The sequence below is a fragment of the Methylobacter sp. BlB1 genome, assembly GCF_015476545.1.
In the GTDB taxonomy this organism is placed as follows: Bacteria; Pseudomonadota; Gammaproteobacteria; order Methylococcales; family Methylomonadaceae; genus Methylobacter.
Genome location: NZ_JADMKV010000003.1, coordinates 80,479 through 124,696 on the forward strand (window position 1 = coordinate 80,479; position 44,218 = coordinate 124,696).

A 44,218-nucleotide genomic window follows, 5' to 3' on the forward strand; every position below is an offset into this window, starting at 1 on the left:
GGCGAAATTACAGAATTGGCCGGTTGCGACCTGTTGACTATTGCTCCATCTTTATTGGGTGAATTGCAAGCTACCGAAGGCGAATTGGTACGCAAACTGGATCCGCAAAAGGCGGCCGCTGCATCAATTGAAAAAATCACTATGGATAAAGCCACTTTCGATCGCATGCATGCCGAAAACCGTATGGCTAACGAAAAACTGGCAGAAGGCATCGACGGCTTCAAAAAAGCCTTGGAAACGCTTGAGAAACTGCTTGCGGACAGATTGGCTGTACTTGAAGGCTGATCCTTGGAGTTTATCCGGCTGTAAGCAACTTATTGCACTAACAGTCGAATAAAATTTGTTCATCACTCCCGTGCTAAGCATGGGAGTGATGAATCATACTAAATCTGCATTCTCACCGTTGGCTAGCTCTAAGCATAGCATTAACTTCTTTATTGCATTTCCCGCAATCTCCACCTGCACCGAAACACCGGTTAGGCCGCATGTGACTGCAAATACCTATTCTCATAGTAACCTGAATATATGGGCCGGTTGCGGCTTGGCAAATGCCAATAGGCTTTGTTGATTCGTGCTTCTAAGGTTGAGCGGATTCATTGATTCTACGCCGTTTAACCTGCGCAGGATCTGCGGTGATCTGACGATAGATTTCCACGCGATCACCATCCTGAACAGTGGCGTCCAATTTGGCGATTTTGCCGAAAATGCCAACTTTCTGCTTGCTCAAATCGATCTCAGGGCAATGGACTAATAGCCCCGACAGATGGATGGTCTTTTCCACAGTACAGTTATCGGGCACTTCCAGTCGCAGCCATAATTGCCTATCAGCCTGTGCGTAACATACGCCCACATTCATCGTATTTCCTCCGGTATCGCTTCGGATAATAATGTCGCCTGCGCCTTGTTCGCGACTCGTTTCCGGTCCAGTAACCGTTTGCCGGCAATGATAAACGCCAGCATAATGAAACCACCCGGAGGCAGCGCCATCAACAAAAAGCCTTTGTAATTAGGAATTAAAGTTAATTCTATAAACTTGAACCCATCGCCGAGCAGCAACGATGCATTGGCGAATAATGTTCCGGCCGAAGCGATTTCCCTGGCTGCGCCCAAGACGACCAGGGCCATGGTGAAACCTAATCCCATCATGAGGCCGTCCCATAAGGAGAGCGCAACAGGCTGCCTGGAAGCGAACGATTCGGCGCGCCCCAATATCGCACAATTGGTTACGATAAGCGGAATGAAAAGGCCCAGTACTTTATGCAGCTCATGCAGCCAGGCATCCATGAGCATATCCACGACGGTAACCACTGCAGCAATCAACAGTACGAAAATGGGAATGCGGACTTCCGAAGGAATAAGATAACGCGTAACCGAAACGATGGCGTTAGTGCTGATGAGCACCGCCAGGGTTGCCAGTCCCATGCCTAATCCATTAGTGGCTGTAACCGTAACAGCCAGTAAAGGGCACAATGCCAGGTACTGACTGAATACGATATTATTGTCCCAGATACCGTCCCGCATTATTTTTCGATAGCTTTCGGAAATGAACATATAACCACCTTCTGTTTAAGAGCCGATTAACTCGTTACGGTGCCGGTTAAAAAACTGTAAGCCTCGATGAACGGTTTTTACAACCGCTCGGGGCGTAATAGTTGCGCCGGCAAACTGGTCAAAAACGCCCCCGTCTTTTTTGACCGCCCATTGTGCATCGGTGAGGCCAAGCAGGGACCGGCCATTGAAATCCAGTATCCAGCTTGATTTCGCGATCTCGATTTTATCGCCCAAGCCTGGTGTTTCGGCATGATTGATGACGCGTACGCCCAGAATTTCACCATCGCGATTTATGCCTATGACCATGTTGATTATTCCCGAATAACCGTCAGGTGCAGCAAGTTTGAAACAAACCGCGCTGACTTGTCCGGCTTTTCTGGCGATATAAACGGTCGTTTCATTGGCGCCCAGGTTATCCTCAGCAGACGGGACAGTTACCGTATCCTGCAGCAAATCATTGTCATGCAATGTCGACGGTACAACTTCTGCCAGTGATTTCTGTAGATCTTCATCCAGCCGCTGCTGGATGGCATCGTGTGTACTGCAGTGGGTGACGCCGAGCAGAAAGCTGGCGATCAGGGCGAATCCAGCCAGAACACCGGTCTGAAATGCCAATCTGGGCCTCAGCCGTTCAAGGTTCGATGGCTCCAGCCAGTGTTTCAGGAACTCCTTATAGGTGATCGCTTCTTCGATCAGCCACTTGATGTGGTCCGAATCAGATTTCATTGCTTATGCTCCTGTACAGCGACTTTTTGCGCCAAAGGCTTTCCGTTGCGATAGCGGCCGTATATCCTGGGCCGCATGTAATGGTCTATCAGCGGTGTAGCCGCATTCATGAGCAGCACGGCAAAACCGGCGCCTTCGGGATAATTCCCCCAAGTGCGGATAACAAAGATCAACAGCCCGCAGCCTGCGCCGAAAACGAGCTGTCCTGCCGGTGTATTCGGCGATGTGACATAATCCGTGGCGATAAAAAACGCGGCGCACATCAAAGCGCCCGAACTCAAGTGTACTAACGGTGAAACATAATGCTGTCCATCCATCAAATGGAAAATGCCTGACAGTACCGTGACAGTCAGTAACAGAGAAATCGGGATATGCCACTTGATCACGCCCTGCCGGATCAGCCAGATTCCGCCTGCAGCCAGCAGCAGCGAGGAGGTCTCGCCCAGGCTGCCGCGCGTCCAGCCCAGAAAATCCAGGAAAATGGAATGATCCGCCAGGATGTCCGGCAGCCAGTGCTGTTGAGAAAATTCGGTCTTGATATAGCCCAGCGTCGTCGCGCCGGTCATTGCATCGGCAGAGGCCATGCCACCCAGGCCGGAGAAGGTGATTGACCAGCTCTCGATAAGGCCGGGCGCGTGTGCCGAGAAAACAGGCGCGACATTGGGCCACGTCGTCATTTCGATAGGAAAAGAGATCAGCAGGGCGATCCGGGCCAGCATGGCCGGATTGAACAGATTCTGCCCCAGGCCGCCGTAAACCTGCTTGCCCAGTATAATTGCAATTCCGGCACCGGCAACGCCTATCCACCAGGGCGCCCACGGAGGCAGCGTCATGGCGACCAGCCAGCCGCTCAAGAGCGCCGAGCCATCCATGATCACCGGCCTGGCAACCTTGCCTGCCAGACGCAGACAGAAGGCTTCAAACAGAACGGCAGACAGCAGGGTAATAATGAACAGATTCAGGGCGGGCCAGCCGAAACAGAAAAGCCCGAACGCCGTCGCCGGCGATATCGCCAGCATCACCTGCCGCATAATGTGCTGGACTGTCGTGTTCGCTCCTATATGAGCGCCGCTGCTGAGCTTGCTGTGTACAATCATGCCAATGTTCCTTGTTCGTTTTGTAAACGTTCTCTTTCGGCTTTGGCCGCCAAACGCGCCTGTTCTTCTTCTTGCTGCTGTTTTTTGATGCGGTCCATGCGCGCATTGCGTTCGTCCATCAGACGCTTAGTGTGCTCCGATTTGTGCTGTGCCTGCTGCCTGGCTGCGAGTTCGCCGCTGGCGTATTTGAAATACTGCACCAACGGAATGTTGGAAGGGCAGACATAAGAACAGGAGCCGCAACTGATGCAGTCCTTGAGGCCGATGTCGACGGCCGCGTCGAGCTGGTTGTTGCGGATCCGGTTGGCCATCTCCAGCGGCAGCAGGCCGGCCGGGCAGGCGCTGACGCATTGCGCGCAACGGATGCAGGGCTGCTGGGCTTTGTTTCGGATCTCCTCCTGAGTCAAGGCCAGGATGCCGCTGGAAGCCTTGACGATAGGCAGGCGGCTATGCGGCAGTGCATCGCCCATCATCGGCCCGCCCATGATGATGCGTTTGGCAGCTGTTTGATCAACGCCGCAGAAGGCGAACAGTTCACTGATCAGCGTGCCGATGGGCACTTCGATATTCATCGGCGAGGCTATGGCACCGCCCGAGACTGTCACGATGCGGCTGACCAGCGGCTGATTGAAGCGGACGGCCCGGTGCACCGCATAGGCTGTGCCGACGTTATGCATGATCACACCCACGTCGGCGGAGCGCCCGCCGGCCGGCACTTCCTGGCCAATGAGGTAGCGGATCAACTGTCTGTCCCAGCCCATCGGATAACGGGTCGGCACCTGTTCAACCTTGATGAACGGGTAGGGCAGGCCGGCCTTCCGCATGGCTGCATAGGCTTCGGGCTTGTTATCCTCGATGCCGACAATCGCCTGTCCGGTTTCCATGCCATGCAGCATCAGTCGTATGCCGTCAATGATGCCCGCGGCGCGCTCCTGCATCAAGCGGTCGTCACAGGTCAGATACGGCTCGCATTCGCCGCCGTTGATCAGCAGCGTGTGAATTCTGTTTTCACGGCCCAGATTCAATTTGACGGCCGACGGGAAGGCGGCTCCGCCAAGGCCTACGATGCCGGCCGCGCCGACGCGCAGGCTGACCTCTTCGGGTGCCAGTTGAAACGGGTCATCGACAGGCGGAGCGCTGATCCACTTGTCCTCGCCATCGGTTTCCAGCACGACCGTTCGTATCGGCAGCGCCGAGGGGTGCGGTGCCGGATAATCGTCGATATCGATGATCACTCCCGAACTCGATGCATGCACCGGTGCGGAAATCATCCCCTGGCTGTGAGCCAGCAATTGCCCTTTCAGTACATGATCGCCGACCCTGACCACCGGTTCCGCGGCTTTGCCGACATGCTGCTGCAACGGGATATAGAGTTTTTTTGGCAGCGGTAAATCAATCACGATAGGCTGGCTGGAGGTCGAGGCCTTATGCGCCTCGGCATGAACCCCGCCGCGAATGCGCGGCTCTTTAAACAGGGTGGACAGGCTCAGCATGTGGCAACTCCTTCGGCAACAGCCGGTTTGGGCCAGCGCCAGTTCCGCAAGGTGGCCTCAACCGGATGCATTTGCAGACACTCAGTCGGGCAGACGGCTATGCATTTCTTGCAGCCGATGCAGGCGTCACTGATCACGGCATGAATCTGCTTGGGCGCGCCGACGATCGCATCGGTGGGGCAGACCTTGAAGCAGCGCGTGCAGCCAATGCAGGTATCTTCACTTACTCTGGCGACCAGCAGTTCTGGGTCTTGTACATCGTTCAGATCGATTTCCACGCCCAGCAATTTTGCCAGCTGCTCGGCCAGCGAACTGCCGCCGGGCGGGCACAGCGTGGGCGGCGCCTCGCCTGCGGCTAGCGCTTCGGCTGCCGGCCTGCAGCCCGGATAACCGCATTGGCCGCATTGAGAGCCGGGCATTAATGCTTCCAGTTCATCGACGATCGGGTTGCTTTCAACTTTCAGATACCTGGCGGCGATACCAAGCAGGAACCCTAAAATTAGCCCTAATGTCGTCAAACTTACAATGGCAGTTAAAATGTACATGATGTCCCCTCAGGCAGGCTATTTGTACAGTCCGGCGAAACCCATGAAAGCCAGCGATAAGATTCCGGCCGTGATAAAGGCGATCGGCGTGCCGGCAAACAGGCTCGGCACGCTCATCAAGGCCAGGCGCTCGCGCAGGCCCGCGAACAGCACCATGACCAGCGTAAAGCCGATGGCCGACCCAAAACCGAAAACCATGCTTTGCATGAACCCGTATTGCGCCTGCACGTTCAGCAGGGCCACGCCCAGGACCGCACAATTGGTGGTGATCAGCGGCAGGAAAATCCCCAGTATCTGATACAGCACCGGGCTGATTTTATGGACCACCATCTCGGTGAACTGAACCACAGCCGCAATCACCAGAATAAAGGCCAGTATGCGCAGAAACTCAATATGGAACGGCGCCAGAATGAAATGCTCGATCACCCAACTGGCGATGGCCGCCAGCGTCAGCACGAAGGTGGTTGCCATGCCCATGCCTAGTGCCGTATCCAGCTTGTTGGACACGCCCATGAACGGGCAAAGCCCCAGGAATTTGACCAACACCACGTTATTGACAAGGGCAGTGCCTAATAAAAGTAACAAATATTCACTCACTGTTTTTTCCAAGCTGTTTTTGCTCAAAATACAGCATCAAGTGTGCCAGATTGACAAAAACAGCCATTCATAAGCTAAATGCCTAAAACGAGTGCGGATATGCACCTGAATGGTGCGTAAATCCTGTCGGAATTAGGACATAACCCCACAGCGCATAATTTTTATGTCGCAAACCTTACATTAAGTCAGGTGCAACCAATAAGGCGGTAGAGGTGATGCTGCATACGTGCCTTTCATTTTTTAATTCCCTTATAAAATTTGGCTTCATTTTTGCTTGAGTGGTTAAGCTATTGTTCAATTCCTGACATGACGTATGAAAAAAACATCGTTGCAATTTTTGTGGACTCACAGCAGTAAAGGCAAATGCATTAATAAAGAGCTTGAAGCCATTATGCTCGGAGAGGACATCGACAACCGGGGGCCATGTGGGCTGTTTATCGAAACGGTCGAGCAGGCGCCTATCGCTATTTCCATTACCGACAAGAAAGCCAGCATTCTTTATGTGAATGAGGAATTCACCTTGGTCACCGGTTATAACCCGGCCGATATCCTGGGTCAAAACGAATCCCTGCTATCGGACAAGTCCACGCCGCGGCATGTCTATCACGATTTGTGGCGCACCATCAGCAGCAAAAAAGTTTGGCATGGCCGGCTGGTTAACCGGCATAAGTCAGGTCATCGTTATCTGGCTGACCTGACCATCACGCCCATGCTGAACAGCGAGAAGCAAATTACGCACTATATCGGCATGCATCGCGATGTGACTGCTGCCTATGAATCCGAGAAAAAAGTGCACAATCAGAAACTGCTGATTGAATCCGTACTCAATTCATCGCCGATTGCTATGGTGGTGCTCGATGACCAGGATCGGGTCATTCTGGATAACCAGTTGTATAAAGCGTTGGTTACCGATCTTAACAAAGGCGAGCCGGCGCTGTTTTTTCTGAAGCTGCTGCGCGATGAGATGGGCGATTTATGGCAGCAGCTGCAACTCGCCGAACAGGGCTTCAATAACCGGGAGTTCAGGGTGGAAACCCGCGGCCAGGGCGTACGCTGGTTTTCCTGTGCCGGCAACTGGTTTGTGGAAAAAGAAATCAATGCCGATGCGTTTTTTGAAGACAACTCCAAACGCTATTTGATCCTGACCCTGACCGACATCACCAAGCAACGCCGGCAGATGGAAGAACTGCATATCCAGACCCTGAAAACCATGATGGTCGAGGATGAGCGGGTGCGCGGCATTCGGGAGACGCTGCTGGGCGCCATGCACCAGATTCAGATGCCGATGAATCAGATCAAGGCCGCTGAGCAGATCATCCGGCACAAAGGCGACGCCCAGCATGACGGCCTGCTGCAGATTTTGCGGCAGATTCAGGCATCGGGCGAAGAGGCCGTGGCCATGATGAAAAAATGCATTCCCCAGATTTATCAGGCAGCCGTTGTGCCGGTCAATCTCAATAAAGTGCTGCATGAGATGATGATGCTCAGCGAGTCGCGTTTCCAGAGCCATGACATCGAAGTGCACTGGCAGCCCATGCAGGCCTTGCCGACGATTCTGGGTTCCGAAAATCGCCTGCGCATCCTTTTCAAGCAACTCATCGATAACGCCATCGAGGCCATGGTGCAGTCCGACTGCCCGGAGCAGCGGCTTAGAATCACCACCGATTCAGATGCCGATCTAGCTTATGTCATCGTTGAAGATACCGGGCCCGGCATTCCCGTCGGCAAACGTGCCAAAGTATTCGAGCCCTTCTATACCACAAGACCCATGGGCGGCAATCAGGCCGGCATGGGTCTGGTCATGGTCAAGGAAATCATCAACCAGCATCAGGGACTGATCGAGATAGACCCTAATTACCATCAGGGTTGCCGCTTTATTATCAGTTTTCCCATGCGCAGAGTTTCGGCATAGAGAGTCAATAGCATGATTGAGCGTACAGAGTTAATCGAAGCTGAACTGGATACCCTATACCTGATCAGCCAGGTACTGAACAGCACCCACGACTTGCAGGCTAAACTGCAAGGCGTGCTGGAAATTCTGCATAAAAGATCGGGCATGCGCTCCGGGATGATCACGTTGCGCGAGACGGAAAACGACGCCATGGTCGTCACGGCCGTACACAGCGACAGCGCCGTCAAGCCGGCCCAACCGGTCAGGTATCAGTCCGGCGAAGGTCTGATCGGCACCATACTGGACGCGGGTAGTACCCTCGTCGTTGAAAAAGTGGCCGAGGAGCCGCGCTTCCTGGGCAAATTGGGGCTTTATGATCCTGAATTGCCGTTCATAGGCTCGCCCATTTATGTGGAAAAAAGCGAGCTGGTCGGCGTGCTGGCGGCGCAGCCCACCAACAGCCTGTTCCTGGGCGAGCGGGCCCGGTTCATGGAAATGGTCGCCAACCTGATCGCGCAAAGCGTCAAGATGCTTCGGGCCATGGAACGCAAGCAGCGCGATCTGCTCAGCGAGCGCGATCATCTGAAGCAGGCGCTGATCAAAAACTACAGCTTCGAAAATATCGTCGGGCATTCGGCGCCAATGCTGAAAGTGTTCGATTCGATTCGCCAGGTCGCCAAGTGGAACACCACGGTGCTGATACGCGGCGAGTCGGGCACCGGCAAGGAAGTCGTCGCCAACGCCATTCATTTCAACTCGGGCTGCGCCAGCGGGCCGTTCCTGAAACTCAACTGCGCGGCCCTGCCTGATACGCTATTGGAATCCGAATTGTTCGGCCATGAAAAAGGCGCTTTCAGCGGTGCCCTGGCGCAACGCAAAGGCCGCTTCGAACTGGCCGACAATGGCACCCTGTTTCTCGATGAGATCGGCGAGATATCGGCCTCGTTTCAGGCCAAGTTGCTGCGCGTGCTGCAGGAAGGCGAGTTCGAGCGCGTGGGAGGCACCAAAACCATCAACGTCAACGTGCGCATCATCGCCGCGACCAACCGCAACCTGGAAGAGCAAGTCACCGAAGGCACGTTTCGCGAGGATTTGTATTATCGGCTGAATGTCATGCCAATCCACATGCCGGCTTTGCGCGACAGAACCGAGGACATCCCGCAACTGGCCGAATTTTTATTGGGCAGGATCTCAGCCCAGCAGGGAGGACGTTACCTGGAAATCAAAGACAGCGCCATCAGGATATTGATGAAGCACAGCTGGCCCGGCAATGTCCGGGAACTGGCCAACCGCCTGGAGCGCGCCGCGATCATGAGTCCCAACGGCATCATCGACAGGGATGTCATGGTCAATACCGGGCTCGAAGATGAAATTGGCCATCAAGTCGCGCTCAAACCCCAGAAAGTGCCTCCGGTCGATCTCAACGATGAAACACTCGATGACCGCGAGCGCGTGATCGCTGCGCTGGAGCAATGCGGCTGGGTGCAGGCCAAGGCCGCAAGGCTGCTTAACATGACGCCGCGTCAGATCGCCTATCGCATCCAGGTGCTGGATATCGCCATGAAGCAGATTTAGCAAGCCTTATCATTCCTACGCTCCAGCGTGGGAAGGATAAGACTCGCTTGGAATGCGGATTGAGTCCTTTCGTGAGACGATCTTTGGAATAACTGCGACCATTTCGTTGTCATGATTCTTATATGAACTATGGACGCCGGAAATCTATGGGGAGCAGTAATGACGACAGTGAACATCATATGGGCGTCTCGCTTTAATCGTGCCAGCCGTCAGGTTCCTCGGTGACCAAGCGAGATGATCAATGGATGGCCTTTCTGCAATGGGCCTTGCCGCGCCTGGAGCTGCGCTGGCCGGGATTCCGTAAAGTGCGGCGGCAGGTGATCAAGCGCATCACCCGGCGTATCGAGGAATTGCAGTTAGTCGATCTCGATGGTTACCGCCGCTATCTTGAGGCGCATGAACAGGAGTGGCTTCGGCTCGACGGTTTCTGCCGGATCACGATCTCGCGCTTTTACCGCGACCGTTGGGTTTTCGATGCTCTCGCCCAAGAAGGATTGCCGGAACTGATCCGTTTATGCCAAAACCGCAATAAACGCAGGCTCGACATTTGGAGCGCAGGCTGTGGTGCTGGCGAGGAAGCGTATACGCTGGCGCTGATCTGGGCGCTGCAAATCGCGCCGCAGGCTCCGGCTGTCCCGCTTGCGCTGACTGGCACGGACGCCGATCCGGTCCAGGTCGCGCGAGCCCGGCGCGGATGCTACCCGTCAAGCAGTCTTAGGGAATTGCCCGCACCTTGGCGCGACCTTGCCTTTACTGCGGAGCAGGGACAGTACTGCATCAAGTCGGAATATCGCCGGCCGATAAGCTGGGCCGTGCAGGATCTGCGCAAAGCCTTGCCGGACGGTTCTTTCGATCTCATCCTGTGCCGGAATCTGGCGTTCACCTATTTCTCGTCCGACCTGCAGCGGGCAATCCTGCGCCATCTTGATGCCCGACTGTCGCCGAGCGGATTATGCGTGATCGGCGTGCACGAATCGCTGCCGGAGATGCCGGCTGCGTGGAGTCTGTGGCGGCCGGGGCTACCCATCTACCACAAAGCCGGGTAAGCTGGGCGCATTCAGGCATCACAATCCTTGGGGCTGTTGTTCGATTAATTACAAAAAACTCATACATACCTGTTGCGTGTGCGACATCCTCCACATAAACAAAAGCAAAAAACAAATAAAAATCAGTAAGATAAGATATTGGCACGGCCTGTGCATTCATCCAGAGTAACAGCAACTTACCGAGGTCAATATTATGGAATTGCCAGTACTCAATGATGCACCAAAAGCAGGCGGATGTTCAGCAGGTTCTTGCGGTTCAACCGATGACCAGATGAATCAACTGCCCGACTCGATCCGGGAAAAAGTACAGAATCATCCCTGTTATTCGGAAGACGCCCATCACTATTTCGCCAGGATGCATGTGGCGGTGGCGCCAGCCTGCAACATCCAATGCCATTATTGCAACCGTAAATACGATTGCGCCAACGAATCGCGCCCCGGCGTGGTGTCCGAACTGCTGACGCCGGATCAGGCCGTGAAAAAGACCATGGCCGTGGCTGCCACGATTCCGCAGATGACCGTGCTCGGCATCGCCGGCCCCGGTGATCCGCTGGCCAACCCGGAACGCACGTTCGAAACTTTCCGCCGTTTAAGCGAGGAAGCGCCCGATATCAAATTGTGCGTATCCACTAACGGCTTGGCTCTGCCCGATGCGGTCGAGGAGTTGTCCAAACACAATATCGACCATGTCACGATCACCATTAACTGCGTTGATCCTGAAATCGGCGCGAAAATCTACCCGTGGATTTTCTGGAACAACCGCCGCATCAAGGGCGTCAAGGCTGCGAAAATCCTGATCGAACAGCAGCAAAAAGGTCTGGAAATGCTGATTGCCAAAGGCATCCTGGTCAAGGTCAACTCGGTCATGATTCCGGGCGTCAACGACAAGCATCTGGCGGAAGTCAGTAAAGTCGTCAAAGCCAAGGGCGCATTTTTGCACAACGTCATGCCGCTGATCGCCGAAGCCGAGCACGGCACATTCTACGGCGTCATGGGGCAACGCGGTCCTACGCCCGACGAGCTTCAAGACCTTCAGGATGCCTGCTCCGGCGACATGAACATGATGCGCCACTGCCGCCAGTGCCGTGCCGACGCCGTCGGGCTGCTCGGCGAGGACCGCGGTGACGAATTCACGATGGACAAGATCGAAACCATGGAAATCGATTACCAGGCGGCCATGGAAAAACGCAAGGTCATCCACGATGCCATTCAGGCCGAGATGGACAGCAAGCGTCTGGAGAAAGCGGCCAAGACTGAACAGTTCAAACAGGAGCCCAAGCTCAATACGCGTCCGGTGCTGATGGCCGTGGCGACCAGCGGGCAGGGCCTCATCAACGTGCACTTCGGCCATGCCAAGGAATTCCTGATCTACGAAGCCTCGCCGGAGGGTGTGCGCTTTATCAGCCATCGCAAAGCCGATCAGTACTGTGGCGGCGATACGACCTGCGGCGAAACCGAATCGACCCTGATGCGCACGATCAGGGCGCTGGAAGGCTGCGAAGCGGTGCTGTGTTCGAAAGTCGGCTACGAGCCCTGGGAGATGCTGGAAACGGCCGGCATCCAGCCGAACGGCGAACATGCCATGGAACCGATCGAGGATGCCGTCATGGCCGTGTACAAGGAAATGGCCGCGGCAGGCAAGCTGGATGCAAAACCTGACGCAGCCAGAGCGAGTGCTTAGAAATCACAAAGTAGGGTACGCAGTGCGTACCATTTTTTAAAGGTACGCACTGCGTACCCTACGATTAAGGAGTTTGTTTTATGGCAGTAAAAATTATTGAATCCTGCGTTAACTGCTTTGCCTGCGAGCCGGTGTGTCCCAGCAAGGCTATTTATGAAGCCAAACCGCATTTTCGGGTCAACAGCAATAAATGCACGGAATGCGAAGGCGATTATCCGGTTTATCAATGCGCCAGCATTTGCCCGATAGAAGGCGCCATACTCAATTCGCTGGGTGAGCCGATCAATCCGCCAGGATCTTTGACCGGCATTCCGCCGGAAAAAATGGCCGAGGCGATGGCCGAGTTGCAGGCGCATTAAAAGGACGGCAGCCGTGGCTACGGTCTACTTCTACGAGAAACCCGGATGCATCAACAATACCCGGCAGAAGCAAATGCTGACGGCGGCGGGCCATCAGGTGATTGCGCGAAACTTGTTGACCGAGCCCTGGCAAAAGGAACGCTTGCGTGCTTTCTTCGGCGGCGAGCCCGTGCATCAGTGGTTTAATTACAGCGCGCCGGCGGTAAAAAGCGGCGCGCTTGACCCTAACCATATCTCGGAAGAACAGGCTCTGGCCTTAATGCTGAAAGATCCGCTATTGATTCGCCGCCCTTTAATGCAGGTAGGCGATGTCAGGGTTGCAGGATTCGATCAGCACAAGGTTCATCATTGGATAGGGCTGACGGAAATCCTGGGGGCGGATCTGGAAAGCTGCCCCCGGTCATCCGAACCCAAGCCGCACGCCTGTCTGTCCGGCGCAACGGAAAAATGACCCCAATTTCAAGGAGCCGCTTTATGGTTTCAGGTATTTTTCAATCTTCCATGCCGCGACCGGCCCGAGATTAGCATCATGTCCATAGCGCTCAAACTTCAGGACGACAGGATAAGCCTGTATGCCCGGCTGAAATCGCAAGCAATGGCCACGCCCAACCAAGAATGGCTGGCCTGCATGGTTTCCAGCTGGTGCCTGGGCAAGAGCGCCCTGCCCGATTGCCTAGGGCTGGAACCTGCGCAGTTTAAAAGGCTGGTCGGCCATTATTTTCCGGACTGCCGCATACCCGAACTGGCGCCTTCGGGCATTCGGCCGGATTTCAGCCGCATGCTGGAAAGAGACGACCTGGTTAATCTGCTCAAGCATTACAGCCAGTCCGACGGCTTCGAAAGCGACTGCATCATCGGCATTATCGTGGCCGGTTGCCTGGGCAACGATCACCTATGGCAGGATTTGGGCCTGTTAGACCGCGGTCAGTTGAGCGACATGCTGCACTACAACTTTCCCGAACTGGCTGCCAAAAATGACAAGGACATGAAATGGAAAAAATTCCTGTACAAGCAGCTCTGCGAAGCGGAAGGGCTGTATCTCTGCCGCGCGCCGTCCTGCGCTGTTTGCAGCGATTACCCGAAATGTTACGGTCCTGAAAATTAAACAATAGATTGCGGGGGAATTGCGGGGGCGGCTTTGTCCAAGGAATGGGCAAAGCCGCTCTCACACTTTATTCCATCACCAAAATTAGACCTTCAACAAAAGTCGTAATTATCGTAGACTTTTCACCCTTAAAGCCAACCTGGCACAGCAGGTTTGGCCTGCCATACCAGATCAATAAACCGTCCTGACTTTTTTGGAGTGGAAAATAGTGGACAGAGAGAATTTACAGAAAAAACTGGATGAATTGCTGCCGATGGTCGAATCCTTCCGGTTTGACGAACAATACGACAACGAAGAGCTTTATACCAAGCTCAACATTCTGGAAGCCGATATCCGGGCCATACTGAAAGTGCTGGCCAATCCCAAGCCCAATCCCTTCATGGTGGTTTAAACACCGTTCTCCGCGTAACGCGCCGGTAAATCGATGCGTTACGCGCTTCCCTTACAACCGCAACGGCGCGACCTGGCCGGTCATGCGGTAATTGCGGTAATCATCCAGCACCATCGCATGATCGAACGCCAGCTCGGCGGGAAGATTGTCGAAAGTAAAAATGCCGCAATTTTGGGCGTCATCGGCCGCGACGGGCATGCCGTGCGCTTCGGCGATATAACAGGCCGTCACGGTATGATTGCGCGGGTCGCGCTTAGGATTGGAATAGATGCCCAACAAAGCCATTAACCTGATATCGAGGCCGATTTCCTCCTTCGCCTCGCGCACCGCAGCCATCTCCACCGTCTCGCCGACATCAACAAACCCTCCCGGCACGGCCCAGCCGTAAGGCGGATTGGCGCGCTCGATCAAAACAAACGGCCGGCCGGGCAGATCGATCAGTTCGATCAAGGTATCGGCGGCGAGCAATGGCGTGACGGGTTTGTACATTATGGCTCCTGATGATAAATGGTAGTGAAAAACGGCCGGCAGGGTCGTTTTGAGAAGCGCTGAGTATAAAGTATTTGTAACCGGGGGATAAATCTTATGGTTTCAGCGCGGGAATGATGGCGAATTATGCTGAGCATGTTTCAGTTTGAAAGAGTGCGCTTGCTTTCAGTCGAAGCTGGCTGTTTAATGCTAATGACTAAGTGGGCAAGGCTTAAAGCCAGGTAGGGTACGCACCGCGTACCTTTTGGAGTTTCATTCACCTGAACATTTTGAAAATGGTACGCAATGCATACCCTACTTGGCTCGGCGTTAGCTAAAATAAGAAATAGTATATGGAAAATGAAATAACTAAACAGTGCGTCGAGGCCATTTCCTCATCTGAAATGTACACTGCAATTGCTAGCGCTTCGGCTGCGGTCGTGGCAGCGGCCTTAGCTTTTTTCAGTTACCTGCTTTCGAAAAAAATATATGATGAAATAAAATCAGATGAAGAGGTTATTGCCGGCCCATTGGTTCATCCAGGGCTAGCGAACCGTGAACATGATAAGTGTTTATTAATGTTCACTTTATTTAATAAATCCAAGAGAAAAACACATATTGATTCTATTAAAGCGTTTGATTCAAAAGGTGATGAAATAGAAGCAACTTGGTCAACTCGAATTGACAATGTTGGAAATATCCAAGATCCAACGGGATTAATTGGAGTTATAGATAACGTTAATGTTTTTATCAGAAGAAATGACGGCGAAAAATTTGATAAAACTACATTAAAGATTAGGCACTCGTTTAGCGATGTGTCTTTGGTGGTTACGTTTGAGCCGTTTAAAAGATGGCAGTAAATTATGGACAACAAAAATGCTGCCGCTGACCCAATTCCACAGTATCTTTTTTGTGCTTGAATAGCACAAAAAAGATACTGCTATACTGGGCAGTTGATTATGGCATTAGAGCTAATGATGCTGACATGAGCATACTTTTTGGAGAAGAACATGTTTGACGATCCTGAACTTGGAGATAACCTTCAAGCACTAGAAGAGCTGGCTGATATGGGTTATATCGATAGAGATACACCCGCTTATGGCATTGCAAAGAAATACCTTCATGAAGGCGAAGCGTCCTTCTCTGAAAAGCAAAAGTACGTATTCGACAAAGAAGTAGCTCCGGTAATCTTTAAATCTTGTGCTCGTTGTTCGGAAGGCATTGAGCTGAGTGTATTACCCATTGCATACGAAGAGGATTTAATGTTGTGTAGTTACCATAGGCACAAACATTATAAAGATGAATAAGCAAAGCTCTAACACAGCTTGGTAGCTCAGCAGGCTGGGTTGATAAACCCAGCTTCACCGCTCCGATATGCTAGGTTTCCACAAAGCTTCAACTCAACCTGCTTGGCTGCTGCATATATAAAATCTAAATCACATAAGCTATCATGTATTTGTTGTAGTTGCGTACTACATAGAACGGATTGTCGAAAATACGACGCCATATATGCGTTAAACAATAAAAACAAAAGGAAAATCATGAGACAAAAACTAATAATATTGCTTGCGGCTTTAATGCCATTTACTGCCTTAGCCGATTCAAAGGCGGATAAAGTCAAGACTTTAATGGATGCGACCGGGCTGACTGAAACATGGGCTACACAGATTCAGGCAGTGAAGACTCAAACAGAGAAAATGGGGCAGCAGACTCTAGATCAAGTACTGGCTCAGCTGAATCCTAATGAAGAATTCAAGAAACGACTCGCCAATGCTTATGCAAACTATACAAAAAAATTGGTAATCCCCTGGTCCGATCAAAAAATTGTGGATGTATGGGTAGGGTACTACGGCCCGAACTTTACGGAAGAAGAACTGGACAAGCTTATTGAGTTCCATACATCCGATTTAGGTAAAAAAGATATTGCCGCCAAGAGACAGGCAATGGCCAAGTTTATTGAAGATTATCAGAAAGCCTGGCAGCCGGTATTAACAACGGCAAACAAGGAATATGTCGAAGAGTTGAAAACTGTTGCGGCCGAGTGCAACTGCAAGAAGACGGCTCCCCAGCAATAGCGTACAGCGAGCTTCGGCCGGGCTGCGGATCTCCAGGTCTGGCCCATCAATCAGAACCCGGCTTATGGATCTTAAGCCGGTTATGCGCGGGATTGTTGTTTCGTGACTGCGGTCAGGTTTATCCTTGGCCGGGTCCGGTGATCTTGGTGTCATTGGAGACTGAAGCATGTTTGATATTCAGAACTACACGAGCTTCATCGCAGCAATTCTCGTTTTTCAGCTAATCCCGGGGCCGGGCACGCTGGCGATTCTCAATGCTACTGCGCGCAACGGCATCGGAGCAGGGCTCGGTGCCGTTATGGGCATCTTGCTTGGCGATTTCGTATATATGGCCGGGGCTACTCTCGGCCTGGCAGCCGTGATGTGTGCGCACCCGTTTGCGTTTGAGGCGCTGCAATGGTTTGGTTCCGCCTACCTGTGCTGGTTGGGCGTTCAATTGCTCAGGTCGCCTGTTTCCGTCGATGCGAATGCGCCCGAACGGAAAAAGAGCGGGCGGCTCTATTTCCGACAGGCATTCATGGTCAGCCTCACCAATCCCAAAGTCATTTTGTTCTTCATGGCCTTCTTTCCTCTGTTTTTGCGCGCTGATGCATCGTCCGTCACGCTTGGCGTTCTGATGGCGCATGTTACCATCATCAGTTTCTTGTATCAGGCTGGTCTTGTGTTCATCGGCAACGCTCTGGCACGCAAGCTGTCGTCGCTGCCATCGGCGCGCAAAGCCGCGGCTCGGCTTGCGGGCACTGCGCTCATTGGGTTTGGCGTAAAATTAGCCGTAAATAACCGGTGAGACTGTCGCCTAACCCAGTATTTTACTGGCTTGCTTTATAATTGACGGGAATGGATTGCTGCCGTCATAATCGAACAAAGCGCCTTAGCAATCCAGCATGAGTTTTAGATAGGCGCAGGTGCTTCATTTTTATCATTATCTGAGCATACTGTGGCTAACAGTTACTTCAGCCAATGGACGAGGCGCTGTGTTGCGCTCACCATACCTTAATGCATGGGGCTGAATAAAATTGTTAGATAACAACAAAAAAGGAAACACGCCGTGAACGAACTAACAGAAACAGCCGAACGCCCAACCTCGATAACAGTCATCTGTGTGATTGGGTTTGTCGGGTCACTGATAGCATTGCCTTTGATTTTCTCACCTGTAGCGCAGCAATTAGGTTTTGGCTATCTGCTATACCTGGGCCTTTCGTCTTTCATAGGATTGGCGTGCATGTTCGGCTTGTGGATGATGAAAAAATGGGCTGTTTATACTTACGCAGGTCTTACAGCGCTCAATCAGATCGTTCTGCTGGCAATGGGACTATGGAGCGTCATGGCGCTGCTTATGCCGGCTGTGGTTATCTTCTTTGCACTGAAGCATGTTTCCAAGATGTCATGATCAGGTTGCCCCTCAAGAAGCGCATTTCAGCCGGGTAAGGTGCGCGGCGTACCTTTTGGAGTTTCATTCACCTGAACATTTGGAAAATGGTACGCAATGCGGACCCTACTTCCTATAACAATCAGCTCGGTAGGCTGGGTTAATAAACCCAGCATTTACCGCCCCGATATGCCGGGTTTTCGCCAAGCGCCAGCCCAGCTTCCTCAATCAGACGGCCAAGGCCGCACTTTCGCCCCGGCCTTTTGTCTTAACGGTAACAATGATACTGGAGACTGAACATACAGTATGGTATTCAGATCAGGCTTACTGAATAGCGCTGCTTGCGGGAAACGTGCGCAATGCGTATCGAAGAAAAGGTAGCCTTTCTTCGGCAACCGGACAGCTATCCGGACAGACCTGCACATGTCGAAGTCATCAAAACTCATATGTCCTGGGTTTTTCTAACCGATAGGCTGGTTTACAAGCTGAAGAAACCCGTTCGATACGATTACCTGGACTTCAGCACCTTGGAAGCCAGGCACAAAAACTGCGAGCGCGAAGTACATCTCAATCGGCGGTTGGCTGAACACGTTTACCTCGGCACCGTGCCGCTCACTCTGGAAGCCGATGGCGGCCTGAAGTTGGGAGGCGAAGGATGTGTGGTGGATTGGCTGGTGCAAATGCGCCGCCTGCCCGCCGACCGCATGCTCGATGTTGCGATTCACGAAGGGACGGTCTCGGCCGAAGATGTGCGGAAGGTGAGCCAGGTGCTGGCCGATTTTTATCAATTTTCGCCTTCCTTAGCCATCAGCCCGGCCGAGTATCGGCGCAGCTTCGAGGCGGATATTCGGAGCACTCTGATCGAATTGAGCGACAGCCGATACGCTTTGCCCGGCGTGCAGGTGGACGGGCTCATGGCGGCGCAAAGGCAATTTCTGACAGAACAGGGAGACCTTCTTGAACAGCGCGCAAGGGACGGGCGCATCATCGATGCACATGGCGACCTCAGGCCGCAGCATATCTGTCTGATCTCAGAGCCGGTGATCATCGATTGCCTGGAGTTCAACCGGCAGTTCCGCACCCTGGACCCCGTTGACGAATTGGCTTACCTGGCCCTGGAATGCGAGCGTATCGGTGCGCCCGTTATCGGCGACCAGATTCTGGCGTACTACAAGAAAGCCGTCCGCGATGCCTGTCCCACTGAACTGATCGCGTTTTACATGGTTTTCCGTGCCTGCCTGCGCGCCAAGATCGCTGTATGGCACACGGTGGATCATGACGTTGAGGATCATCAGCGCTGGCTAAGCCTTGCCCGAACCTATCTCGACCAAGCAGAGCGGTATGTGCCTCATTGATGAAGGCAGGGATGAAGTGTGTTTGCGCCTACAGGAACTCTACGCTGGAGCCGCTGGTGTGAATATGCCGGATGGCGTCCGCGAATAGCGGCGCGACGTCCAGCATCGTCAGCCGGTTGCGCACGAGTTCCGGGTCGAGCCGGAACGGCGGCAGCGTATTGGTAACCACCAGGCTATCCAGGGCGGGATCGGCCACGACCTGATCGGCCTTGCCCACGAAAATGCCGTGGGAAGCGGCGGCATGGATGCTTTGTGCGCCCTGTCTGCGGCAGGCATGCGCGGTCCGCAGGATCGTGCCGCCGGTGCTGATCATGTCGTCGATGATGATGGCGGCTTTGCCTTTTACATCGCCCACCAGCGCTTCGCCGCTGACGACCCCGGCGCTGCGCTGCTTTTCCATGAAGGCGCTGCCGGCAGGCCCGCTCAGCCGCTGGCTCAGCGCTTCGCGAAACAGTTCCGCACGTTTGACGCCGCCGACGTCCGGAGAAACGACGACCACATCGGCATCGGCGAACCGCGCAGCGAAATGCTCGACGAACAGTTCCTTGGCTTCCAGATGGTCCGTAGGACAGCGGAAAGCGTTTTGAAAAGCGGCAAGGTTATGTACGTCGAGGGTCAGCACCCGATCCATTCCCACGGCCTCCAGCAGCTGCGCCATGTAGCGGGTCGTCACCGGATCGCGCGACTTGGTTTTCCGGTCTTTGCGCGCATAACCGAGGTAGGGCAGGACGGCGGTCACCGATCGGGCCGAGGCATCTTTCAGGGCGCCGATGAAAAACAGCAGCCGGCACAGCTTGTCGTTGACGCTTTTTCCAGGCTCGCTGTACAGCGACTGGATCACGAAAACGTCGCAGCCCCGCACGCTCTCCAAAGGGCGTATCTTGTGCTCGCCGTCTTCAAAGTCTCGTTCCTCGTGCAGAGCCAGCGGTATATTGAGAGCCGCTCCGATTTTTTCTCCAAGCACCCGGCTTTCGCTCAGTGCAAACAGGCGCATCGCGTCGAGATTCATGAGCCGGACAGATAGCGCAGGAACCAATCACGGGTGAGCTTCGCCACCTGTTCCAGTTTACCCGGTTCCTCGAATAGGTGAGTGGCGCCGGGAACGATCTCCAGGCGATGCTCGGCCTGCAGATAGCGGGCCGCCTGTTGGTTGAGCCCGATGACCACAGCGTCTTCCCCTCCTACGATCAACAGCGTAGGCGCTCTCACCTTGGCCAGATGGCGTAGCGCCAGATCAGGCCGTCCGCCGCGCGAGACGACTGCGGCGACTTTCCTGGTGCGTGCGGCGGCAGCGCCCAATGCAGCCGACGCGCCGGTGCTGGCCCCAAACAGCCCAACGGCAAACCCGGCGGTCGTTGCGTTTTGGCTCACCCAATCGATCACGCCAATAAGCCGGCCGGTCAGCAATTCGATATCGAAACGGAATTCGCGCGTGCGCAGATCGATGTCTTCCTCATCCGAAGTCAAAAGATCGAAAAGCAGTGTGGCAAGCCCGGCCTCGTTCAGGATTTCGGCCACGAAACGGTTGCGCCGGCTGAACCGGCTGCTGCCGCTGCCATGAGCGAAGACTACCAGACCCTTTGCGCGCTCAGGAACGGTAAGGCTGCCGTCAAGAGAGATGCCTTCAAACATCATGCTGACTTCAATGGGCGCCGGGGATGCGGGATGAGTCATGGCTTTTCCGTGTAGTTTGCGGAACTGAATTCCGTAGACCAGACGGATTCGAGGAGCGACTTGACGTCCTCATCGGTGGTCTGGGAAAAATCCCTGTACCAGCGGCCGACGGCTGAAAATGGCTCTGGCATAGCCAGGCAGATCACCTCATCGGCTTCCTCTTTCAGCATCGCTACCGTATCAGGCGGAGCTACGGGGATGGCCACTATGACCGAAGCGGGATTGCGTTGCCTCAAGGCGGCGACAGCGGCACGCATGCTCGCCCCCGTAGCCAGACCGTCGTCCACCAGAATCACATGGCGGTTCTCGACAACAGGTAGCGGATGATTGCCCCGATAGGCCTGCTCGCGCCGTTGCAGTTCCTGTTGCTCCCTTTTAATGGCGGCTTCCATGAGCTCCGGACCGATATGAAGTCGTGACACCAGATCAGCGTTGAACACTGTCATGCCGCCGCTGGCGATTGCGCCCATGGCCAGTTCCTCATGGCCGGGCGTTCCGAGTTTGCGCACCAGCATGATATCCAGCGATGCGTTAATCGCCTGGGCGGCCTCGAACCCTACCGGGACTCCGCCGCGGGGCAAGGCAAGGACAATCACGTCCGGCCGGTTGGCGTATTTGGCCAAGGCCTGTCCCAGCAGGCGCCCGGCGTAGGCGCGGTCTTCAAATGGCAGTCTCAAGGCGGCTTCCTCATCTACACATCATAAGTTTGTTCCTATGACCGGAATACCTTGTCTATGTATCCATGTCAGGCGATGAAAACTTATAGCCATTTTTGCAAACTGGTATTCGGAGCTTTCGGATGGAATGATGGTCAATGGGACTATTAACCTACCTCTATTTGCCGGCGATGCGTGATTATCAGTTAAAACCGAGAACGCGAAGGGATTTCCTGAAATTAGCCGGGCTTACGGCGATCGCACTGGGCATGGCCGATGCGCGACCGGCGCCGGGCAGGAAAGAAATGAGGTGCGATCAAGGCCTTTCAGCTCAGACGACTTCCCGTAGTAACCGGACAGTTACGTTATTTCTGTGCGGCGATGTGATGACCGGTCGGGGCATCGACCAGGTGCTGCCGCATCCTTCCAACCCGCGGATTCATGAGTCTTATATGAACTCCGCCCGAGGCTATGTGCAGATTGCGGAGGAGGCCAACGGCCCCATTCCGGAACCGGTCGGTTTTGACTATATCTGGGGCGATGCGCTTGAAGAACTCCGGCGCACCGGTCCCGACGTCCGCATCATCAATCTCGAAACGGCAGTAACGACCAGCTCTGATTTCTGGCCTGGCAAGGGCATCAATTACCGGATGCATCCGAAGAACATCCCCTGCATTACTGCGGCAGGTATCGACTGCTGCGTGCTGGCCAACAACCATGTCCTGGACTGGGGCTATGATGGCCTGAAAGAAACCTTGACCACTCTGGCCGATGCCGAACTCAAGTGCGCCGGGGCGGGCCGGAACCTGTCGGAAGCCGAAGCGCCGGCGATTATCGAGGTGGCAGGGAAAGGGCGCGTGCTGGTATTCGGCTTCGGCGATGACAGCAGCGGCATTCCCTTGCAGTGGGGCGCCCGCCACGATAAGCCGGGCGTGAATCTGCTGCCGGATTTCTCAGAGCACACGCTGAGCCGTATCGCTGAGCGGATCGCGGATCTCAAGCAGAAAGGCGATTGCGTGGTGGCCTCGATACACTGGGGCGGAAACTGGGGTTACAAGATAGTAAATGCGCAAAGAGACTTTGCGCACCGGCTGATAGATCTGGCCCATGTGGACGTGGTGCATGGCCACTCATCGCACCATCCCAAAGGCATCGAAGTCTATCAGGGCAAGCCGATCCTGTACGGCTGCGGCGACTTTCTGAACGACTATGAGGGCATTTCAGGCCACGAGGAATTCCGGGGCGATCTCTCGCTGATGTACTTGGTAACGCTGGACCTGACGACAGGAAAACTGGTCAACCTGATGATGTCGCCCCTGCAAATCAAACGCTTCCGGTTGAATTACGCGACGCCTAAAGATGCTTTCTGGCTGCAGCAGGTGCTGGACAGGGAAAGCCGATTGCTGGGCACGAAGATTGATTTGATCGACAGAGACCGACGTCTGGCTTTGTCGGTCAGTTGTTGATGACTGATTGCCCGACTGCCTGGGCATTATCATTAAAATTCATGATGAGTGATGGCGGGATGAGTGATCAATGTTCCAACAATTTTACTTTGTTAGCATTGGCAAACGCTCTAATACCCGGATCGTTGATAAGAGAGCTGGACAGTTGATCAACCATATCGAAGCTTAACGCAAAATCGAACCCGATATCGGACTCATCGTTGTCGGTCTCTTGATCGTTTAATCCCAGCAAGGTCATTTTTTCTCTGATCCAGTTCAGCAACATCTCTATACCTGTCGTTCTTTAAGTGGTGGCCGCCAGCATAGAGCAGTCAGATGACATTTGTATGACAGCTGGCTTAATGAGCCGGTCTTTAATTGAAAGACAGGCGTATCTGCCCGGCATTGGTTTGCTGTACAAGTATCGGATAATGCGGTAAAAATGATTCCATGACGTTAAAATATAAGGACTTTGGAAAGCCATAGGCTTAAACAAATCCTGTTAAATTCCATAACCTACAAGTCGAGTGAGAAATATGTCATCCGCATGGGCAGGTGGCACCGATGCCATCATGGAGCGAATGGAACAAATGACCACGCTCTTTATTGAAGAAACACGAAAATCAATGTATACCGGCGAATCGGCTATCGATTGCGAAGAATGCGGCGAACCGATACCGGAAAGTCGCCGAAAGGCTATCGCCTGCAAATATTGTTTGCCTTGCCAGACGGCATTGGAAAAAAATTCAAAATAAGGCGATAGGCGCACTTTGCCGCTGACGCCTGCAAGTATCGGTTCGAGGGCACGGCTCAAGAACTGAAGACGGCGCCTGACCTGTCTGTTGACGGTCAGGCGCTCTGCCATGTGAACATTTTTCAGGTATCTTTCATGTCCGACTCGCTTATGCCTCCGTCTACTGATGCTTATAATCACTTTATCTCGACGCCGCTGGATGCGCTTCTGGCAGAGCACCAGGCCGTCAATCCTGAAGACAAGGCGCTGGCCCTGTTTCGCCGGTGCGTAGCCGAGGTTCCCGCTTATCGGCAGTTTCTGGAGTCACAGAAGGTAAATCCCGCTGAGGTTAATTCTTATCAGGATTTTCAGAAGTTGCCGCTGATGACCAAGGCTAATTACATGCAGGCTTATCCGCTGCCGGAGCGCTGCCTGGGCGGCAGTCTTCGCGGATCTGACCGCGTGGCGGTCTCTTCCGGCTCTACGGGACAGCCGACTTTCTGGCCGCGCTCTGCCGATTATGAACTGGCTGTGGCCCAGCGCTTCGAGCAGATTTTTCACGACAGTTTCCACGCCCATGAGCGCAGCACGCTGGCGGTGGTCTGCTTCGCGCTGGGCAACTGGGTGGGCGGCCTGTACACGACATCCTGCTGCTGGCATCTGGCACGCAAGGGCTATCCGCTGATGGTGGCGACGCCCGGCAACAACAAGGCGGAAATCTTTCGGGTCGTGCGCGAGCTGGCGCCCCATTTTGAACAGACGGTGCTGCTGGGCTATCCGCCATTCGTCAAGGACGTGATAGATGCCGGCGCCGCCGAAGGAATCCACTGGCCCGGCTTTAACCCCAAGCTGGTTTTTGCCGGCGAGGTATTCAGCGAGGAGTGGCGCAGCCTGGTGGGGCTGCGTACCGGCTCCGGGTCGCCCTGCTTCGATTCGGCTTCGCTGTACGGCACGGCCGATGGCGGCGTGCTTGGCAATGAAACGCCGTTCAGCATTGCAATCCGCCGCTGGCTGGCCGTTCATCCCGATGCGGCCCGTACCTTGTTCGGCGAATCGCGGCTGCCGACGCTGGCGCAATACGATCCGGCCCGGCGCTTCTTCGAAGTGCACGAAGGCACTCTGGTGTTTTCAGCAGAAAATAGCGTACCCCTGGTGCGCTATCACATTGCCGACAAGGGCGGTATATTGGATTTTGATGAGTTGTGGGATTTTCTGCAGGCGCAGGGCGTGCGGTCATTCAACGAATTAGGCCTGGACGAAGATTTTCAGCCCCGCCATTTGCCGTTTGTGTATGTGTTTGGGCGGGCCGATTTTACCGTGTCCTACTACGGCGCCAATATTTATCCGGAAAACGTCACGGTCGGCCTGGAGCAGCCGGAGATCATGAATTGGGTGACCGGTAAATTCGTGCTGGAAACAGCGGAAACCGAAGCGGGCGACAGTTATCTGCACATTGCCGTGGAACTGTTGCCCGATGTTGAACCCGACGAGACGATGGCATCCGTGATAGCCGAATCCATCCGCATGCAGTTGCTGCGCCTGAACAGCGAATTCGCTAATTATACGCCGCAGGAGCGGCAATTGCCTCAAGTCACTCTGCACGCGTTTGCAAGCCCTGATTATTTCCCGGCAGGGGTGAAGCATCGGTATACCCGTCGTTGAAAAGATGGCGCGCTAAAGCCGGGCAATACTGGAATCTATTTTGCGTTTTCGATCATCCGATAGGCCGAATTTCCGCAAAGCGCCAGCCCAGCCTGCACAAATCGCCCAAAGCCGCACTTTCACCTCATCCCCTTGTCTTAATGGCAATAATGACACTGGAGGCAAGCGATGAAAGACACGGCATGGTATTCAAATATGGCCAGACTGGCGTCACGGATCAGCGGACGCCCGATGACCTTTAGCGTAGCGGTAGGGTTTATTATTGTCTGGGGCATCACCGGCCCCCTTTTTGGTTTCAGCGATACATGGCAACTGGTCATCAACACGGCAACGACCATTGTGACGTTTCTGATGGTGTTCCTGATTCAGAATACGCAGAACCGTGATACCGAGGCCATCCAGATCAAGCTTGATGAGTTGATTCGGGCCACTCAGGGCGCCCATAACGCATTGCTGGACCTTGAGGAAATGGAGCAGGTTCAGCTCGATGAATTCCATGACCATTACGAGAAACTGGCGGAGGAGGCAAGGCGCGGGTTGAAGAAAGGACATCTGGATACGAATAATCCAGAGCCCGAGCAAGCCGCCGCGGATAAAAGAATACACTGACCGAAGCGCCGGCTGGGGATGCTAGGCCCGGCACTGACGGCTACATCTGCGACTGCAGATAATTTTGCAGGCCGATTCTATCGATCAGGCCCAGTTGCTTTTCCAGCCAATGGGTATGGTCGTCCTCGGTGTCCTCCAGCATGCCTTCCAGAATCTCCCGGGTGACGTAGTCATTGACCGACTCGCAATAGGCAATGGCTTCCTTTAACGCGCTGATCACCTGCATTTCCAGGGCAAGGTCGTTTTTCAGCATGTCAGGAACCGTGCTGCCGACAGCCAGAGGATTTCGGACCGACAGGTTCGGCACGCCTTCAAGAAACAGGATGCGCTTGATCAGGGCATCGGCATGGCCTGTCTCGTCCTGCATTTCATGATTGATGCGCTCGTACAATTTATTGAAACCCCAGTTTTCATACATGCGCGAATGAATGAAATATTGATCCATGGCGGTCAATTCGCCGGCCAGTAATTTATTCAGCCGGTCAACCACTTGATTGTTGCTCTTCATAGAATTACCTTGTGTTTAATTATTGTTGCTTATTTGCTGGGCGGGATGTGCTTTTTTTGCATCTAGTCCAGATTAGAGCGCATAAACCCAATCCTGTCAAAATACTAACGCGCCTCTTTGTCCCGTAAATGGTCATAAGGCGGCAAAGTCTGCAGCCGCGCGTCTTTCAGCGGCATGCCCACGGTGAAATGGTACAGGCTCTGGAGCCGGTCAGACTTGATGCCGAGAATTTCGTGGACGCTGTCATCGAAATAACAGCCGATGCCGGTGCCGCGCACGCCTGCCGCCTCGGCTTCCAGATACAGCGCCTGGCCGATCAGGCCGCATTCCCAAAACAGCCGGCGGTAGATCCAGGGTTGATCGCCGAAGCCGAATTCGGCCACCATGGCCAGGCTGAAGGCGCTGTCGCTGGCGATTGACTGGTGGCAGGACAGCGTTTTGGCGATCTGCCGGCAATCGCCGATGTAGAGCTGATAAAGCGGCAGGATGTCCGATACGGGCTGCCAGTCAAAGTCGGTGAGCGTGGCGTTCTGCAGTTTATCAAGCGCTTCAGGATCGCGAGGCAAGGCATATATGCCCGGAGCCAGGCTTTCAATGCGGTGTACAAACAAAAACAGATGGATTTTCGCGGGCCAGCGCCACAGATCGAAAGGCGGTTTGCGGGCCGGCATGACAGCGCTCAGCAGTCGGTAGAAGTCGGCCAGCGGCAGGGTGGTTTTGCCGTCGAAATGCTGGGCGCTGCGGCGCTGGCGGATAATGGCCGTTGCCGCCTGTCGGCTGGATAAGGTGACGGCCGGCTGAGGGGCGGCCTGCCAGAGTGGTTCTTCGGTGCGCGGCTTGGCGGCGGCAGCGGAGACCTCGTCTATGATGGGCCATTTGTACATGTGATAGGCCTTCAGGCTGCTTGCCCGGCCTGACCACGCGGCTGATTGTAGGGTTTCCGACAAAGTTTCGATTTCAAAAGGTGTGCCTGTGCCGGAAGCCGTATGTATGCGGCAGATCAGGTCGGGCGATTCCCGTTCGTCCGGCTTGAAGTCATCCTGACGGTCAAGCCCCAGCAATGCGGCTATGTCATCATCGGCGCATTCGGCCAGCAATTCAACCGACCAGCCCAGCGCCGCCGCGGCGTAGCGCAAGGCGCCCAGCGCATGGCCGGTATCGTGCTGGCAGTAGCGGTAAGCCCGCTCGCCGTATTTCCAAGCTTCGCGCCAGTGTACCGAACTCAATCCGATCAAAATGCCTGCATTATCCACATCATCGGCAAATCGGCAGCGCCGCTCCAGATGATGGTCATGGCTGACATAGTGGTAAACGCCCGGCTTCATCAATGAGCGGTCTGTATTGATCAGATAAGCCTCAGTCGGATGCAGATTGCCGCTGGACGGGTTGCAGCGCAATGCCCAGCGGTCAGGTCCGTACTGTTTCCAGGCCGCCAGGCCGAAGGACAGCTCCAGCAGCAAGCCCAGCGATTCCAGCGTCAGTGCCTGGGGGGCGATGGCCTGCGGGTTGTCCAGTTCGCTGAACAGGATGGGCAGCTCGGCGCCGGGTTTAGGCAGTGGCATCGATTCGCAGCCGGCGAAGCGTCGGAACGGATCGGGCTGGTCGTCCCAGTCCAGGGTTTCAGGTCCTTTTGCGTAGCGGTCCAGATGGTGCTTGGTGCGGTGGTGGTAGTCGATGACGATTTGCGTTGACTTGTTCATATTATGGTTATTGCTTGCTGTTGCACAGTGAGTAGGCTGGGTTAGCCACAAGTGGGACGGGGTTTTCAGCCCCGTCCTGTCGCAGGTAGGGTACGCATCGCGTACCTTTTAAAGCTTGACGGTTCATCACGACTCCGAAAAGGTACGCTATGCGTACCCTACGACTTCGTGGCGGTACAAGGTTATGAAAATTCAAACCTTCCCCAAGCATGCTCATGCCGACTCTCCAGTCTCAAATCTTCAGGCCAGCACCCGATGGGGGTGCCCAGATTCATTTCCCTGTCTTCAAAGCGCACTATATAAACGCTGCGCTCCGGCTGCTCTTCCACATGGCCGATCATGGTGATGACTCCGCGAGCCCCGGCTTCGGCCAGCACTTGGCCGTGCATGCCATTCGGCATGGAGCCGTCATCGGTGATCGCGTGAGCTGCATAAACAACATCGCCTATATCAAGGTCTTCAATTCTCATGTGTTATCTCCTCAAAGCTTCCGATTGTTTTGTAGCAAAGCCTACAAAGTTTCAAGTGATTGTCTGTTTAGAACCTGCCCTGGCCAGTCCGTCATATTATTCCTGCTTTATTTCTTCTTTATTAAACAAGGCATTAAAAAAATAAAAGGGTGATGGCATACAGGTTGCTTTAAGTATTAACAAGAACGATGCCAACCCTATTCAGGAGACTTACATGATTACATTGACTGAAAACGCTATTAACGCTGTCGGGCGATTTATCGCCGGTTCCGACAAGCCTACAGCCGGCTTGCGGATTGAAGTAACCGATGGCGGCTGTTCGGGTCTGCAATACGGCCTGAAGCTGGAGGAAAATCAGAGCGCAGAAGACACCGTTATCGATTGCGGCAGCGTCAAGGTGTTCGTCGATCCTAACAGTATGCCCATGCTGGACGGCATGTCCGTCGACTTTATCGACAGCATAGAAGGGTCGGGGTTCAAGTTCAGCAATCCAAATGCCGTTAAAAGTTGCGCCTGCGGCACATCGTTCAATACGTGTTCGTAAACAGCCCTAATCAATAGCTTCTGGAGGATTAAACGATGTGGGATTACTCAGAAAAAGTCCAAGAACATTTTTTCAACCCTAAAAATGCCGGAGCTGTCGCCGATGCCAATGCGGTCGGCGAAGTGGGCTCGATCAGTTGCGGCGACGCGCTCAGGCTGACATTGAAAGTCAACGAAGAAACCGAGATCATCGAGGACGCCGGTTTCCAGACCTTCGGCTGCGGTTCCGCGATCGCGTCCTCCTCGGTACTGACCGAAATCATCAAAGGCATGACGCTGGATGAGGCGCTGAAAGTCACCAACCAGGACATCGCCAATGAACTGGACGGCCTGCCGCCCGAAAAAATGCACTGCTCGGTCATGGGGCGCGAAGCCCTGCAGGCCGCTGTCGCGAACTACCGAGGCGAAGAATGGAAGGACGATCATGAAGAAGGCGCGCTGATCTGCAAATGCTTTGCGATCGATGCCGTCATGATCGAGGAAATGGTCGTAGCCAATAACCTGCGCACGGTCGAGGATGTCACCAACTTCACCAAAGCGGGCGGCGGCTGTGCGGCCTGCCATGAAGACATCGAAGGCATCCTGGCGAAAGTGCTGGCCGAGCGGGGCGAAAAATTCGACCCGAACGCCGCGCCGATCGAGGTGGCCGCATTGGCCAAGACCAAGGCGCCGATGACCAACCTGCAGCGCATCAAGAAAATCGAAGAGGTGCTGGATAAGTTAAGGCCGCAGCTGATGGCTGACGGCGGCAACGTGGAGCTAGTCGAGGTCATCGGCAACACCGCTTACGTCAACATGACCGGCGCCTGCAGCGGCTGCCAGATGGCCGCAATGACCATCGGCGGCATTCAGCAACGTCTGATGGAAACGCTGGGTGAATACATCAAGGTCGTCCCGGCCTCACAAATGCCCAAAGCCGCCGTGGCAGGAGCGTAAATCATGAACGCCATCTATCTCGATAACAATGCCACCACGCGCGTCGATCCGCTGGTGGTCGATGCGATGCTGCCGTACTTTACCGAACAGTTCGGCAACCCGTCATCCATACACCGGTTTGCCGACGGCGTCGCCAAGGGCATCAAGCAGGCGCGCCATCAGGTGCAGGAACTGCTGGGCTGCGAGCACGATTCGGAGATCATCTTCACCTCCTGCGGCACCGAATCCGACTCGACAGCCATCCTGTCGGCCATCAAGGCGCAGCCGGACAGAAAGGAAATCATCACCACGACCGTCGAGCATCCGGCCATCCTGAACTTGTGCGAGCATCTGGAAAAGGAAGGCTACACGATTCATCGCATGCCCGTGGACAAAGTCGGGCGCCTGGATCTGGACGCTTACAAAAAACTGCTGTCCGATAAAGTCGCCATCGTTTCGGTCATGTGGGCCAACAATGAAACCGGCACGCTGTTCCCGGTCGTGGAAATGGCCGAAATGGCCCATGCCGCCGGCGTCATGTTTCATACCGACGCGGTTCAGGCGGTCGGCAAGATTCCGATGATGCTGAAGGACACCAAGATCGACATGCTGTCGCTGTCGGGCCACAAGCTGCACGCGCCCAAAGGCATCGGTGTGTTGTATTTGCGGCGCGGCACGCGTTTTCGCCCATTGCTGCGCGGCGGCCATCAGGAACGCGGACGGCGCGCCGGCACCGAGAATTCGGCGGCTATCGTCGGCCTCGGCAAAGCCTGTGAACTGGCGCTGGCGCATATCGAGTACGAGAACACTTACGTCAAGGCCATGCGCGACCGCCTGGAGCAGGGCATCGTCGGGCTGATCCCGAACTGCTTCATCACCGGCGACATCGACAACCGCTTGCCCAATACCACCGATATCGCCTTTGAATACATCGAGGGCGAGGCCATCCTGATGCTGCTCAACAAAGCCGGCATCGCCGCTTCCAGCGGCTCGGCCTGCACCTCGGGATCGCTGGAGCCTTCGCATGTGATGCGTGCCATGAACATCCCGTATACGGCCGCGCACGGCACGATCCGCTTCTCGTTCTCGCGCTACAACACGATGGCGGAAGTCGACGAGGTCTTGAAAGTGATGCCCGATATCGCCGCGACCCTGCGCAAGCTGTCGCCTTACTGGGACGGCAACGGGCCGGTGGTCAATCCCGAACAGGCATTCCAGCCGACCTATGCATGACAGGAAATGTAGGGTACGCACCGCGTACCTTAATTAAAACCCAACAAATGGTACGCGATGCGTACCCTACGTGAATTATGAAAGCTCAATCTCGCACCATCATCATTGACGACACCACGCTCAGGGACGGCGAGCAATCGGCCGGCGTCGCCTTTTCGCTGGATGAGAAGCTGGCGATTGCCGCTAAGCTGGCGGCTTTGGGCGTGCCGGAACTGGAGATCGGCATTCCGGCCATGGGCGAGCTTGAGCGTGACGAGATCAAGGCTATCGCGGCCCTGGGATTGCCCGCCAAATTGCTGGTCTGGTCCAGGATGCGGCGCGAGGATTTGCGGGCCTGCCTGAACCTTAATGTCGATAAGGTCGATCTGTCGATTTCGGCATCGGACCAGCATATTGAGAACAAACTGAAACAAAGCAGGCCATGGGTCCTGAAGACCATCGCTTCCTGCGTGCGCGAGGCGCGCGATCTGGGCCTGGAGGTCTGCGTCGGCATGGAAGATGCCTCGCGCGCCGATACCGGCTTTCTGCTGCAAATGGCCGAAGCCGCGCAAGCGGCAGGGGCGAGCCGCATCCGCTTTGCCGACACGGTCGGCATCATGGAACCGTTCGGCGTGTTTGAAACAATCAAGCGCTTGCGTGCCGCAACCGATCTGGAAATTGAAATGCATGCCCACGACGATCTGGGGCTCGCCACGGCCAATACGCTGGCCGCAGCCCTGGCCGGCGCCACGCATCTGAACACCACCGTCAACGGCTTGGGCGAGCGGGCCGGCAACGCTGCGCTGGAAGAAGTCGTGGTCGGCCTGAAGCAGTTGTACGGCTTTGAAACGGGCGTCGATCTGACTAATTTCACAGCCTTGTCGGAGCAGGTCGCTAAAGCTTCCGGCGATGCCATCGGCAGCCGCAAAAGCCTGATCGGCAAGGACGTCTTCAGCCATGAAGCGGGCATTCATGTCGATGGCCTGCTGAAAGATCCGAACAATTATCAGGGCGTCGATCCGGCCATCGTCGGACGCCGTCACCAACTGGTCCTGGGCAAGCATTCGGGCACGCGCGGCGTCATGCATGCCTATCAGCAACTGGGCATACAACTGACGCGCCTGCAGGCGCAGCAATTGCTGATGCAGGTCCGGCAGTTCGTCAGCCGTACTAAACGTTCGCCGACCGCTGCCGACCTGGACCGGTTTCATCAAAATCTCTCCGGAGGATATTGCTATGAATGATCAAGCCAAACAACCCTCAGCGGAAAAGACCGCGGACATGCCCGGACAAACGCTGCCGGCAGAGCCTCAAAGACGAGAGCAGGGCGATGACCGCTATCCGGGTTCCTTTTTCAGGATACCGGGCCTGGCGGTGCCGGGCAAAACCGGCTGGAGTCTGAGCTGATGGCTGCCGTGTCTATAGACGAGCGCCTGGAAGCGCCGCTGAGCCTGATAGCGCAATGGCGGGAAGACGTCCATTGCGTGTTCGCCCGCGATCCGGCAGCGCACAGTGTCTGGGAAATCCTGCTGACCTACCCGGGCGTACACGCGACGTTGTTTCACCGCGCCAATCACCGGTTGTGGAAGGCGGGCTGGAAATTGCCGGCCAGAATCCTCGGCTCGGTTGCCCGGATGCTGACCAATGTCGATATTCATCCCGGCGCGACGATAGGCCGGCGCCTGTTCATCGACCACGGCCTCGGCGTCGTGATCGGCGAAACCACAGTCATCGGCAACGACGTCACGCTCTATCACGGCGTGACGCTGGGCGGGACGACCTGGAACAAGGAAAAACGTCATCCCACGCTCGGCGATAACGTGCTGGTCGGCTCCGGCGCCAAGGTGCTGGGCGCCATCACGCTAGGCGACAACGTACGCGTCGGCGCCAATTCCGTGGTGGTCAAGGACGTGCCGCCCTGCTGCACGGTCGTCGGCATTCCCGGCCGCGTCATACAAAGCAAGGGCACCAAGATACAGAACCGGCACGGCATCGACCTGGACCATCATCTGGTGCCCGATCCGGTCGGCAAGGCCATCAGTTGCCTGATGGAGCGCATCGACGAACTGGAAGCCCGGCAGACCGAAGTCAGCAAAGTATTGCACGAACAACATTGCGAGGCCTGCGAAGCCGAAAGCCTCTGCGCGGCCGAGCAGGAAATCGTCATCAAGCGCGCGGTGGGAGAATAAATGGATCTGCTCGATTTTGAAGCCAAAGATCTGTACTTCGACCGGTCGGATGCGCCCGAGGTCGAGGGGCTGATTAAAAAGGCAGCCGAAAACTATAGCAGCGAGGCCGAATTGCCTTTGCTGAGGGCCTATTTCCTGGCACCCGAGTCGCTGAACGTGCTGGTGGCCCTGAACCGTTTTTACTACTACCAGCACCGGCTGGAAGATGCTCTCAACGCGACCGGCAAGGCTCTGGATGTGGTCAGGCTCATGACCGGTTTTCCCGAAGACTGGCGCGATCTGCGGCAGAGCCATATCGATGCGGTTCCGCCCGATTCGCTGACAAGGGTCCGCTTGTATCTGTTCACCCTGAAAGCCATCGGCTTTCTGAACATGCGCCTGCACCGGCTGGATTTAAGCCAGGCGGTTTTCGAGAAGCTGGTCGAGCTGGACCGCATGGACCGCATCGGCGCGAAAGGATTGCTGGAATTGCTGCACCAGTGCAGGGCCGAGGTTGGGGCCACCGCATGATTAATTTGTAGGGTACGCATTGCGTACCTTTCGGAAGGCTTAATAAAAGGTACGCGGTGCGTACCCTACTTTGTGGTTAATTTGTTTAGGAGACGGTCATGTCGAAGTCAAACGAAAAACCCTATTCCATGCTGATGACCGTGACAACGACAGCACTGTTCGTCCTGCTGGCGTTATACCTGCTGTTTCAGGACACCTCATTAGTCGGGCCTATTTGAATGTTTGGAGAAAAACGATGAGTTTCGAAGAAGAAATGGAAGAGCTGGAATCAGCCGAAGACTTCCTGCAGTATTTCGAGCTGGAATACGATCAGCGCGTTGTGCACGTCAACCGCCTGCACATCCTGCAACGTTTCCATGACTACCTGCAAAAAGCCGGAGACAGCATACCGGATGACGAAGAGGCCAAACGGGCCGTGTACAGCCGGCTGCTGATGCGCGCCTACCAGGATTTCGTCGAATCCGACGCCCAGACCGAAAAAGTGTTCAAGGTCTTTTCCATGGGCCAGCCGCAGACTGCGTTTGTTTCACTGAGCGATATAAAAACATGAACCCCGAACGCTTTGACGAAGGCCGGTTTGAATACGGCGAGGCCGTGCGCGTAACGCGCAACATCCGCAACGACGGCACCTATCCGGGCTTGGAGGTGGGCCATCTGCTGATCCGGCGCGGCAGCGTCGGCAACGTGGTCGAGGTCGGCACTTTCCTGCAGGACCAGGTCATCTTCACGGTGCATTTTCTCAATCACGGTCGTATGGTCGGCTGCCGCCTGGAGGAACTGATCAGCGCCGACGATCCCTGGAATCCCAGCCGTTTCGAGTTCAGGGACCAAGTGGTCTGCGCAGTCGATCTCGGCATGCAGGGCCAGATCCTGTATCCCAAAGGCACGCAGGGAGAGATTTTCAAAGTGATCAGGGACAACGAGATGATTCAGTACCACGTCAATTTTACCGGACGGATGCTGCAAGTGCCGGAATCGGCGCTGGAACCCGCCCATCCCGAAACCTTTAACGAGCCGGAGGGTTGACTATGGAAACCGTTGAAAAAGCTGCCCGGACAGAACCCTATGCGTTGCTCCGCGCCTCGCTGGCGCTGTTTAGGAAAGCGCCGGACAAGCTGGACCCGGCCCAGTTGCAGCAGGCCGAAGCGCAGGCCAGGAACGAATACCGGCTGGAAAGCCGGGTGCTGAATGCGCCGGAAGCGGCTGGCGTGATCATTCCCGAGCGCGAATGGCAGGCGGCCTATCAGGAAATCCGCGACCGTTACGAAGACGAGAGCGCTTTTCTGCGCGAGTTGGCGAAAAACCGGCTGACCGAGGAGACCTTGCGTGCGGCATTGTACCGGCAATGCAAGGTCAATGCCGTGCTGGAGAAGATCGCCGCGCGTTCGCCCGAAGTCAGCGAAGTAGAAATCGGCATTTACTACCATCTGCACGCCGAGCAATTCAACCGGCCGGAGCTGCGCGAAGTCAGCCACATCTTCATCAGTATCAATCCGGATTTTCCCGAAAACACGCGCGAGAATGCTTGGGACCGCATTCAGGATGTCCGCGCGAGACTGCTAAAAAAGCCGCATAAATTCGCCGAGCTGGCCCTGAAGTATTCGGAATGCCCGACCTCCCTGAACGGGGGGACGCTGGGCAAGGTGCCGCGCGGTAAGCTGTATCCCGAACTGGACGCCGTGCTGTTCAGCATGAAGGCCGGCGAAGTCAGCCAGGTTCTGGAATCGGAAATCGGTTTCCATGTCCTGCTCTGTAAACAGATACACCGGGCGGAAACCATCTCATTAAAAAACGCGACGCCGAAAATACGCCAGCTGATGAAGGAGCGCTATAGACGCAACTGCCAGCGCGCCTGGCTGGCCAGTTTGCCGGTCGCCGAAACGGAGGGAAAAAGTTATGGCGGATAAAGAAACCAGACACTGTTCTTTTTGCGGTATCGAACAATCGGCTTCCGTGCCGCTGATCGCCGGCGCCGAAGGCACCATCTGCGAGGCCTGCGTCTTGCTGTCCAGCCAGGTCATATCGAGCTGGAGCCGGCGCAAGGAGCTGGCGGAAATGCAGGGGCCGCTGCCGATTCCGGTCAAGATCAAGGAATATCTGGACCAGTACATCATTGGCCAGCATCTGGCCAAGGAAATCCTGTCGGTCGCGGTCTACAACCACTACAAGCGGCTCAAGCACGTCAGTGGCGATGCGGGCCTGGGCGAGTTCGACAAGGACGTGGAGATCGGCAAGTCCAACATCCTGCTGATCGGACCGTCCGGCACCGGCAAGACCCTGCTGGCCAGCACGCTGGCCAAGATCGTCGGCGTGCCGTTTGTGGTGGCCGACGCCACGACGCTGACGCAGGCCGGCTATGTCGGCGACGACGTGGAAAATATCCTGGTCCGGCTGCTGGATGTGGCCAATGGCAATATCGGCAATGCCGAATGGGGCATCGTCTATCTCGATGAGATCGACAAAATCGCGCGCAGCCCGGAGCAGCAGACCGGCACGCGCGACGTTTCCGGCGAGGGCGTGCAGCAGGCGTTGCTGAGGCTGGTCGAAGGCTCGCAGGTCAAGGTGCCGTCCAAGGGCCGCGGCAAGGATGGCGCCGATACGATCATTGATACGCGCAATATCCTGTTCATCGCCGGCGGCTCGTTTCCGGGCCTGGAAAGGCACGTCGAGCGCCGCCTCGTGCCCACCGACACAGCCATCGGTTTTCATGCCGCCGTCAATAACCCGAACAAAAAGCCGGCTCTGGAAGAGATGCTCAATGCCACACAGCCCAGCGACCTGCGCAAGTTCGGCCTGATTCCCGAATTCATCGGCCGCTTTCCGGTGCTGGCGCCGCTGGAGCCGCTGGATGTGGACGCCTTGATACAGGTTCTGACCGAACCCAAGAATGCGTTGGTCCGCCAGTATCAGCAACTGTTCGCCTACGAGGGCGTGGAGCTGAAATTCGAGCAGGAGGCATTGGTTGAAATCGCCAACAAGGCCATCGAGCGGGAAACCGGCGCGCGCGGGCTGCGCAGCATCATGGAGCAGATTCTCAGAAAGACCATGTTTGAGATCCCCTCTCGCGACGATGTTGAGCAGTGCGTCATCGATGCGGCCACTGTCAGGGGCGAAGGCGAAATCAAAGTGATCAGGAAAGAAGCGGTCAAGATCAGGCAGCAGGCGTCATAACGGCGGCTTCACGAATCTCGGGCGACTAAAGTCGCCCCCACAAAGGAAACACGGGAATACCATGAAAACCGAAGACAAAATCCGCCAGCAACTGGCATCCAACCCGATCATCATCTACATGAAAGGCATACCGGCCAATCCGCAGTGCGGGTTTTCGGCCAAGGCCATCGACTTTCTCAACAAGACCGGCGTTGCCTATTCCTATGTCAACGTGCTGGAGGCGCCTTTCATCCGCGAAAAGCTGCCGGGCATCTCGCACTGGCCGACTTATCCGCAATTGTTCGTGAACGGCGAACTGGTGGGCGGCTGCGATATCATTGAAGCTATGGCCAACGAGGGCAGTCTTTCGCCGCTGCTGCGGCAGGCGGCCGCCAAAGACGCGCAGCCGGAAAGCGACACGCTGAGCGCCGCCGAGGTTGAAGCGCTGGTGCGTCAGGGGCTGCCGGATGCACAGGTTTTTATCGAAGGCGCCGGCTGTGACTTGTCCTTAGTGGTAGTCAGCGGGCAATTCACGGATCTGTCGCCGGTAAAAGAGCAGCAGCTGGTGCTGGCAACGCTGAAGGAACCTTTGGCCTCAGGCAAGCTGCACGCGGTCAGCGTCAAAGCCTATACGCCCGATGAGTGGCAGGCGAAGCAGACGCGCCCTGATTCGGGCCTGTTGCAGATACAGGGTTAAAGGGGGCTTGGCGGCGATGTAGGGCGAATTTATCTCCCCAGGGTAATAAATTCGCCCCTATAGTGAACTGCCTCTCCAATACCAATTAATTGGAGCAAAACCATGATCGAAGAATTAGCCGTCGTCGTAAAAACAGAAAATCATCAGGTCTGGGTCGAAAGCCGGCAGGACGGAGCCTGCGCGGGCTGCAGGCAAAAAGCTTCGTGCTCGACATCGGCAATCGGCAGCGTGGTCGGCAAAAAAGCCGTTGCCGTCGACAGCCGAATCAATCTGCATGTGGGCGATGAAGTTATCGTCGCCATCGATGAAGTCTGGGTGCTGAAAGCCTCATTGTTATTGTATCTGTTGCCGTTGATAGCCATGTTCGCCAGCGCCGGCATGACCAATTGGCTGTTGCCCGATGCCAGCGCCGGCGTCGAACTGTGGACAGCCGGCAGCGCCTTGCTCGGCCTTTCGCTTTCGATGCGGCTGATCAACAGACTGCAGAGGCGGTTCTTGTTGAGCCACTGCACCAGACCGATCGTGCTGAAAAAGCTTTAGCCATGGTCAACGTTTGGGCTGTCGATAAGGATATCGCGCTGAAGCTGTTGCTTCTGGAACTGGTGCGTCTGTACGGTGAAAACACGCTGGCATTGAAAGCCTCAGATCCAAACCGTCAGGCGGTCGAGCTTTGCCTGACCGATGATCCGACCCTGTCTGTCTATGTCTACACGTTTGCCCAGAACCGCGGATGCTACGGCGTCGACTTGAAATACCCGATTCCGGAACACAATATCATCGGCGAAAATGAAAATCTGCCGCTGGACCGGACCCTGGAAATTATCGCCATCCATTTATTTTCTTAACAGTAACTGCATGAATCAGGAACCCTCGCTTATCTGCCGCCATTTCGTCAGCTACAGCGGCGTCAAACTGCCGTTAAAACTGGTCAATGAACTGACTGAAGCCGGCTTGAACAATCGCAACACCTTTTATCGTGGCTATTTCGATACTCTGGGCCGCCTGCGGGTCTGCCAAAAGATCGTGTACGGCGAAGTCGAATCCGAACACCGCTATCAATATGATGACAAAGGTGTCTTGAAACACGCGTTGATTATTGAAGACGGCGAGGAACGCGGACTTGATTTTAATGAACAGGTGTAGTGCGTACCTTTATGCCTTGAAAAAGTTTTGCGCGCCATTTTCGAAATTCCAGGTGGATTGAATCCCAGCAATATACTCAATGCGTATCGTAACAGATGATAGTCAGCAATTTTTCTTAATACATGTAATTGAAATTGTCAAGGGTATTGCCCCGGGTTTTTCTGTGAACTTTTTCATATTTTTGAAAATATCCTGCTACTATACTCAAGCCCTGCATTAAGTAATGTGCAGTTGTGCAGCAGTCTTTTACAGACTGCTAATGTTTTGAATTACAAACGGAATTAAAGGTAATGGTTATGAAGAAATTAGTTTTATTGAGCAGTATTGCCCTGTTGGCTTCAGTGGGTTCGGCGAATGCCGCGCCGGTACAATATGCTGGCAATGGCCACTGGTATGATTTTATCAGTACTGGAGTTATTAGTTGGGATAACGCAGTGAGCGGCGCTGCAGGCTCCCTTCACAATGGAGTGAATGGACATTTGGCTACTGTTGCAGATGCCGGCGAAGATCAGTTCATATCATCTATAGCGGGTAACGCTTTTGGTTATTTGGGCGCCTTTGATGCAGGACATGAAGGGATATGGGAATGGATAACCGGGGAAACGTGGTCTTATACAAATTGGGCAGGAGGGGAACCCAATAATTGCTGTGGCGGCGAAAATTATCTGATGAAATGGTCTAACAACCAATGGAATGATATTGCGTCAGCTGACAGTTGGATAACCGGATATTATGTAGAGTATGAGAATGCTCCTAGTGCCGTACCCGTTCCTGCCGCAGTCTGGCTTTTTGGTTCAGGATTATTAGGTTTGCTTGGCGCTAGACGTAAAAGTCAGCAGGGAATCTTGTAGTCTGACAGGATGCGCTGACCACTGCATCGGCAGGAAATGATCCCGTCATTTTCTCCGCATAAGCCACATTCATAGGGCTTATGCGGGGATAATCCAATAGGATGCAAGGAGCAACGCAGCCAGAGGGGATGCGTTGAATACAGTGAATCGCATCAAGGGTGTCGATGGGTTCTTTGGATATCAGCGCACACTGTCAACTAGAACATCCAGCCATCCCACCGATGACAAATCACCTGGAAGCGTCTCAATTTGTATCGTCATTTTCGGTACAGATGGTTATGTGATTGCACCTCAAGGCGGCCATAGACCCGGTGCCGCTCATCACCCGGCCCTGCGGTAAAGGACAGAGTATTGATTGGCCGAGTCAGAAAGCCGTTGCCAAAGGCGAATCCATACAAGCCTTCAATCCGAACGGGAACATTATCGGTAGATTCCAGCTGGCCGATAAACTCCCCGGCCGCCAGGTCAAAGGCATTAATCCTGCAATCGCCGAAATTGCCCACCAAAAGACGGTTGCCGAATTCGCCAAAGCCTGCCGGAACCAGGGCCATCCCCTCAGGCGCGTTCAGTTTTTGCCGTGATGCCGCTCGACAGCCACGAGACGGCTGAACAATACGCCGTTGGGATGAACGCATTGGCCAGGCCGGGCCCTTTTCTTTATGTATCTTAAAAAAATCTTAAATTTTTCTTAAATATTTCTTAAACGTGAAGATGATCACGGCTTTTAACTAGCGTTTGAATTAAGGTGATTGCGCTCACAATTGTTTGTCGTATTCCGGCTTATTTGCCTGCCGGCATATGTACCGGGCAGATTCTCCAGTAGATACCAATGACACCGGAGAACAAATAACTCAGAGCCCAGCGCAACCAGGGAGCAAACCTGTTGGAAGATTCTGACTATTACAAAGGATTTAGAGAATGCGTAAAGTAACCTTTAACACGCTTCATTTTTTGCATTGCACGAAGGCGCGGTCTTTCGCTGAGCGCAAATTCCGGTCGGCGACTTTTTTGCTACTGCTGGCACAGAAGCAATCTTACTTAAACAAGACGCTTTAAGTAATGCTTAGTGAATTCGTCAAAAACCGATATGCATCTATGAATTATGAAAAACGAAAAAAAGGCCTATGAAAAATTAAAGGGTTCAGGCTTCACGTCGCTTGAGCTAATGATCGTAATTGCCATTATCGCCATCCTGGCGGCGCTTGCCGTTCCTTCATTCGGCACCGCTCTCGACAAACAACGCATCACCGGCGCGGCTGAAGCCATGTTAGCGGATCTGCGCTGGGCGCGGGCCGAAGCCATTAAGCGCAATAAAAAAGTCAGAGTCACTTTCACTCCCGGCAGTTCATGGAGTTATACCGTCCATGTCGATCCCGCCGGCAGCAACGCACTGCTCAAAACAGTCAACGGCAGCGATTTCCCCGCAACAACCTTATCATCGGCCAGTTTTGCCAGCGGCGTTGCCTATACCACTTTTGATCCGATACGAGGCACAAACCCCAATAACGGCACAGTCACAATCACTTCCAGCAACTTTAGCGCCGAAGTCAAAGTCAGCACGCTTGGTCGCGCACGGATTTGCGGTTCAATGGGAGGCTACGAAACATGTTAATAATCCATAAACAGCAAACCGGTGTAACGCTGATTGAACTGCTGATCGGCATGCTGATTGGCCTGATTATTGTCGCCGCCGGCATCAGCGTTTTTGTCACTTCGGTCAAAGGCCAAGCCGACAACATTAAGCTCAGTCGTCTGAATCAGGATATGCGCGCCATGATGGATATCATAGAGCGCGACATCCGCCGGGCAGGGTTTGTGACCTCTGACCCAACGACTAATTTGGCTTCGCTGCAAGACAATCCTTTTTTTGGCGCAACCACTGAACTGGCGGTTTATGATAGCAATACGTGTATTGTTTACGCCTATAACAGGGATGAAAGCGATGATAAAGATGATGATGGAGATAGTCGCATAGATGTAGTGTCAAGCGATAGACTCGGTTTTAGATTGGTTAGTGGCGATCTGGAAATGCGTACCAGTGGCACAACCAATGCAAACTGCACCGATGGCACTTGGGAGTCCATCACCGAATCGGAAGTGGAAATCACCGGGTTGACGTTCAATCCGATCTCAACAACTCTCAATGTCAGCAGCATGACCAATGATGATGACGGCGATGGCGTTTCGGAAGCTGCCGATACCGATGGCATTCCTTATGGGGATGATAATGATAACGGCTTTTGCGATAGCGGCGAGGTCTGCAACACCTGCACCCGTGATGGCAGCCCCGATCCTGCCTGCCTATACGTACGCAATGTCACTATTACATTGACCGGCCGTTTACGCGACGACAATGCCGTCACGCAAACCATCACCGAACAGGTGCGGGTGCGCAACGACAAATATCTGGCCCCGATTCCTTAATCGCTTCAAACTATAGAGTGAGTCATGAGATTTCCGAATTTCAACCTAAAAGCCCGCCAGCAGGGCGCCGCCACATTATTTGTTGTGATGATGCTGGCGATAATCATGGCCGTTATTTCATTGACCACGGCGCGAACCGGTCTTATGGAGCAGAAAGTTACCGGCAATGATCTGCGGGCCCGCGAAGTGCAGGAGGCGGCCGAGGCCGGGCTGGAATACGGCATAGGCTGGGCAAAACACAATAGCCTTCCTAATACCGTCACCTGTTCCTCAGGATCATTGCCGCTGGGATGCCCAACGGCCTTAACGACGGTGGCCGGCTCATCGACGGGAGAGAGCTATTTCTACACATTGACTTACACAAAAGGCATCGACTCGATCAAAATCACCTCGACAGCGCAAGGCGTTAATGATGGCAGCATTGCCGCGACCTCGGAAGCCTTTGTTAAACAGGTTGCCTTAGAATTGTTCGAGCCCGGGTTGCCCATGTCGCCCCCGTGGGTGATAGCAGGGTGCATTACCGGTGCGCCAGTCGGCACGCCCGATACGTTTGTGCTCAATGCCTCAAACAATGCCGTTCTCAGTGGCAGTGCAGCTACTGAAGGCTGCTTGCCGCAAGGGCATCTGGATGTTACAGCCTGGAATGATGCCAATGGCAACGGCATCAAGGATTTCGGCGAGGAAGGTGCTGGAACGACATTTAACCGCGGCTTTTTCTCCGGTTGCCCCGATGCTCACTGTGCCTGGAACAGCAGATTCAAAATGGATTTCATGGAAGCTTTTACAAGAGCCACCGATGCCGGCCATGTTTACTCTGGCCCTGACTCTATACCCTGCGGCCCCGCTATCTCTTCGCCCTCTATTTATGTGATCGATGACGATGGTCCAATCAATAATGGCAGCATGATCGGTACATGTTCCGACACGGGTGTTGATTCCCTCACCATAGGCGCACCCTATAAACCGATCCTTTTAATTATCCCCAGTACCAGAGGCTGCCCGAGATTTAATGGGACAATCACGATATACGGCATCATTTATTTTGAATCGGGGGCTGAATGCGATGCTAACGGCTGGGGGGGCGCAACTATTTACGGTTCGGTCATTTGGGAAGGCGACGTTAATAAACCCAATGCCAACACACAGTTTATAGAAGTTGATTACGGTACTGACTTAAATACTGTATTCAATATAGGCATGGACGATGCCACACGCATTCCCGGAACCTGGAAAGACTTTTAAAGGAAAATGACCATGAAAAAATTGCTGCATGCTTCTCAGGGAGGCTTTACCTTGTTAGAAGCATTGATCTCCGCACTGATCCTGGCGGTGGCGATGCTGGGAATGGCTAGATTGCAAGGCATTACGCTGATCAGCAGTGCGGATAGCCGCATGAAAACCCATGCCTTGAATCTGGCGCAAGACAAAATCGAACAGCTGCGCGGCTTCGCCAATCAAAATTCTTATATCAGTTATTCGGGATCGGATAACGATACTGCCGACGGCGCCAACAGCACTTTTACCCGGACCTGGACGGTCGATGACTGCGCCAATTCTGTCAATTGCAAGCAACTTAACGTCAAAGTGACATGGACAGATCCGAGAAACGCTACACAAACCGTACAGCTTACTTCGTATATCGCCGAGGTCGATCCGGTTAAATCGGGCGTGGCATTGTTAGTGACAGGTGCTGGTGGAGGTGCTGGTGGAGGCGGAGGTGCTGGTGGAGGTGGAGGTTCAGGTGGAGGTGGAGGTTCAGGTGGAGGTTCAGGTGGAGGTTCAGGTGGAGGTTCAGGTGGAGGT

At 54.5% G+C, this 44,218-nt stretch carries 55 protein-coding genes (1 of these 55 cut by a window edge); 39 read left to right on the forward strand and 16 right to left on the reverse strand.

All coding sequences use genetic code 11. The annotated features are described in order from the left end of the window. Positions 1–285: the 3' end of a transaldolase gene (locus IT781_RS02390; protein ID WP_194968529.1), read on the forward strand. Its footprint begins 702 nt before the window's first position; the window shows 285 of its 987 coding nt (coding positions 703–987); the start codon falls outside the window, past its left edge; its stop codon occupies positions 283–285. A 292-nt stretch (positions 286–577) separates the two neighbouring features. Here the strand turns inward: IT781_RS02390 and IT781_RS02395 are convergent, their stop codons facing one another. The 7 genes from IT781_RS02395 to rsxA are packed head-to-tail and all read right to left on the reverse strand — an operon-like array spanning position 578 to position 6,009. Continuing rightward, entirely contained in the window at positions 578–856 is a 279-nt protein-coding gene (locus IT781_RS02395) for an RnfH family protein (RefSeq protein WP_194968530.1), read from the reverse strand. Then, a complete protein-coding gene (locus IT781_RS02400) occupies positions 853–1,551 on the reverse strand; it encodes an electron transport complex subunit E (protein ID WP_194968531.1) in 699 nt (232 codons plus the stop codon). The genes IT781_RS02395 and IT781_RS02400 overlap by 4 nt, the downstream gene beginning before the upstream one ends. 15 nt (positions 1,552–1,566) lie before the next feature. Then, on the reverse strand, positions 1,567–2,277 hold the full coding sequence (gene rsxG / locus IT781_RS02405) for an electron transport complex subunit RsxG (protein WP_194968532.1): 711 nt from the start codon (positions 2,275–2,277) through the stop codon (positions 1,567–1,569). Continuing rightward, positions 2,274–3,374, reverse strand: a complete 1,101-nt coding sequence (locus IT781_RS02410; RefSeq protein ID WP_194968533.1) for an RnfABCDGE type electron transport complex subunit D — start codon at positions 3,372–3,374, stop codon at positions 2,274–2,276. The genes rsxG and IT781_RS02410 overlap by 4 nt, the downstream gene beginning before the upstream one ends. Next, positions 3,371–4,867: an electron transport complex subunit RsxC gene (gene rsxC / locus IT781_RS02415; RefSeq protein WP_228778864.1), complete on the reverse strand. Its 1,497-nt coding sequence runs from the start codon at positions 4,865–4,867 to the stop codon at positions 3,371–3,373. The genes IT781_RS02410 and rsxC overlap by 4 nt, the downstream gene beginning before the upstream one ends. Further along, positions 4,861–5,412, reverse strand: a complete 552-nt coding sequence (gene rsxB, locus IT781_RS02420) for an electron transport complex subunit RsxB (RefSeq protein WP_194968534.1) — start codon at positions 5,410–5,412, stop codon at positions 4,861–4,863. Before rsxB ends, rsxC begins: the two co-directional genes overlap by 7 nt. A gap of 18 nt (positions 5,413–5,430) precedes the next feature. Further along, complete coding sequence (rsxA, locus tag IT781_RS02425; RefSeq protein WP_194968535.1) at positions 5,431–6,009, reverse strand: electron transport complex subunit RsxA; 579 nt, start codon at positions 6,007–6,009, stop codon at positions 5,431–5,433. A 313-nt stretch (positions 6,010–6,322) separates the two neighbouring features. Here rsxA and nifL point away from each other — a divergent pair, with 313 nt between their 5' ends. From nifL to IT781_RS02465, 8 genes are all read left to right on the forward strand, one after another. Then, the gene (nifL, locus tag IT781_RS02430; RefSeq protein ID WP_194968536.1) at positions 6,323–7,921 is read left to right on the forward strand and encodes a nitrogen fixation negative regulator NifL; all 1,599 of its coding nucleotides are present in this window, start codon (positions 6,323–6,325) and stop codon (positions 7,919–7,921) included. A 12-nt stretch (positions 7,922–7,933) separates the two neighbouring features. Next, positions 7,934–9,475 carry a nif-specific transcriptional activator NifA gene (nifA, locus tag IT781_RS02435; protein ID WP_194968537.1) on the forward strand — a complete coding sequence of 514 codons (1,542 nt, stop codon included), beginning with the start codon at positions 7,934–7,936 and terminating at the stop codon, positions 9,473–9,475. A gap of 221 nt (positions 9,476–9,696) precedes the next feature. Then, positions 9,697–10,521: a protein-glutamate O-methyltransferase CheR gene (locus IT781_RS02440; RefSeq protein ID WP_370526896.1), complete on the forward strand. Its 825-nt coding sequence runs from the start codon at positions 9,697–9,699 to the stop codon at positions 10,519–10,521. A 193-nt stretch (positions 10,522–10,714) separates the two neighbouring features. Beyond that, positions 10,715–12,202 carry a nitrogenase cofactor biosynthesis protein NifB gene (nifB, locus tag IT781_RS02445; protein WP_194968538.1) on the forward strand — a complete coding sequence of 496 codons (1,488 nt, stop codon included), beginning with the start codon at positions 10,715–10,717 and terminating at the stop codon, positions 12,200–12,202. 80 nt (positions 12,203–12,282) lie between these two features. After that, positions 12,283–12,561 (forward strand): ferredoxin, encoded by a 279-nt coding sequence (locus IT781_RS02450; RefSeq protein WP_194968539.1) that lies wholly within the window; start codon positions 12,283–12,285, stop codon positions 12,559–12,561. Between the two features lie 13 nt (positions 12,562–12,574). Then, on the forward strand, positions 12,575–13,012 hold the full coding sequence (locus tag IT781_RS02455; RefSeq protein ID WP_194968540.1) for an ArsC/Spx/MgsR family protein: 438 nt from the start codon (positions 12,575–12,577) through the stop codon (positions 13,010–13,012). A 78-nt stretch (positions 13,013–13,090) separates the two neighbouring features. Beyond that, positions 13,091–13,666 carry a nitrogen fixation protein NifQ gene (locus IT781_RS02460; RefSeq protein ID WP_194968541.1) on the forward strand — a complete coding sequence of 192 codons (576 nt, stop codon included), beginning with the start codon at positions 13,091–13,093 and terminating at the stop codon, positions 13,664–13,666. A 208-nt stretch (positions 13,667–13,874) separates the two neighbouring features. Further along, complete coding sequence (locus IT781_RS02465; protein WP_194968542.1) at positions 13,875–14,057, forward strand: hypothetical protein; 183 nt, start codon at positions 13,875–13,877, stop codon at positions 14,055–14,057. Between the two features lie 51 nt (positions 14,058–14,108). Here IT781_RS02465 and IT781_RS02470 read toward each other — a convergent pair whose 3' ends face one another. Next, positions 14,109–14,546 (reverse strand): NUDIX hydrolase, encoded by a 438-nt coding sequence (locus IT781_RS02470; RefSeq protein ID WP_194968543.1) that lies wholly within the window; start codon positions 14,544–14,546, stop codon positions 14,109–14,111. A gap of 332 nt (positions 14,547–14,878) precedes the next feature. Between IT781_RS02470 and IT781_RS02475 the strand changes: the two genes are divergently transcribed. The 6 genes from IT781_RS02475 (at position 14,879) to IT781_RS02500 (ending at position 19,324) form a co-directional block, all read left to right on the forward strand. Next, positions 14,879–15,385: a hypothetical protein gene (locus IT781_RS02475; protein WP_194968544.1), complete on the forward strand. Its 507-nt coding sequence runs from the start codon at positions 14,879–14,881 to the stop codon at positions 15,383–15,385. Between the two features lie 150 nt (positions 15,386–15,535). After that, the gene (locus IT781_RS02480) at positions 15,536–15,832 is read left to right on the forward strand and encodes a hypothetical protein (protein WP_194968545.1); all 297 of its coding nucleotides are present in this window, start codon (positions 15,536–15,538) and stop codon (positions 15,830–15,832) included. Positions 15,833–16,066: 234 nt separating this feature from the next. Next, entirely contained in the window at positions 16,067–16,600 is a 534-nt protein-coding gene (locus IT781_RS02485) for a DUF2059 domain-containing protein (protein WP_194968546.1), read from the forward strand. A gap of 166 nt (positions 16,601–16,766) precedes the next feature. After that, the gene (locus IT781_RS02490; RefSeq protein WP_194968547.1) at positions 16,767–17,387 is read left to right on the forward strand and encodes a LysE family translocator; all 621 of its coding nucleotides are present in this window, start codon (positions 16,767–16,769) and stop codon (positions 17,385–17,387) included. 261 nt (positions 17,388–17,648) lie between these two features. Next, on the forward strand, positions 17,649–17,990 hold the full coding sequence (locus tag IT781_RS02495) for a hypothetical protein (protein ID WP_194968548.1): 342 nt from the start codon (positions 17,649–17,651) through the stop codon (positions 17,988–17,990). A 338-nt stretch (positions 17,991–18,328) separates the two neighbouring features. Further along, positions 18,329–19,324, forward strand: coding sequence for a hypothetical protein (locus IT781_RS02500; RefSeq protein ID WP_194968549.1), 996 nt, complete (start codon positions 18,329–18,331; stop codon positions 19,322–19,324). 28 nt (positions 19,325–19,352) lie between these two features. Here IT781_RS02500 and IT781_RS02505 read toward each other — a convergent pair whose 3' ends face one another. From IT781_RS02505 to IT781_RS02515, 3 genes are read right to left on the reverse strand one after another with little or no spacing between them, the layout of a single operon-like run. Beyond that, entirely contained in the window at positions 19,353–20,333 is a 981-nt protein-coding gene (locus tag IT781_RS02505; RefSeq protein ID WP_194968550.1) for a ribose-phosphate pyrophosphokinase, read from the reverse strand. Next, complete coding sequence (locus IT781_RS02510) at positions 20,330–20,998, reverse strand: dienelactone hydrolase family protein (RefSeq protein ID WP_194968551.1); 669 nt, start codon at positions 20,996–20,998, stop codon at positions 20,330–20,332. The genes IT781_RS02505 and IT781_RS02510 overlap by 4 nt, the downstream gene beginning before the upstream one ends. Further along, positions 20,995–21,675 carry a phosphoribosyltransferase gene (locus IT781_RS02515; RefSeq protein WP_194968552.1) on the reverse strand — a complete coding sequence of 227 codons (681 nt, stop codon included), beginning with the start codon at positions 21,673–21,675 and terminating at the stop codon, positions 20,995–20,997. The genes IT781_RS02510 and IT781_RS02515 overlap by 4 nt, the downstream gene beginning before the upstream one ends. 137 nt (positions 21,676–21,812) lie before the next feature. Between IT781_RS02515 and IT781_RS02520 the strand changes: the two genes are divergently transcribed. Then, positions 21,813–23,120 carry a CapA family protein gene (locus IT781_RS02520; RefSeq protein WP_228778866.1) on the forward strand — a complete coding sequence of 436 codons (1,308 nt, stop codon included), beginning with the start codon at positions 21,813–21,815 and terminating at the stop codon, positions 23,118–23,120. A 67-nt stretch (positions 23,121–23,187) separates the two neighbouring features. On the opposite strand, the gene IT781_RS02525 is transcribed toward IT781_RS02520, so the two are convergent. Continuing rightward, the gene (locus tag IT781_RS02525; protein WP_194968553.1) at positions 23,188–23,385 is read right to left on the reverse strand and encodes a hypothetical protein; all 198 of its coding nucleotides are present in this window, start codon (positions 23,383–23,385) and stop codon (positions 23,188–23,190) included. A 340-nt stretch (positions 23,386–23,725) separates the two neighbouring features. Here IT781_RS02525 and IT781_RS22160 point away from each other — a divergent pair, with 340 nt between their 5' ends. The 3 genes from IT781_RS22160 to IT781_RS02540 all read left to right on the forward strand — a co-directional run bounded on the left by IT781_RS22160 (position 23,726) and on the right by IT781_RS02540 (position 26,103). Beyond that, the gene (locus IT781_RS22160; protein WP_228778871.1) at positions 23,726–23,854 is read left to right on the forward strand and encodes a TraR/DksA C4-type zinc finger protein; all 129 of its coding nucleotides are present in this window, start codon (positions 23,726–23,728) and stop codon (positions 23,852–23,854) included. A 134-nt stretch (positions 23,855–23,988) separates the two neighbouring features. After that, positions 23,989–25,494, forward strand: coding sequence for a phenylacetate--CoA ligase family protein (locus IT781_RS02535; protein WP_194968555.1), 1,506 nt, complete (start codon positions 23,989–23,991; stop codon positions 25,492–25,494). 168 nt (positions 25,495–25,662) lie between these two features. Then, positions 25,663–26,103, forward strand: a complete 441-nt coding sequence (locus IT781_RS02540) for a low affinity iron permease family protein (RefSeq protein WP_194968556.1) — start codon at positions 25,663–25,665, stop codon at positions 26,101–26,103. 40 nt (positions 26,104–26,143) lie between these two features. Here IT781_RS02540 and bfr read toward each other — a convergent pair whose 3' ends face one another. The 3 genes from bfr to IT781_RS02555 all read right to left on the reverse strand — a co-directional run bounded on the left by bfr (position 26,144) and on the right by IT781_RS02555 (position 28,781). After that, on the reverse strand, positions 26,144–26,611 hold the full coding sequence (bfr, locus tag IT781_RS02545) for a bacterioferritin (protein ID WP_194968557.1): 468 nt from the start codon (positions 26,609–26,611) through the stop codon (positions 26,144–26,146). Between the two features lie 104 nt (positions 26,612–26,715). After that, entirely contained in the window at positions 26,716–28,311 is a 1,596-nt protein-coding gene (locus tag IT781_RS02550) for a SagB/ThcOx family dehydrogenase (RefSeq protein WP_194968558.1), read from the reverse strand. Between the two features lie 182 nt (positions 28,312–28,493). Next, positions 28,494–28,781, reverse strand: coding sequence for a nitrogen fixation protein NifZ (locus IT781_RS02555; RefSeq protein WP_194968559.1), 288 nt, complete (start codon positions 28,779–28,781; stop codon positions 28,494–28,496). Positions 28,782–28,995: 214 nt separating this feature from the next. Here IT781_RS02555 and IT781_RS02560 point away from each other — a divergent pair, with 214 nt between their 5' ends. The 16 genes from IT781_RS02560 (at position 28,996) to IT781_RS02635 (ending at position 39,991) form a co-directional block, all read left to right on the forward strand. Then, positions 28,996–29,325, forward strand: a complete 330-nt coding sequence (locus IT781_RS02560) for an iron-sulfur cluster assembly accessory protein (RefSeq protein WP_194968560.1) — start codon at positions 28,996–28,998, stop codon at positions 29,323–29,325. A gap of 35 nt (positions 29,326–29,360) precedes the next feature. After that, entirely contained in the window at positions 29,361–30,260 is a 900-nt protein-coding gene (gene nifU, locus IT781_RS02565; protein WP_194968561.1) for a Fe-S cluster assembly protein NifU, read from the forward strand. Positions 30,261–30,263: 3 nt separating this feature from the next. Then, positions 30,264–31,472, forward strand: coding sequence for a cysteine desulfurase NifS (gene nifS, locus IT781_RS02570; RefSeq protein ID WP_194968562.1), 1,209 nt, complete (start codon positions 30,264–30,266; stop codon positions 31,470–31,472). A 77-nt stretch (positions 31,473–31,549) separates the two neighbouring features. Next, the gene (gene nifV / locus IT781_RS02575; RefSeq protein ID WP_194968563.1) at positions 31,550–32,695 is read left to right on the forward strand and encodes a homocitrate synthase; all 1,146 of its coding nucleotides are present in this window, start codon (positions 31,550–31,552) and stop codon (positions 32,693–32,695) included. Continuing rightward, complete coding sequence (locus IT781_RS02580; protein ID WP_194968564.1) at positions 32,688–32,858, forward strand: hypothetical protein; 171 nt, start codon at positions 32,688–32,690, stop codon at positions 32,856–32,858. Before nifV ends, IT781_RS02580 begins: the two co-directional genes overlap by 8 nt. After that, positions 32,858–33,640 carry a serine O-acetyltransferase gene (cysE, locus tag IT781_RS02585; RefSeq protein WP_194968565.1) on the forward strand — a complete coding sequence of 261 codons (783 nt, stop codon included), beginning with the start codon at positions 32,858–32,860 and terminating at the stop codon, positions 33,638–33,640. The genes IT781_RS02580 and cysE overlap by 1 nt, the downstream gene beginning before the upstream one ends. Then, a complete protein-coding gene (locus IT781_RS02590) occupies positions 33,641–34,150 on the forward strand; it encodes a hypothetical protein (RefSeq protein ID WP_194968566.1) in 510 nt (169 codons plus the stop codon). Positions 34,151–34,385: 235 nt separating this feature from the next. After that, entirely contained in the window at positions 34,386–34,700 is a 315-nt protein-coding gene (nifW, locus tag IT781_RS02595; protein WP_194968567.1) for a nitrogenase-stabilizing/protective protein NifW, read from the forward strand. Continuing rightward, complete coding sequence (locus IT781_RS02600) at positions 34,697–35,176, forward strand: nitrogen fixation protein NifZ (RefSeq protein ID WP_194968568.1); 480 nt, start codon at positions 34,697–34,699, stop codon at positions 35,174–35,176. Before nifW ends, IT781_RS02600 begins: the two co-directional genes overlap by 4 nt. Positions 35,177–35,178: 2 nt before the next feature. Next, a complete protein-coding gene (nifM, locus tag IT781_RS02605; RefSeq protein WP_194968569.1) occupies positions 35,179–36,057 on the forward strand; it encodes a nitrogen fixation protein NifM in 879 nt (292 codons plus the stop codon). Next, positions 36,047–37,321, forward strand: a complete 1,275-nt coding sequence (clpX, locus tag IT781_RS02610; protein WP_194968570.1) for an ATP-dependent Clp protease ATP-binding subunit ClpX — start codon at positions 36,047–36,049, stop codon at positions 37,319–37,321. The genes nifM and clpX overlap by 11 nt, the downstream gene beginning before the upstream one ends. Before the next feature lie 61 nt (positions 37,322–37,382). Continuing rightward, positions 37,383–37,997 carry a Grx4 family monothiol glutaredoxin gene (grxD, locus tag IT781_RS02615; protein ID WP_194968571.1) on the forward strand — a complete coding sequence of 205 codons (615 nt, stop codon included), beginning with the start codon at positions 37,383–37,385 and terminating at the stop codon, positions 37,995–37,997. A 102-nt stretch (positions 37,998–38,099) separates the two neighbouring features. Continuing rightward, a complete protein-coding gene (locus IT781_RS02620) occupies positions 38,100–38,537 on the forward strand; it encodes a SoxR reducing system RseC family protein (RefSeq protein WP_194968572.1) in 438 nt (145 codons plus the stop codon). A 2-nt stretch (positions 38,538–38,539) separates the two neighbouring features. After that, complete coding sequence (locus IT781_RS02625; RefSeq protein WP_194968573.1) at positions 38,540–38,842, forward strand: hypothetical protein; 303 nt, start codon at positions 38,540–38,542, stop codon at positions 38,840–38,842. Between the two features lie 10 nt (positions 38,843–38,852). Continuing rightward, positions 38,853–39,140 (forward strand): DUF6156 family protein, encoded by a 288-nt coding sequence (locus tag IT781_RS02630; RefSeq protein ID WP_194968574.1) that lies wholly within the window; start codon positions 38,853–38,855, stop codon positions 39,138–39,140. A gap of 296 nt (positions 39,141–39,436) precedes the next feature. Beyond that, positions 39,437–39,991: a lectin-like protein gene (locus IT781_RS02635; RefSeq protein ID WP_194968575.1), complete on the forward strand. Its 555-nt coding sequence runs from the start codon at positions 39,437–39,439 to the stop codon at positions 39,989–39,991. 257 nt (positions 39,992–40,248) lie between these two features. Here IT781_RS02635 and IT781_RS02640 read toward each other — a convergent pair whose 3' ends face one another. Then, positions 40,249–40,626 (reverse strand): TIGR03118 family protein, encoded by a 378-nt coding sequence (locus tag IT781_RS02640; RefSeq protein WP_194968576.1) that lies wholly within the window; start codon positions 40,624–40,626, stop codon positions 40,249–40,251. A gap of 467 nt (positions 40,627–41,093) precedes the next feature. Between IT781_RS02640 and IT781_RS02645 the strand changes: the two genes are divergently transcribed. From IT781_RS02645 to IT781_RS02660, 4 genes are all read left to right on the forward strand, one after another. Continuing rightward, positions 41,094–41,603 carry a GspH/FimT family pseudopilin gene (locus IT781_RS02645; RefSeq protein WP_194968577.1) on the forward strand — a complete coding sequence of 170 codons (510 nt, stop codon included), beginning with the start codon at positions 41,094–41,096 and terminating at the stop codon, positions 41,601–41,603. Then, positions 41,597–42,415 carry a PilW family protein gene (locus IT781_RS02650; RefSeq protein WP_194968578.1) on the forward strand — a complete coding sequence of 273 codons (819 nt, stop codon included), beginning with the start codon at positions 41,597–41,599 and terminating at the stop codon, positions 42,413–42,415. The genes IT781_RS02645 and IT781_RS02650 overlap by 7 nt, the downstream gene beginning before the upstream one ends. Positions 42,416–42,439: 24 nt before the next feature. Then, positions 42,440–43,657 (forward strand): PilX N-terminal domain-containing pilus assembly protein, encoded by a 1,218-nt coding sequence (locus IT781_RS02655; protein WP_194968579.1) that lies wholly within the window; start codon positions 42,440–42,442, stop codon positions 43,655–43,657. 12 nt (positions 43,658–43,669) lie between these two features. Continuing rightward, positions 43,670–44,218 (forward strand): prepilin-type N-terminal cleavage/methylation domain-containing protein (locus IT781_RS02660; protein WP_194968580.1); only part of this gene is annotated, 549 nt, incomplete at its 3' end.

Bases quoted from the DNA above. Each gene is read 5' to 3' on its own strand.
- IT781_RS22160 (WP_228778871.1), top strand. From the start codon at position 23,726: ATGTATACCGGCGAATCGGCTATCGATTGCGAAGAATGCGGCGAACCG.
- IT781_RS02460 (WP_194968541.1), top strand. From the start codon at position 13,091: ATGTCCATAGCGCTCAAACTTCAGGACGACAGGATAAGCCTGTATGCC.
- nifM (WP_194968569.1), top strand. From the start codon at position 35,179: ATGGAAACCGTTGAAAAAGCTGCCCGGACAGAACCCTATGCGTTGCTC.
- nifB (WP_194968538.1), top strand. From the start codon at position 10,715: ATGGAATTGCCAGTACTCAATGATGCACCAAAAGCAGGCGGATGTTCA.
- rsxG (WP_194968532.1), bottom strand. From the start codon at position 2,277: ATGAAATCTGATTCGGACCACATCAAGTGGCTGATCGAAGAAGCGATC.
- IT781_RS02600 (WP_194968568.1), top strand. From the start codon at position 34,697: ATGAACCCCGAACGCTTTGACGAAGGCCGGTTTGAATACGGCGAGGCC.
- rsxC (WP_228778864.1), bottom strand. From the start codon at position 4,867: ATGCTGAGCCTGTCCACCCTGTTTAAAGAGCCGCGCATTCGCGGCGGG.
- IT781_RS02505 (WP_194968550.1), bottom strand. From the start codon at position 20,333: ATGAATCTCGACGCGATGCGCCTGTTTGCACTGAGCGAAAGCCGGGTG.
- grxD (WP_194968571.1), top strand. From the start codon at position 37,383: ATGAAAACCGAAGACAAAATCCGCCAGCAACTGGCATCCAACCCGATC.
- nifU (WP_194968561.1), top strand. From the start codon at position 29,361: ATGTGGGATTACTCAGAAAAAGTCCAAGAACATTTTTTCAACCCTAAA.
- IT781_RS02510 (WP_194968551.1), bottom strand. From the start codon at position 20,998: ATGACTCATCCCGCATCCCCGGCGCCCATTGAAGTCAGCATGATGTTT.
- IT781_RS02655 (WP_194968579.1), top strand. From the start codon at position 42,440: ATGAGATTTCCGAATTTCAACCTAAAAGCCCGCCAGCAGGGCGCCGCC.
- cysE (WP_194968565.1), top strand. From the start codon at position 32,858: ATGGCTGCCGTGTCTATAGACGAGCGCCTGGAAGCGCCGCTGAGCCTG.
- IT781_RS02630 (WP_194968574.1), top strand. From the start codon at position 38,853: ATGAATCAGGAACCCTCGCTTATCTGCCGCCATTTCGTCAGCTACAGC.
- IT781_RS02470 (WP_194968543.1), bottom strand. From the start codon at position 14,546: ATGTACAAACCCGTCACGCCATTGCTCGCCGCCGATACCTTGATCGAA.
- IT781_RS02560 (WP_194968560.1), top strand. From the start codon at position 28,996: ATGATTACATTGACTGAAAACGCTATTAACGCTGTCGGGCGATTTATC.
- IT781_RS02625 (WP_194968573.1), top strand. From the start codon at position 38,540: ATGGTCAACGTTTGGGCTGTCGATAAGGATATCGCGCTGAAGCTGTTG.
- IT781_RS02640 (WP_194968576.1), bottom strand. From the start codon at position 40,626: ATGCGTTCATCCCAACGGCGTATTGTTCAGCCGTCTCGTGGCTGTCGA.
- IT781_RS02580 (WP_194968564.1), top strand. From the start codon at position 32,688: ATGAATGATCAAGCCAAACAACCCTCAGCGGAAAAGACCGCGGACATG.
- bfr (WP_194968557.1), bottom strand. From the start codon at position 26,611: ATGAAGAGCAACAATCAAGTGGTTGACCGGCTGAATAAATTACTGGCC.
- IT781_RS02520 (WP_228778866.1), top strand. From the start codon at position 21,813: ATGGGACTATTAACCTACCTCTATTTGCCGGCGATGCGTGATTATCAG.
- IT781_RS02500 (WP_194968549.1), top strand. From the start codon at position 18,329: ATGCGTATCGAAGAAAAGGTAGCCTTTCTTCGGCAACCGGACAGCTAT.
- IT781_RS02450 (WP_194968539.1), top strand. From the start codon at position 12,283: ATGGCAGTAAAAATTATTGAATCCTGCGTTAACTGCTTTGCCTGCGAG.
- IT781_RS02550 (WP_194968558.1), bottom strand. From the start codon at position 28,311: ATGAACAAGTCAACGCAAATCGTCATCGACTACCACCACCGCACCAAG.
- IT781_RS02535 (WP_194968555.1), top strand. From the start codon at position 23,989: ATGTCCGACTCGCTTATGCCTCCGTCTACTGATGCTTATAATCACTTT.
- IT781_RS02475 (WP_194968544.1), top strand. From the start codon at position 14,879: ATGGAAAATGAAATAACTAAACAGTGCGTCGAGGCCATTTCCTCATCT.
- IT781_RS02555 (WP_194968559.1), bottom strand. From the start codon at position 28,781: ATGAGAATTGAAGACCTTGATATAGGCGATGTTGTTTATGCAGCTCAC.
- IT781_RS02620 (WP_194968572.1), top strand. From the start codon at position 38,100: ATGATCGAAGAATTAGCCGTCGTCGTAAAAACAGAAAATCATCAGGTC.
- IT781_RS02650 (WP_194968578.1), top strand. From the start codon at position 41,597: ATGTTAATAATCCATAAACAGCAAACCGGTGTAACGCTGATTGAACTG.
- nifA (WP_194968537.1), top strand. From the start codon at position 7,934: ATGATTGAGCGTACAGAGTTAATCGAAGCTGAACTGGATACCCTATAC.
- nifS (WP_194968562.1), top strand. From the start codon at position 30,264: ATGAACGCCATCTATCTCGATAACAATGCCACCACGCGCGTCGATCCG.
- IT781_RS02525 (WP_194968553.1), bottom strand. From the start codon at position 23,385: ATGTTGCTGAACTGGATCAGAGAAAAAATGACCTTGCTGGGATTAAAC.
- IT781_RS02590 (WP_194968566.1), top strand. From the start codon at position 33,641: ATGGATCTGCTCGATTTTGAAGCCAAAGATCTGTACTTCGACCGGTCG.
- IT781_RS02485 (WP_194968546.1), top strand. From the start codon at position 16,067: ATGAGACAAAAACTAATAATATTGCTTGCGGCTTTAATGCCATTTACT.
- rsxB (WP_194968534.1), bottom strand. From the start codon at position 5,412: ATGTACATTTTAACTGCCATTGTAAGTTTGACGACATTAGGGCTAATT.
- IT781_RS02635 (WP_194968575.1), top strand. From the start codon at position 39,437: ATGAAGAAATTAGTTTTATTGAGCAGTATTGCCCTGTTGGCTTCAGTG.
- IT781_RS02395 (WP_194968530.1), bottom strand. From the start codon at position 856: ATGAATGTGGGCGTATGTTACGCACAGGCTGATAGGCAATTATGGCTG.
- IT781_RS02490 (WP_194968547.1), top strand. From the start codon at position 16,767: ATGTTTGATATTCAGAACTACACGAGCTTCATCGCAGCAATTCTCGTT.
- nifL (WP_194968536.1), top strand. From the start codon at position 6,323: ATGAAAAAAACATCGTTGCAATTTTTGTGGACTCACAGCAGTAAAGGC.
- IT781_RS02645 (WP_194968577.1), top strand. From the start codon at position 41,094: ATGAAAAACGAAAAAAAGGCCTATGAAAAATTAAAGGGTTCAGGCTTC.
- IT781_RS02480 (WP_194968545.1), top strand. From the start codon at position 15,536: ATGTTTGACGATCCTGAACTTGGAGATAACCTTCAAGCACTAGAAGAG.
- nifV (WP_194968563.1), top strand. From the start codon at position 31,550: ATGAAAGCTCAATCTCGCACCATCATCATTGACGACACCACGCTCAGG.
- IT781_RS02410 (WP_194968533.1), bottom strand. From the start codon at position 3,374: ATGATTGTACACAGCAAGCTCAGCAGCGGCGCTCATATAGGAGCGAAC.
- IT781_RS02540 (WP_194968556.1), top strand. From the start codon at position 25,663: ATGAAAGACACGGCATGGTATTCAAATATGGCCAGACTGGCGTCACGG.
- clpX (WP_194968570.1), top strand. From the start codon at position 36,047: ATGGCGGATAAAGAAACCAGACACTGTTCTTTTTGCGGTATCGAACAA.
- nifW (WP_194968567.1), top strand. From the start codon at position 34,386: ATGAGTTTCGAAGAAGAAATGGAAGAGCTGGAATCAGCCGAAGACTTC.
- IT781_RS02400 (WP_194968531.1), bottom strand. From the start codon at position 1,551: ATGTTCATTTCCGAAAGCTATCGAAAAATAATGCGGGACGGTATCTGG.